Source organism: Micromonospora sp. NPDC049891, assembly GCF_040660295.1.
Classification (GTDB): domain Bacteria; phylum Actinomycetota; class Actinomycetes; order Mycobacteriales; family Micromonosporaceae; genus Micromonospora.
The window spans coordinates 1-57,254 of the sequence record NZ_JBFAML010000006.1; the positions used below are offsets into that span (position 1 = coordinate 1).

A 57,254-nucleotide genomic window follows, 5' to 3' on the forward strand; every position below is an offset into this window, starting at 1 on the left:
GACCGGCGGCGCCGGCACAAGGTGGCCGACGACGCCTCCGCCGTCTACTGCGAGTTCGGCTCACCTGGCGGGCCTCACCCGGCCGCCGGGCGCCCGGCTCGCGGCATTTCGCGGTGTCCGGGCCGGTTGAGGGCCCGGGTTACCGCAACCCGGGTGCCGCTGCACCCGGCCCCGGGCCTGGGTGCCGCTGTGCCGGGCCCGGGGACCTGGGTGCCGGTGTAGCCGGGCCGGGTGCGTGGGTACCCGGGTTCAGCGCCAGCGGGCGATCACACTCGATCCACCGATCACCTTGTCGCCCGGCCCGACCAGCGGCTCCGCGGCGTCCGCCGGCAGGTAGACGTCGGTGCGCGAGCCGAAGCGGATGAGCCCGAACCGCTCGCCGCGGGCCAGCAACGCGCCGATCGGCGCGCGCTGCACGATGCGGCGGGCGATCAGGCCGGTGCGCTGGGCCACCACCACGGTGCCGTGGGTGGTGTCCAGCACCGTGTAAGCGGCCACGTTGTGCTCCGCGTCCGGCTTCATCGCGTTGACGAACCCGCCGTCGGCGACGAAGTAGTCGACCACCTTGCCGGCCACCGGGGAGCGGTTGACATGCACGTCGAGGACCGACAGGAAGACCGCGATCCGCAGGAACTCGCCATCGCCGAAGCGCTCGTCGGTCAGGCGTTGCACCGACAGCACCTGCCCGTCGGCGGCGGCCACCACGGCCGACGGGTCCTCCGGCACGTCCCGCTCCGGATCACGGAAGAAGGCGGCCACCGGCGCGGCGGCCAGCGCGGGCAGCAGCCAGAGCTTCGACTTCGGCCGGGCCAGTCGGGTCAGCGCGGCCAGCCCCAGGGCGATGCCGGCGGCGGCGACCCCGTTGGAGTCGATGTGCATGTCCCGGCTGAGCGGCACACTCGACGGCCGGTACGCCGGAGCGAGCTGCTCCGCCGCTGCCGCGTCGGCCGGGGTGAAGCGGAGCCGGTACACGCGTACCGGTGGCTTGTTGAGCAGCACCAGGTCGTTGCCGACGCCGTACAGCGCGCCCTGCCGGTCCAACTCGGCGGCGGCGCCGGCGGTCCGGGTGACGGGGGTGGCGACGCTGAGCACCGCGCCGTCGGCCAGGTACTTGGTGAGGGTCCCGATGGTGGTCCGAGCCTCGTCGGCGGTGCCGGCCAACGCCTCAGCGGCGATGACCACCGCGGCGGCCTCCGCCTCGGCGAGGCTGTCCACGACCCGGACCCGCTCGGCGACCCAGCGGCCCTGGGCGGTGACGTGCTCCCGCAACGCCGTGGCACTGACGTGCTCGGCGGGTACCACGGTGAGGGTGTCGCCGGGCAGCATCGCTTCGATCGCCGCGGTCAGCACCGCGGACTCCGGAGCCGCGCCGACCAGGAGGGCGGCCTTCGGGTCGTTGATCCGGGCAAGCTCGGAGACGAGGGTACGGGCGGCGCGCTCGCCGAGGCGGACCGGACCGGATCGGTCGGGCGTACGCACGGCGGGGGACTGGGTCATGTCGAACGGGCTCCTGACGGGTAGAGGCGACTGACGCGAGAGTCACCGCCGGCGGCGAGGTCGGCCCGGCCACGGACGGCCCGCGCGAGCCGGCGGCCCACGGGGGATGCCCTGCGGCGCGGGCCGGCCGGCGCTGGCGGGAGCACACCGGCCAGCATAGGCGGCGGGCGACCGCTGCCGCACGGTCAGGCGTCGCGCCCCGGCCGTCCGGGCGGTGTCGCCTCGTCACCGCCGAACAGATCGAGCGTGCGGTCCTCCCGCAGCTCGCTGTCGGCTGCCACCTCCGGGCTGGCCGGAGCCCGCGTACCCGTCGGGGTTTCCGGATCTGCCGGGTCCGCCAGCGGGTCGGCGGCGGTGTCCCCCGTGCCGGGTGCCGAGACGTCCCGGCCGGTCTCGTCAGGGGCGTCGGCCGGTGCCGGCCGACCGTTGTACCGACTGGAACGCAGGGCGCCGACCAGACCGAGCCCGCCGACCAGGATCAGCCCACCGGCCAGGAACCAGCCGACCGGCGGCAGCACGAGACCGAGCACCTGGGCGAGCAGCCACCAGGCGGCGAGTGCGAGGAAGAGCAGCCCGAAGGCGAACGACACCAGGTCGGTGCGGTGGGCTCTCACCGGGTCACCTCCATGTGCCCGGCGTTGACGTGCAGGTTTAGGCGCAGCTTCCCGCCGCCGGCGCCGTCCGGGCCGAGATCGACGATGTCCGCGAGCCGGTTGTCCATGCCCCGCGCCCGCTGGCCGAGGACGTTCGCGTCGCCGGCGGTCACCTGGGTCACCGCGGTGACGTCCACGTTCGGTGGCACCACCACTGTGGCCTCGCCGAAGTTGATCACGACGGTGATCTCCGCCTCCTGCTGGTTGAAGTCGATCGCCCGCAGGTCGAGCACCGCGTCGGCGAAACTCTGTTCGTACCGGACGGCGAGGTCGCGGTGATTGGTCGGTGCCCAGGTGACCGCGCCGTCCACTCCGCGTACCCGGTCGTAGGACTCGACGACTGTGACCACGGCCAGGGCGGCGGCGGTGACCAGGCCGAGCGCGATCAGCCACCGGGCCCGTCCGAACCAGGTACCCACGAGCAGGCCGAGACCGATCACCGCGAGGGCCGCGGCGAAGTAGGCCGAGGCACCGACCCCGAAGATGTCCAGCAGGTCGAGAACGCCCACCAGCCCCAACGCGACAAAGATCAACGAGAAGGTCACCGCGCCCAGGGCCGATCGTTCCCGGGGTTTGCGGGGCGGCTTCGACTTGGGCGGCGGTGGCGGGGCCACCTTCGGCGGCCCGGCGTAGGGGCCGTGCGGGGCGAACGGGGGACGGTAGGTCGGTTGGGTGACCGGCGGGCCCGAGGCGGCCGCGCTCGTCGGCCACGCCGGTGCCGGTGGCAACTGAATGGTCGGCTCCTCGGGCCTGCCGGGCGCCGACGGCACGGTAGGTGCCGAGGGAACGCCGGACGCCGCGCCGGCTGGGTGGAAGGCGGGGGGCGCGACGGTCGCGGTCCGGCCGAACTCCGGGTACGCCGCCGGGTAGGCGGTCGGCCCGGGATAGCTGACCGGAGGCACCGGACCCGGTGGCGGGGGTGGGTTCGCGGGGACACCCACACCCGGTGCCCCCGGCTCGGGTCGGGACTCGCGCTGCTGACGGTTGAGCATCAGTGCGCCGCCGACCAGGATGGCCGCGCCGAGCAGTACCGCGCGGAAGGCGTCGGTGACGACGAAGCCGAAGCCCACCGCGACCACGATGCCGAGGACGATCACGGTGACCGGTGACATGCTGGACCGCCCGCGGCCCAGCATGGACTCGATGGGCGAGGCGCTGTCCCCCTCGCCCGGAATGATCAACCAGGCGGCGACGTAGACCAGGATGCCGACGCCGCCGAAGAAGCCCAGGACCGCCAGCAGCACCCGCCAGAGCACGGGGTCGGTGTTGGTGGCCCGGCCGACGGCAGCGCAGACGCCGGCCAGGTAACGGCCCTCCCGGGGCCGGACCAGCCCGTACCGCGAGGTGAAGCCGGCGCCGCCGAAGGACGCACCCGGGCCACCCCCCGGCGGCGGTCCGCCAGGCCACCCAGGTCCGCCAGGCCCGCCCTGCCGGCTCGACCCACCAGGTCCACCCGGCTCGCCAGGTCCACCCGGCCAGCCCGGCCCGCCCGCTCCGCCGTGTCCGCTGGGCCAGCCCGTCGCGCCTGGTCCGCCCGTCGCGCCTGGTCCGCCCGGCCCCCCCGGCCCGGCGGACGGTGCTGCGGTGGTGTCGTCCCACGCCGTCTCGCCGGTGGGCGGTGGCGCGGCGGCGACGGGTGGAGGTGTGTCGTCCCACGCCGTGCCGTCGGTGGGCGCCCGCCCACCGGCCGGTGCGGCCAGGTCGTCCGCCTCGGCACCGGGGGATTCGGGTACGGCCGGCCGGGTGGCCGCCGGAGGCGTCGGCTCCGGTTCGGTCGGCCCCGGCCGGTACGGCTGGGCAGCGTCGTCGGTCATACCCTCGATCCTGCTGCGCCCGACGCCCGAGCGTCCTCCGGCGGCGACCCTGACCCCACCCTGAGATCCGGACCGCCCGAATGTCGGGGGCGTCCCCGTGGTCGGGCGGCCACGGCGCGTGTGACGATCGGACCGGCGCCGGAAAACCTCGCCTCTCATCCGGCCCGACCGTCCTGACCAGGGAGCTCGCGATCAGCAGCATCAGCCAACCACCCCGCCTCTACCGCGCTCCGGAGCACCGGATGGCCGCCGGGGTGGCCGCCGGCATCGCCGAGCATCTCGGCGTGCCGGTGGTCCGGGTCCGGATCGCCTTCATGGTGCTGCTCGGGCTGAGCGGGCTGGGCCTGCTGCTCTACGCGGCGTTCTGGGCGGTCGTGCCGCTGCGGCCCGGTGACACCGCCGTACCGCCTCGCCGCGACGTCGGCCAGCTGCTGCCGTTCGTGGCCATCGGGCTCGGCGTGCTGCTGATCCAGGTGATGGTCTTCGACTCGGTCGGGGCGGCCGGCACGGCGGGCTGGTTGGTCGCCATCATCGCGGTCGGCGCCGGCGTGATCTGGCACCAGTCCGCGCCCGAGCGGCGGCGCCAGTGGGGCGAGTCGATGCCGGTGCCCTGGCTCGGCGCGGTGATAGAGGAGAGCGACCGGCGGGCGTTCGTGCTCCGCTTCGTCGGCGGCGGGGTGCTGGTCGCGGTCGGCATCATCGGGGTGGCCGCGGTCTACTCCCCGGCGCAGAACCTCGACGCCGTGATCAACGGCGTGATCTTCGCGCTGGTCGGGCTGGCCGGTGTCGGGGTGGTGGCCGCGCCGGTGCTCTGGCGTACCTGGAACCAACTTCGTTCGGAGCGCGAGGGCCGCATCCGCGAGCAGGAACGAGCCGAGCTGGCGGCCATGGTGCACGACCAGGTGCTGCACACCCTCGCGTTGATCCAGCGCAACGCCAGCGACGTCAAGACCGTGCAGCGGCTCGCCCGGGGGCAGGAACGCTCGCTGCGCAACTGGCTGTACAAGCCCACCGCGTCACCCACCGAGCGCCTCGCCGCCGCGCTGGAACAGGCCGCGGCCGAGGTGGAGGACACCTTCGCGATGACCGTGGAGGCGGTCGTGGTGGGTGACCGGGAGACCGACGAGCGGGTCGGCGCGCTGGTGGCCGCGGCACGTGAGGCGCTGGTGAACGCCGCTCGGCACGCCGGCGTGCAGACCGTCTCGCTCTACGCGGAGGTCGAGCCCGACCAGGTAAGTGTCTTCGTACGGGACCGGGGTGTCGGGTTCGACCCGGATACGGTGGAAGACCATCGGCACGGTGTCCGAGGCTCGATCGTCGGGCGGATGAAGCGGCACGGTGGCCGGGCGGAGATCCGCTCCCGGCCTGGAGAAGGGACCGAGGTCCGGTTGATCCTGCCGATCTCCCGGGACTCGGCCACGGCGGAGAGGGACAGATGATGGCCGAGCAGTCGACGCCACCCGTCGAACCGGAAGGCAACCCGCCCGGACGGCTGCGGGTGTTCCTGGTCGACGACCACGCCATGTTCCGAGCTGGGGTACGCGCCGAACTCGGCGCGCACGTCGAGGTGGTGGGCGAGGCGAGCACGGTGACCGAGGCGGTCAGCCGGATCGCGGCCACCGGACCGGACGTGGTCCTGCTCGACGTGCACATGCCCGACGGTGGCGGTCGGGCCGTGCTGGAGGCGATGCGGCGCAGCCATCCCCAGGTGCGGTTCCTGGCGCTCAGCGTTTCGGACGCCGCCGAGGACGTGATCGGGCTGATCCGGGCCGGTGCGCGGGGCTATGTCACCAAGACCATCTCGCCGGACGAGCTGGCGGCGGCGATCCGGCGGGTGGCCGACGGCGACGCGGTGTTCAGCCCGCGCCTGGCCGGCTTCGTGCTGGACGCCTTCGCGGCCCGCCCGGACGCACCTGTCGCCGATCCGGAGCTGGACCAGCTGACCAACCGGGAACGCGAGGTGCTGCGGCTGCTCGCCCGGGGGTACGCGTACAAGGAGATCGCCCGGGAGCTGTACATCTCGATCAAGACGGTCGAGACCCACGTCTCCAACGTGCTGCGCAAGCTCCAGATGTCCAATCGGTACGAGTTGTCCCGCTGGGCGGCGGACCGGCGCCTGGTGTAACCGATCTTTCCGGCATAAGTGGCCAATCCGGCCCCAGGGCGTGACAAGTGATCAAGTCGCGGTCGATAATTCCCCTCGCCTTCCCTGCGTGCGGATGCCGCTCATCCCGCGGGAACGGCGACTCCGGCCGCCCGCGCGTACGCGGGTCACTCCCTGCCCGAGAGGTGCACGAAACTCATGATCGGACAACGAGGACGGCGTTGGGCGCGGATCGCGCTCGCAGCCGTCACCGGCGGCGCGCTGGCGCTCGGTGCCGCCGCCCCGGCCGCCGCCGAAGACCCGGCCACCGGTGTGGCGAAGGCGGTGTCGGGCAGCAGCGTCAAGCTCCTGCTCGACGGCAAGGTCAAGCGGACCTCGGCACTCGCCATCGAGATCGACGGCAAGCGCGTCCCGGCCTTCTGCATCGACTACCACACAAGCGTCGCCATCGACGGCACGTACCAGGAGGGCACCTGGGACGAGTCCCAGGTGAAGAACCTCGCGAAGGTTCAGTGGGTGCTCACCCACGGTCACCCCAACGCCGACCCGGCCGCGTTGCTGGCCGCCGCCGGTGCCACCGTGCCCGCCGGCACGAACGAGCAGGAGAGTCGTAACCTGCTCTACTTCGGCACGCAGACCGCTGTGTGGCACTTCAGCGACGGCATCGTGCTCGGCGACTGGGTCGCTGGCCGCGACCTGATCAGCAAGCCGAAGTACGACGTGATCAAGAAGGTGCACGACTACCTGATCGCGAACGCCACCGACCAGCCCGAGCCGAAGGCCGAGCTGAGCATCGATCCGACCACGGCCACCGCGACTGTCGGCGAGAAGGCCGGCCCCTTCACCGTGAAGGGTCCGGCGGGTGAGATCACGCTGGCGGTCACCGGCGGGACGGCTGTCGACGCCGCGGGTGCGCCGGTCTCCACCACCAGCAACGGGGGCCAGTTCTGGCTCACCGCCGAGGGCGCCGGCGAGGTCAGTGTGACCGCGTCCGCCGCCGACTCGGTCTCCTTCGGCCGGGTGTTCCTCTACACCGGGCGTAAGGCGGCGCAGAAGCTCATCCTCGGCGGCAGCACCGGTGCCACGGTGACCGCCAAGGCGGCCGCCACCTTCGCCGAGGCACCGTCCCCGCAGCCGAGCAGCCCCGAGCCCGAGCCCACGACGCCGCAGCCGACCCCGTCCACCCCGACGGACTCCCCGTCGCCGGAGCCGTCGCCGAGCACTCCGGAGGAGTCGCCGTCGAGCCCCGCCCCGTCCACCTCGCCGGCCTCGAACGACGGTGGTCTGCCGCTGACCGGCGCGCCGATCGTCACCGCGATCGCCGCCGGGCTGGTGCTGCTGCTCGCGGGCGCGGTCACCGTTCTGGTCCTGCGTCGCCGCAGGGTCCACTTCACGGCCTGATCACCACGCCGTAGCGCCCCGTCCGACCCCGGATCCCACACCATGCGGATCCGGGGTCGGACCGTCTCCGGGGGCCAGGGGTCCTTCGCGCGACCACGACGATCAGCCGCTGGGCTGGAATCAGACTCATACTTTCGGGTAGCATTGCGGAAGGAGTGGCGGGATTCACGTCGATGCTCCGACGGATTCGCGGAGTCGTCGACCCCCTGTCATCCGACCGCCGGCTGAGCGTGGAAATGTGGTTGACGAGCAGCTCATACCATGCCTCCGGCGCGCCCGAGAGGCGCCTCCGGGCCGATGTCGGCACCGTCCCGGGCGGGTATCGGGTTGATAACACGCCTTCCCGCCTGGGCGCATCGAGTGTCACAGTTGCAGGCACCTCACAACCCCCTCGTGAGCCGAGCGCCCTGAGGAGGCACTCCCATGCGCGGGAAATTCCTGAAGGTGGCGGTCGCGGCGACCGCCACCGCCATGTTGGCTACCGCTTGTAGCAGCGGTGGCGACGACAACGAGTCGGCCGGCCAGACCGGCGGCACGCTGCGGGTCTACAACGCCGAGCCGGCGTTCCTGACCCCGTCCGGCGGCGACGACGAGCCGTCGTTGTACGTGATTCGTCAGCTGTACCGCGGTCTGGTCAAGTACAACGCCGAGACCTCCGCGGTCGAGATGGACCTGGCCGAGTCGGTCGAGTCGGACGACCAGAAGCTCTGGACGATCAAGCTCAAGAGCGGCTACACCTTCGACAACGGTGAGCCGGTCAACGCTGACGCGTTCCTCCGGTCGTGGAACTACGCCGCTTACGGGCCGAACGCCCAGAACAACGGCTACTTCATGAAGCGGATCGCCGGTAAGGCGGACGTGGCACCGGCGGACCCGGACGGCGAAGGCCCGAAGAAGGCTCCGGAGCCGACCGCTGAGACCATGTCGGGTCTCAAGAAGGTCGACGACCTGACCTTCACCGTGGAGCTGGACGCACCGTTCTCCGGCTTCCCGACCACGATCGGCTACCCGGGCTTCTTCCCGATGGCCCAGGCGTGCGTCGACGACATCGCCAAGTGCAACGAGACGCCGATCGGCAACGGTCCGTACAAGATCGACGGCAGCTGGCAGCACAACGTCGCCATCAACCTGGTCCGCAGCGACAGCTGGAAGGGCGAGCCGGGCAAGCCCGACCGCATCGAGTACCGGATCTTCGCCGACATCGACGCCGGCTACGCCGCCTTCCAGGCGGGCGAGCTGGACGTGCTCTACACCCTGCCCCCGGCCCGCTACAAGGAGGCCAAGGCGCAGTACGGCGACCGGATGTACGAGTCGCCCGGTGACAGCTTCACCTACGTCGGCATGCCGCTGTACCAGGACGCCTTCAAGGACAAGCGGATCCGCCAGGCGCTGTCGCTGTCGATCGACCGTCAGTCGATCATCGACGCGGTCTTCGACGGCCGGTTCACCCCGGCGACCGGCTACGTGGCCCCGACCTTCGAGGGTGCGCGTGAGGGCGTCTGCAAGTACTGCGCCAAGGACGTCGAGAAGGCCAAGCAGCTGCTCGCCGAGGCTGGCGGCTGGCCGGCCGGTGAGAAGCTGATCCTGTGGGCCAACGCCGGTGCCGGCCACGACCTGTGGCTGCAGGCGGTTGGTGACCAGATCAAGGAGGCCCTGGGCATCGACTACGAGCTCAAGGTCAACCTGCAGTTCGCCGAGTACCTCGAGACCGCGGACCAGAAGAAGTTCACCGGTGGGTTCCGCCTCGGCTGGGGTCCGGACTACCCGTTCATGGAGACCTTCCTCTACCCGCTGTACGGCACCGGTGCCGGCAGCAACAACTCGGGCTACACCAACCCGGAGTTCGACGCTCTGATGAAGGAGGGTGACTCGGCCGACTCGATCCAGGCCGCGATCCCGTCCTACCAGAAGGCGGAGGACATCCTCGGCGAGGACCTCCCGGTCATCCCGATGTGGTTCAACAAGGTTGGCGCGGTTTACAGCGAGAACGTGGACCAGTTCGTCTGGAACGCCGTCTCGGACGCCGACTACGGTGCGATTTCGCTGAAGCAGAACTGAGCTTCAGACTCCTGATCCTGCCGTAATACGACGTGGCGGCAACGGTAACCCCACCAGGGTGATCGTTGCCGCCACGTCAGCGCCGAGAGGAGACCCCGTCATGGGGCGCTACGTCATTCGACGGTTGCTCCAGTTCATCCCCACCGTGCTGGGCACCATGTTCCTACTGCACTACATGACCTCGCTGGCGATCCAGTTCAGCGGGAACCCGGTTCGGGCGCTGTTCGGGGACCGGACGCCGCCGCCCGCGCTGCTCCAGGCGATCACCGAGCGGCTCGGCTACGGTGACCCTTGTCTGGACCAGCGGGGCAACCCCTGTTTCGGGCTCTTCCTGGACCGCTTGCAGAACATCTTTTTCCACTTCGACTTCGGCATCAACCTGCGCCAGCGCGAGGTCACCGACCTGGTCGCCGATGCCATTCCGTTCACCCTCAAGCTGCTGGTGATCGCGATCGTGTTCGAGGCGGTCGTGGGTATCGCGGCCGGTGTGCTAGCCGGTCTGCGGGGCGGCAGCTTCACCGACTACCTGGTGAAGATCAGCACGGTTTTCGTCATCTCGGTGCCGATCTTCGTGCTGGGCGTGGTGGTCCGGGAGTTCGTCGGGGTCAAGTTCGGCAACGTGCTGCGCGGCCAGGACTGGATTCCGGACGTGATCTCGGCTGGCATGTTCAGCCCCGGCTTCAAGCCCGACTATCCGCTGGCCAGCCTGGTGATCCCGGGCATGGTGCTCGGCGCGGTCTCGTTGGCCACGACTGCTCGGCTCACCCGGACCAGCATCATGGAGAACATCCGGGCGGACTACGTCCGTACCGCCAAGGCCAAGGGTCTGACCAACAAGCGCGTCATCGGCGTGCACACGCTCCGCAACTCGCTGATCCCCGTGATCACCTTCCTCGGCGTCGACATCGGCGCCGCGATGGCTGGTGCGGTCGTCACCGAGACCATCTTCAACGTTCCGGGCATCGGCCGGCTGGTGACGATGTCGGCGCGTACCGGTGAGTCCTCAGTGGTGGTCGGCGTGGTGACGATGCTGGTGCTTGTCGTCCTGATCGCCAACCTGCTTGTCGACCTGCTCTACGCCGTGCTCGACCCGAGGATCCGCTATGAGTGACCGAACCACGGTGGCGGACGCTTGTCTTCCCACCGTTCCTGGTGGCCGGGTGGAGCGAAACGAGGTGTGGACATGAGTGACCTGACGAGCGCGGGTACCGCCGTCGGCGGTGCGCCGGTGGGCGGTGACGGCCCCACGACTGACGCGCCGGGCGGCAAGGAGCACAGCGCCAGCCTGTGGGCGGATGCCCGCCGACAGCTGCTGCGCGATCCGATCTTCATGATCGCCTTTCTCTACATTCTCACGGTCGGCTCGATGGCGGCCTTCCCGAAGCTCTGGACCAGCCAGGACCCGCGGGCGTGCAGCACCGACCGGTCCCGGGTCTCGCCGAGCTGGGAGCACCCCTTCGGGTTCGACATCCTGGGTTGCGACTACTACGCGCACGCTATCTACGGCGCGCGTCCGTCAATGGTGATCGCGGTGATGGCGACCGGCGGCATCGTGCTCTTCGGTGGCGTGCTCGGTCTGCTCGCCGGCTACTACGGCGGCTGGGTCGACGCGGTCATCTCCCGGGTGATGGACATCTTCTTCTCGCTGCCGTTCCTGCTCGGCGCGATCGTGTTCCTCACGGTGATCAAGCGGCAGAACATCTGGACCATCACCGGGGTGCTGTTCCTGCTGGCCTGGCCGACCATCGCCCGGATCATCCGGGGTAGCGTCATCTCGTCTAAGGACCTGGACTACGTGCACGCCGCGAAGGCGGTCGGCGCCCGCAACTCCCGGCTGATGTTCCGGCACATCCTGCCGAACGCGATCGCGCCGATGCTGGTGTACGCCACCATCGTGCTCGGTTCGTTCGTCGCCGCCGAGGCCACGCTCACCTTCCTCGGTGTCGGGCTTCAGCCGCCCGCGCAGTCCTGGGGCATCATGATCAGCGCTCACCAGGTCTACTTCCTGGACGACCCGTGGCTGCTGCTCTTCCCCTGTGGTCTGCTTGTCGGCACGGTGCTGTCCTTCATCCTCATGGGTGACGCCCTGCGTGACGCCCTCGACCCGAAGTTCCGGTGAGTCCGATGAGCGAGTCTCAGCGAGCGGATCAGCACAAGGGCGACGGTGCCTCACGAGGGCACGGAGCGAGCGGAGTGCCGGCATGAGCACTGATGTGAACGTCAAGATCGATGCGCTGGCGGGTGTCGACCCGAAGGCGCTGCCGCTGCAGGTCAAGGACCTGCACGTGGAGTTCCGTACCCGCAACGGCATCGCCCGCGCCGTCAACGGCGTGAGCTTCGACCTGCGGGCCGGCGAGACCCGGGCGATCCTCGGCGAGTCCGGCTGCGGCAAGAGCGTGACCGCTCAGGCGATCATGGGCATCCTGGACACTCCGCCCGGCTTCATCACCGGCGGCGAGATCCTCTACCGGGGTGTCGACCTGCTCAAGTTGCCGGAGTCGGAGCGCCGCAAGGTGCGCGCCAACCGGATCGCGATGATCTTCCAGGACGCGCTCTCCGCGTTGAACCCGGTCTTCACCGTCGGGTTCCAGCTCGCCGAGCTGTTCCGCAAGCACCGCGGCATGTCCCGCCAGGACGCCAAGGCCCGCGCCGTCGAGCTGTTGGACCTGGTGAAGATCCCGGCGGCCAAGCAGCGGGTGAACGACTACCCGCACCAGTTCTCGGGCGGTATGCGGCAGCGCGTCATGATCGCCATGGCGCTGGCGCTCGACCCCGAGGTGCTGATCGCGGACGAGCCGACCACCGCGTTGGACGTGACCGTGCAGGCGCAGATCATGGCGCTGCTCGCCGAGTTGCAGCGGGAACGGAACATGGGCCTGGTGCTGATCACCCACGACATGGGTGTGGTGGCCGACGTGGCGGACCAGATCTCGGTCATGTACGCCGGCCGGGTCATCGAGGAAGCCGGCGTGAACGACATCTACGCCAGCCCCGCCCACCCGTACACCAAGGGCCTGCTGGAGTCGATCCCGCGCCTGGACCTCAAGGGTCACGAGCTCAGCGCCATCAAGGGCCTGCCGCCGATGTTGACGAACATCCCACCGGGCTGCGCCTTCAACCCCCGGTGCCGGTACGCGCAGGAGGTCTGCCGGCAGGATCCGGCGCCACCGCTGTACCAGGTGTCGCCGAGCCGGACGGCTGCCTGCCACTTCTGGAAGGAGGTCAAGGGCGATGAGTGATGTGGTGCTGGAGACCCGCGACCTGGTCAAGCACTTCCCGCTGACCCGGGGCATCGTCTTCAAGAAGCAGTACGGTGCGGTCCAGGCGGTCGACGGGGTCAACCTGCAACTGCGGCGGGGCGAGACGCTCGGCATCGTGGGCGAGTCCGGCTGCGGCAAGTCGACGCTGGCCCGGATGCTCGTGGGGCTGGAGACGCCGACCTCCGGTGACCTGTTCGTGCAGGGCAAGAACATGTCGAAGGTGGGTGCCGAGGAGCGACGTCGGGGCCGGCGCAACATCCAGCTGGTGATGCAGGACCCGTACACCTCGCTCAACCCGCGGATGACCGTCGGTGACATCATCGGCGAGCCGTTCGAGGTGCACCCGGACGTGGTGCCGAAGGGCAAGCGGCGGGCCAAGGTGCAGGAACTGCTGGATCTGGTCGGTCTCAACCCGGACCACATCAACAGGTACCCGCACCAGTTCTCCGGCGGTCAGCGGCAGCGCATCGGCATCGCCCGGGCGCTGGCGCTCAACCCGGAGATCATCCTGTGTGACGAGCCGGTCTCCGCGCTTGACGTGTCCATCCAGGCCCAGGTGATCAACCTGCTGGAGAAGCTCCAGGCGGAGCTCGGGCTGTCGTACATCTTCATCGCCCACGACCTGTCGGTGGTGCGGCACATCGCCGACCGGGTCGCGGTCATGTACCTCGGGAAGATCATCGAGATCGGCACCGAGGACGAGATCTACGACAAGCCGACCCACCCGTACACGCAGGCGCTGCTGTCCGCGGTGCCGGTGCCGGATCCGACGCTGCGCGGGCTTCGGGACCAGATCGTGCTGACCGGTGACGTGCCGTCGCCGGCCAACCCGCCCTCGGGCTGCCGGTTCCGCACCCGGTGCTGGAAGGCCCAGGACATCTGCGCCGAGCAGCAGCCGGCGCTGGAGGTCCGCGACAAGTCGGGCCACCCGAGCGCCTGCCACTTCGCCGAGGTGCGCGACGTGGTGCACGCGACGGAGTAGCCCCACAGACGCCGCCGCTCCCGTCCATCCGTATCGGAAGCAGCGGTGAAGGTAGTGCCTCCTCAGTGATTCGGGGCGTCGGCCGTCACCAGCAGCCGGCGCCCCGGTCCACGTCCCGCCCACGCCCACGCCCACGCCCACGCCCACGCCCACGCCCACATCAGGTTGATCAAGAAGTTTGCGTCTGGGTGAGCGCTTCTCCAGACGCAAACTTCTTGATCAACGGGGGCTGTCACAGGGGGCCGCGGCCGGCTCGGAGAAGCAGCAGGGCGAGTTGGGTGCCGTCGGCGCCCAGGGCTGCCCGGAACCGCTCCAGGATCTCCTGCTCGCGGGAGAGGACGAGCCGGGTACCGCCCGAGGCCATCCGGGTCGCACCGACCTCCCGGGAGAGTGCGGCCCGCTCCTGCCACAGCTCGATGAGCGTCCGGTCGATCTCGTCGATCCGGACCCGGATCTCGGCGATCCGGTTGGCGGCGTCCGGCTCGGTGGTGCCGGTGGCCGGGGTACCCCCCGTCGACCCGGTGGGGCCGGCGCCGTTCGAGGTGGTGCCGGACCCGTTGGCTCCGCCGTTCTGCTCCATCACGTCTGTCATCTTCGGGTACCTCTCGCGATGTGGTGCCCGGTGCCCGGATCCCGGGACGCGAAAAAGCCCCGGGCTCCGAGAGCCCGGGGCTTTTCGTAGGTCTGATCGATCAGGCGCGACCTACGGCTGCCGGACTCCCGGAGCCGTAGTAAAAGTAGAAGCGCCTGTCGAACACGCTGCCGAGTATGCCGCCGCACCGGGCCGGCGCGCAAGGAAAGGCCGAAGAAGGCTGTCGTCCGTCCACCTGTCGGGAAACCTCCTCCCGCCGGTGCTGCCGGGTCACGCCATCGGGTGGTGCCGTCAGCGGGTGATGTCCGGCCGGCGGCATAGACTCGCCGTGCGATGCATCCTCTCTTCGACATCCCCGCGTCCCCGCCCGAGCCCGAGCCTGCCCGGACGCTGCCGCCCCATCGGCCCGCGCCCGGTCGCCTCGACCCGGCGCAGCTGGTGGAGGGACTCAACGGCCCGCAACGGGACGCGGTCACCCACGCGGGCTCGCCGCTGCTGATCGTGGCCGGTGCCGGGTCCGGCAAGACCCGGGTACTGACCCACCGGATCGCGTACCTGCTCGCCGCGCGGGACGTGCATCCCGGCGAGATCATCGCGATCACCTTCACCAACAAGGCCGCCGGCGAGATGAAGGACCGGGTCACCGCTCTGGTCGGTCCCCGGGCCCGGCTGATGTGGGTCTCCACGTTCCACTCGGCCTGTGTGCGGATCCTGCGGGCCGAGCACGAGCACGCCGGCCTGAAGTCCACATTCTCGATCTACGATGCGGACGACTCACGTCGGCTGATGCAGCTCGTCGCCCGTGAGCTCGACCTCGATCCGAAACGCTACCCGGCGCGCGGCCTCGCCGCCCAGGTCTCGAATCTGAAGAACGAGCTGGTCGACCCGGAGACGTTCGCCGCGCGGGCCAGTGGGCCCAACGAACGCGCCCTCGCCGAGGCGTACGCCCTCTATCAGCGCCGGCTGCGCGAGGCGCACGCGCTCGACTTCGATGACCTGATCATGACGACGGTGCACCTGCTCCAGTCGCATCCGCACGTCGCGGAGAGCTACCGCCGCCGTTTCCGGCACGTGCTCGTCGACGAGTACCAGGACACCAACCACGCGCAGTACGTGCTGATCAAGGAGCTGGTCTCCGGCACCGAGGGCCTCGACCCGGCGGAGCTGTGCGTGGTCGGCGACGCGGACCAGTCGATCTACGCCTTCCGGGGCGCGACGATCCGCAACATCCTGGAGTTCGAGCGCGACTTCACCGACGCGCGCACCATCCTGCTGGAGCAGAACTACCGCTCCACCCAGACCATCCTGAACGCCGCGAACGCGGTGATCGACCGCAACACGTCCCGCAAGCCGAAGCGACTGTGGAGCGACGCCGGTGCGGGGGAGCCGATCGTCGCGTACGTCGCCGACACCGAGCACGCCGAGGCGGACTGGGTGGCCCGGGAGATCGACCGCCTGGTCGACGACGGGGAGACCCGACCGGGCGACGTGGCGGTCTTCTACCGCACCAACGCGCAGTCCCGGGTCTTCGAGGAGGTGTTCATCCGGCTCGGCCTGCCGTACAAGGTCGTCGGCGGGGTGCGCTTCTACGAGCGCAAGGAGGTCCGGGACGCGCTGGCCTACCTGCGTTCGGTGGTCAACGACGACGACACGGTCAGCCTGCGTCGGATCCTCAACACCCCACGCCGGGGCATCGGCGACCGCGCCGAGGCGTGCGTGGAGGCGCTGGCCAGCCGGGACCGGATCTCCTTCGGCGCCGCGTTGCGCCGGGCCGGTGACGCGCCCGGCATCTCGACCCGGGCGGCCAACGGCATCGCCGAGTTCGTGGCGCTGCTCGACGCCGCCCGCGAGCTGGCCGTCGACGGCACCCCGGAGGAGGTGCTGGAGGCGGTGCTGACCCGCTCGGGCTACCTGACCGAGCTGGAGGAGAGCCTCGACCCGCAGGACGCGGGTCGGGTCGACAACCTCCAGGAACTGGTGAGCGTCGCCCGCGAGTACACCGAGCGGATCGAGGCGACCGGCGCGGAGGGGGAGCGGGCCACCCTCGCCGGGTTCCTGGAGCAGGTCGCGCTCGTCGCCGACGCGGACCAGGTGCCCACCGACGACCCCGATCATCAGGGCGTGGTCACCCTGATGACGCTGCACACCGCCAAGGGCCTGGAGTTCCCGGTGGTGTTCCTGACCGGCCTGGAGGACGGTGTCTTCCCGCACCTGCGCTCGCTGGGCGACACCCGGGAGCTGGAGGAGGAGCGTCGGCTGGCGTACGTCGGCATCACCCGGGCCCGGCAGCGGCTCTACCTCTCCCGGGCGGTGACCCGCTCGGCGTGGGGCCAGCCGGCCTACAACCCGCCGTCCCGGTTCGTCGAGGAACTGCCGCCCGAGCTGGTCCGCTGGGAGCGGACCGAGGGCTCGTACACCTCGTGGGGTGGCGGTGGCGGCGGCGTGGGCGGCCGTGCGGAGCGGGCGTCCGGCGGTCGCGGGGGCTTCGCCGGGGGCACTCCCCGGGCGGTGCAGCTCGCCCGCAAGCTCGGGGTGGACGGCAGCCGGCTGGCCACCGCGAGCGAGCTGCCGCAGGGGCCCAAGGTCACCGCCGGGGACCGGGTGAACCACCAGCGGTACGGCCTCGGCCGGGTGGTGGCCGTGGAGGGGCACGGCCCGGGCGCCCGGGCGCAGATCGACTTCGGCGACCAGACGCTGTGGCTGGTGCTGCGGCACGCCCCGATCGAGAAGATCTGACACGGAAGGTCGGCCCACCGGATGACGACCCAGGTCATCGTGCTCAATGGCGGATCCAGCTCAGGCAAGTCGGGAATCGTCCGCTGCCTCAGACACCTGCTTCCGGGCCCCTGGATCAACCTCGGCATCGACGACCTGATCGAGCGGTTGCCACCGTCCATGGTCACCTTCGGGCCGCAGGGTGAGGTCATCCTGGGCGAGGGCTTCGACGACATGCAGCATGCCTGGTGGATCGGCGTCGCCGCGATGGCGGGGGCGGGCGCCCCCGTCATCGTCGACGACGTGTTTCTCGGCGGTGGCGCGTCCCAGCAGCGCGCTCGCAGGTACCTGGAGGGCCTCCGGGTGCTCTGGGTCGGCGTGCGCTGCGCCCCCGACATCGCGGCCGCTCGGGAGATCGCCAGAGGCGACCGGGTGACCGGCATGGCGGCGTCGCAGGCCGAGATCGTGCACCAGGGTGTCGCGTACGACGTCGTGGTGGACACCAGCCACACCGAGTCCCTGGACTGCGCCCGCGCCATCGTCGAGCAGGTGAGCTGAATCCGTCAGCGCGCTGTCCGGGCCCCGGCCCGACCGCACCAGCCGCCGGTCAGCACGCCACGTCGATGCCCCGGGCGCGCAGGAACGGCGCGGGGTCGATCTGGTTCCACATCTGACCCTGGTGCACCTCGAAGTGCAGATGCGGGCCCGTGGAGTCGCCCGTGGAGCCCTCCAGGCCGATCGTCTGCCCGGTGCTGACCTTCTCGCCCACGCTCACCCTGGCGGTACTCAGGTGGGCGTAGTGGGTGAGGTAGCCGTTGCCGTGGTCGATGACCACGGAGATGCCGTACCCGTCACCGACGTCGCCGGCCTTCGTCACGGTGCCGCGGAAGGCGGCGCGCACGGGGGTACCGGCGGGCATGGCGAAGTCGATGCCCGCGTGCAGGGTGCCCCACCGGGGCCCGTAGCAGGAGGTGATGGCGCCGCCCGCCATCGGGATCACCCAGGACGGCTTCGGCTTCGCACTCTTCTTCGGCTTCGCCGCAGCGGTGGCCGTCCGGCTGGCCTTCGGCTTCGGGCTGGGCTTCGCGGTGGGGCTGGCGCTCGTGGTCGGGCTCGTCGACGGGCTCGTCGACGGGCTGCCGGAGGCGGCAGGCTCCCGGGCCGATCGGTCGGCCCGTTCGGCAGCCTCGGCCCGGGCCTGGGCGTCGAGGGCGACCGGGCTGGTGGCCGGCTGGTCATCGCGGTCGGTCATGACGACACCGGCGACGCCGATCCCCACCAGGGCGACCGCACCGACGGCCAGGAGACGGGAGCGCCGGCTCAGCGTTCGCCGGTGGCGGGTCGGGGCGTGGGGGATCCTGCGGTTCGGGGTGGGGTTGTCGTCCTGCACGGGTACGGGACCTCACTGGTTTCGAGTGGTACGTGACCTCGAAATCCTGGTGTCGGTCCGAGCGACTCCGGGTACCGGGGGTGTACGCGGCGGATGAGGTGGTCGGTACCGCTGTCCGGCTCTGTGCGTCACTGTCCTCGACTGCCCGATGCTGACCCGACCGGCTGTAGTGCCGCCGGTCACAATCTCACCTGTGAGCTGGGACACTTGCGCTCCCGGACCGGCACGCGAAACCGCCCGGATCGATCGATCCGGGCGGTCAACGGGCGTTACGGCCGGTCAGGAGGCGGCTACCTCGCTGTAGATTGCCTCGACTTGTAGCTTGATGTCCACTCCGCGCTCCTGCAACCAGGGCACCGGGTCGAGCGGCTCGCCCTTGACATGGATCTCCAGGTGCAGGTGGGAGCCGTAGGAGTGGCCCGTGTTGCCGACCAGACCGAGCTGGTCGCCGGCCTTGACCTGCTGACCCTCGCGCACGCTGAGCGCGGAGGAGTGGCCGTAGATGGCCTCGCTGCCGTCGGCGTGCTGAACGATCACCGCGTTGCCGTAGCCGCCGAACCAACCGGCCTTGGTGACGGTGCCCTCGTGGATGGCGACGTACGGGGTTCCCTCCGGTGCCACCAGGTCGACGCCGGTGTGCAGCTTGCCCCAGCGCATGCCGTAGGGGGAGTTGAAGTCGTAGCCCTGGAGAGGAAGCAGCCAGACGCCGTTCTCCTCGACGCTCTCCGGGCCGGTGCGGCTGTCCCGGGAGGCCCGGTCGGCGGCGTCGGCCCGGTCGGCCGCGCCCTGGTTGCTGATCGACGCCTGCTTCAGCTCGTCGAGCACCGACGGGTTGACGCTCTTGGCGTCCGGCATGGCGTTGGCGCCCAGCGCCACCACACCGGCACCGACGAAGGCGGTGGTGACGACCGCGGCGTAGCGGCTGCGCGGGGGGGTGGGTACGCGGCGACGACCGCGATATCGATCGGGCTCAGACGACAGGCGCTGGCGCACGCACACCCTCCGTTGTCGGGGTTCCGATGCGGATAGCCGTCGTCCGGATCTGGTTACCGTCCGTCGGCTGTTCGCGTCGTCACCCGTCCGTAGACCTGATGACAACCGTGGACACGGTAGCCAACCGTCAGGCCTGTCACAAGCCGGAGCGCCGAATTGCCTGCAACATTCTGTCCGTTTCCGTCCGGGATTGTCATGGCTCGTGGGTGTAGTGGGGTGTCCTCCTTATCCTCCGTTCGTCGCACACCGTGACCGTTCGGCGGAGTCGTCCCGCTTGACGCGTCCCGCGTCGGTCGTACCTCTGTGTGAGGTGACTGTGATGCCTGCGTGAGTGTCGGGGGCCCGTGTCGAGGCCGTACGCCGTACGTCGTCCACCGCTCACCCTGCCGGCCCCGGTTCCCCGGCCCCGGTTCCCCGGCCCCGGTCGGTCGGGTTACCGTTCGTTCAGGTGATAGCCGCTGAGCCGGTGAAAGGGATGCCCAGATGAGCTCTCGTGTTCGGGTCGTCGTCGCCAAGCCGGGCCTGGACGGCCACGACCGTGGTGCCAAGGTGGTGGCGCGCGCCCTGCGTGACGCCGGCATGGAGGTCATCTACACCGGCCTGCACCAGACCCCGGAGCAGATCGTGGAGACCGCGATCCAGGAGGACGCCGACGCCGTTGGCCTGTCGGTGCTCTCCGGGGCGCACATGACGTTGTTCCGGAGGGTCCTGGAGCTGCTCGACGAACGGGACGCCCGGGACATCGTGGTCTTCGGCGGAGGCATCATCCCGGAGGCCGACCTGCCGGAGCTGGAGCGGCTCGGCGTGGCCAAGATCTTCACCCCGGGTGCCACCACCACGTCCATCGTGGAGTGGGTTCGGGACAATGTCGCCCAGCCGGTGGCCTGAGCATTCGCGAAGCCGGTGGCCTGGGCACAGGGGAGGGGCCGGACGCACCCCTCACACGTCCGGCCCCTCTATGCACGATGCCCCGCCGCCACCCCTCGACCGACAGGGCATCGGCCGTTTCCGTCCTCGCGCTTTCCAGCGCTCCGACATCTGACTCAACGACGCCCTTCCTGCGGGGTTACGCGGGACCGTTGAGAACCGTCCTCCCCCCGGCAAGATCGCTCGAACGGGTGACGTCGCCCGACCCGCCGCCCTGATCGGTGCCGTGTCGGTGACCCAGCGTCGGCCAGGGCTGTGCATTACCGCACACCGCGCACCCGCTCGGTTGCCGGATGTGGCGGCATCGCTAGGCTGCGCCCAATGAACCCTTTCCGACCTCCCCTTGCGGGCCGGACCGTCAGGTCGGCCGCGGCGCGTGGTTGCGGTGGCGAGGGTTCGACGGCCTGCGTCAACTTCAACTGATGTCGGGCATCACACTGTTTTCTTTCCATACGCTGGTGGCGGCGCGACGGTGCGCCGCAGAGACGGGACGGGACGCGCAATCGTGGACCTGTACGAGTACCAGGGGCGGGACCTGTTCGAGCGGCACGGACTTCCCGTGCTCGCCGGCGGCGTCGCCACGACCCCGGAGGAGGCCCGCGCGATCGCCGAACGCCTCGGCGGCCGGGTGGTCGTCAAGGCACAGGTGAAGGTCGGCGGACGAGGCAAGGCGGGCGGCGTCAAGCTGGCCGAGGGCGCGGAGGAGACGGTGGCCCGCGCCACCGACATCCTCGGCATGGACATCAAGGGTCACACCGTCCACAAGGTCATGATCACCGTGACCGCGGACGTGGCCGAGGAGTACTACTTCTCGTACCTGCTCGATCGGGCGAACCGCACGTTCCTCTGCATCGCCAGCGTCGCCGGCGGGATGGACATCGAGCAGGTCGCCGCCGAGACCCCGGAGAAGGTCGTCAAGGCCCCGATCGACGCCGTCAAGGGCGTGGACGAGGCGAAGGCGCGGGAGATCGTCGACGCGGCCGGTTTCCCGGCCGAGGTCGCCGACCAGGTCGTCGAGATCGCGGTCGGGCTGTGGCGGGCGTTCGTCGCCGAGGACGCCACCCTGGTCGAGGTGAACCCGTTGGCCAAGACCGCCGGGGGCAAGCTGCTGCTGCTGGACGCCAAGATCTCGCTCGACGAGAACGCCGGCTTCCGGCACCCCGACCACGAGGCGCTCGTCGACCAGGCGACGGTGGACCCCCTGGAGCAGGCCGCCAAGGAGAAGGACCTCAACTACGTCAAGCTCGACGGAGAGGTCGGCATCATCGGCAACGGCGCGGGCCTGGTCATGTCGACCCTCGACGTGGTCGCCTACGCCGGTGAGCGGCACGGCAACGTCAAGCCGGCCAACTTCCTCGACATCGGCGGCGGCGCGAGCGCCGCGGTCATGGCCAACGGTCTGGAGATCGTGCTCTCCGACCCGTCGGTCAAGAGCGTCTTCGTCAACGTCTTCGGCGGCATCACCGCCTGCGACGCGGTGGCCAACGGCATCGTGCAGGCGCTGGGCCTGCTGGAGCAGCGGGGCGAGCAGGTCACCAAGCCGCTCGTCGTCCGCCTCGACGGCAACAACGCCGAGGCCGGTCGGGCGATCCTCGACGGCGCGAACAACCCGCTGATCGAGCGGGTCGACACCATGGACGGCGCGGCCGAGCGGGCCGCCGAGCTGGCGGCTGCGGGGGTCTGACACATGGCTATCTGGCTGACCAAGGACTCGAAGGTCATCGTCCAGGGGATGACCGGTTCCGAGGGTTCCAAGCACACCCGCCGGATGCTCGCCGCCGGCACGAACGTGGTGGGCGGAGTCAACCCGCGCAAGGCGGGCACCACCGTCGACTTCGACGGCACCGAACTGCCGGTCTTCGCCAGCGTCGCCGACGCGATGAAGGACACCGGCGCGGATGTCACTGTCATCTTCGTACCGCCGCAGTTCACCAAGGCCGCGGTCATCGAGGCGATCGACGCCGAGATCCCGCTGGCCGTGGTGATCACCGAGGGGGTGCCGGTGCACGACACCGCCGCCTTCTGGGCGTACAACGTGGCCAAGGGCGAGCAGACCCGGATCATCGGCCCGAACTGCCCCGGTATCGCCTCGCCGGGTGCCTCGAACGCCGGCATCATCCCGGCGGACATCACCGGCTCCGGCCGGATCGGTCTGGTCAGCAAGAGCGGCACGCTGACCTACCAGATGATGTACGAGCTGCGGGACATCGGCTTCTCGACCTGTGTCGGCATCGGCGGCGACCCGATCATCGGGACGACGCACATCGACGCGCTGGCCGCGTTCGAGGCCGACCCGGACACCGACGCCATCGTCATGATCGGCGAGATCGGTGGTGACGCCGAGGAGCGGGCGGCCGAGTTCATCAAGGCCAACGTCAGCAAGCCGGTGGTCGGTTACATCGCCGGGTTCACCGCCCCGCCCGGCAAGACCATGGGGCACGCCGGTGCGATCATCTCCGGTTCGGCGGGCACCGCCGACGCGAAGAAGTCAGCCCTGGAGGCGGTCGGCGTGAAGGTCGGCAAGACGCCTACCGAGACGGCCAAGCTGATGCGCGAGATCATGTCCGCTGGCTGAGCGGAGCACGTCGCTGAGGGGTCGACCGGAAGGTCGGCCCCTCAGCGGTTCCAGTACGGGTAGTTCCCGGTCGCCTGGAGGATCAGGCTGATGACGATGTTCAGCACGCCGAGCGCGATGGCCACGTAGCCCAGCACCGGCGACTGGCGGTACCGGCGCGCGTCGCGGATCGACAACCAGCCGAAGACGATGCCGAGGATGCCGCAGCAGAGCAGACCGGTCACGATGCCGAGCACGCCCCAGAGGGTCGTGCGGTCCCGGCCGGCAGGCGGCGGCGGGGGCGGTGGATACGGAGCGTTCACGACTCCCCTTCCAGGTCACATGCTGCCGCGACGTTGGTCACGGCCCCTGTGCCGAGGCTAGAGGAGCCGGTGACCGCCCACGCCCGATCAGGCGAACTGGTCGATTCCGCCGTACCGTCCGCCGGCAGCGGGCGGGTGTCGGGCAGCCGGCGCCGGCCCGGCATGCCAGAGTAGAGCCGATGTCCTTTGTCACCCCTGACCAGCCTCGCCGGGCCACCGACGCCCGCGGAGCCGGCGTCCGGCCGCCCGGCCGGGCCGGCCCGCCGCGCCGGGTGCCCGCTGCGCGGGCGGCGCCCTCGGGTCGCAGCCACGCGCCGCTCGCGGTCGCCGCACTCGTGGCCGCCGTCGGGGCGGCCGTCACCACCTGGCTGCCGGTGGCGCTGACGCTGTGGCTGTTCCAGCTCAGCGAGGGCGCGGGCAGCCTGCTCGACGCCGCCCGGGCGGGAGCGGCGGGTTGGCTGCTCGGACACGGGGTGCCCCTGGCCACGGCCACCGGCCCGCTGGGCCTGGCACCGCTCGCGGTGACCGCACTGGCGGTGTGGCGGCTCACCCGGGCCGGCGTGCACGCCAGCCGGGCGATAGGTGCCCGCGGCGGCCGGTCGCCGGGCCGCACGCTCGCTGTCGCGGCGGCGGTCGGCGTCGTGTACGGGCTGCTGGGAACGCTTGCCGCGGTGCTGGTCGGAGCCGGTGGGCCTGGTGTGTCGCCGGTACGTGCCGGGCTGACCCTGGTGACCGTGGGCACGCTCGCGGCCGGTGTGGGCGCCGCCCGTACGACAGGGGTGGCGAAGGTCTTCGCCGAGCAGGCGCCGATGCCGCTGCGTGAGGGCGTACGTGCCGGCCTGGTCGCCGCTCTGGTGCTGCTCGGCGCGGGGGCCGCGGTGGCGGGGCTGGCTGTGGCGACCGGTGGTGGTGACGCGGCCGACCTGATCGGCGCCTACCGCACAGGTGTCGCCGGCCAGGCCGGCATCACCCTGGTCAGCCTCGCGTACGCGCCGAACGTCAGCGTGTGGACGGCCAGCTACCTGCTCGGCCCCGGCTTCGCGATCGGTACCGACACCGCGGTACGCACCAGCGAGGTCTCGGTCGGCGCGCTACCGGCCCTGCCGTTGTTCGCCGGTCTGCCCAGCGGCCCGGTCGACGGGCTCGGTGCGGTCACCGTCCTCGCCCTGCCCGTCCTGGTGGGGATGGCCACCGGCTGGCTGCTCGCGCGCCGATTGCTGCGACTGGCCAGCGCCGAACGGGCACGACTGTCCTGGCGGCGGCTGCTGGTACCGGCGGCGCTCGCCGGACCGGTGGCCGGTCTGCTGCTGGGCGCGGCGGCGAAGGCGTCCGGCGGGCCGTTGGGTGCCGGCCGGTTGGCCGAGGTCGGGCCGGTCGGTTGGCAGGTGGCGCTCGCGGCGCTCCTGGTCACCGGTGGCGGCGCGCTGCTCGGTGCCGCCGCCACCCGCTGGCTCACCCGCCTCGCGACCTGAGGTTCCTGCGGCGCTGGCGGGACCGACCAGGCCGCCCGCCACGATCCAGCCCGCCACGATCCCGCCCGCGCGCTGCTCGCAGCGGCGGTGACGGTCTGCCTCCGTTCCTCCGAGCGGAGGCGACCCTCCGACGGGCCAGGGGCGCCCCGGACGTACCGGGACGCCCCTGGCGGCGGGCAGGCACGTGTCAGGGGTACAGCGACCCGCCGACGTTCAGCGCCACCACCACGATCTGCAGCAGACCCAGCAGCAGTCCCACGACGCCGCAGATCAGGCCGGCGAGCGCCTGGCCCGAGTTGCCGGCCAGTCCCTGGTCGGCCTTCTGCTTGCCCAGCCAGCCGGTGATGAGTGCGGCCAACCCCAGCGGAATTCCGAGGTAGCAGCAGCTCAGCGGGATCGACGCGATACCGAGGATCATCGCGACCAGGCCGAGGGTGTTCTGCTGCCCCTGCGCGCCGGCGAAGCCCGCGTTCGGGTACATCGGCGCGCCGCCGTACGGCTGTGGGGCGTACGGGTCGGCGTAGGGCTGCCCGTAGCCCGGTTGTCCGTAGCCCGGCTGTCCGTAGCCCGGCTGGCCGTACGCCGGCTGCCCGTACGTGGGCTGTCCGTACGCCGGGGGCTGCCCGGCCGGCGGCGCGTACGGATCGTAGGGCGCGGGCGAGGCCGGCGGCTGGGCCTCCGGCTGGCCCGGAGCCGGGGGTTGCTGACCGTACGGGTCGGCCGGGGGTTGCTGACCGTACGGATCGCTCGGCTGGGCGTACGGGTTGGCCGGCGGCGGTGCGTACGGGTTGGCCGGCGGTGGCGCGTACGGGTTGGCCGGCTGTGGTGTGGTCGGGTCCCCGTACGGCGGCTGCTGGCCGTACGGGTCCTGACCGGGTTGACCGGGCTGCATCCGATGCTCAGTAACCGCTGGCGTTGCTGCCGCTCATCGAGCCCAGCAGGCCGCCGCCCAGGCAGCACACCAGGACGATCGCGAGCCAGGCGATACCGACGATCAGGGCCCACTTGGACCACTTCTTCGACTCGGCCGCCGCGGCCTGGGCACCGGCGTAGTCACCCTGCTGGAGCAGCGGGTTGACCTTCGAGGCGTTGATGATCGCCGGGATGGCCAGCGGCCAGAACAGGAAGATCGCGACGATCGACATTGTCATGTTGTTGTCGACCGGCTGCGGTGGCTGCGACTGGTATTCGGGCTGCATGACGACATGCTCCTTCGGTTGTTCGCTGACGGGTGCGGGCCCGGACATGCGCCGGTCCCAAGCGACCGGCAGCGTACCCGGTCCAGGCCAGTCCGGCAGTCACGCGACGCCGTGCTGCCCAGCGGATGGGCGCCGGCCGCCGGCCGGATAGGGTGTGCCGGTGACCCAGTCCGCCCGTATCGTCGTCCTTGTCTCCGGCTCCGGAAGCAACCTTCAGGCTCTGCTGGACGCGACCGCAGACCCGGCGTACGGGGCACGGGTGGTAGCGGTCGGGGCGGATCGCGACGGGATCGCGGGCCTGGACCGGGCCGCCGCCGCCGGGGTACCGACCTTCGTCGAGCGGGTCAAGGACCACCCGGACCGCGAACAGTGGGACGCCGCGCTCACCGCTCGGGTCGCCGAGCACCGACCCGATCTGGTCATCTCGGCCGGCTTCCTGAAGCTTGTCGGTCCGCAGTTCCTCGCTGCCTTCGGCGACCGGTACCTGAACACGCACAACACTCTGCTGCCGGCGTTTCCCGGCATCCACGGTCCGCGCGACGCCCTCGCCTACGGGGTCAAGGTGACCGGGGCGACCCTCTTCTTCGTCGACGCCGGGATGGACACCGGCCCGATCGTCGCGCAGGTGGCGGTGCCCGTACGCGACGACGACGACGTCGACACGCTCACCGAACGCATCAAGGAAGCGGAGCGGGGCCAGCTCGTCGAGCAGGTGGGCCGGCTGGTCCGCGAAGGTTGGACGATCACCGGAAGAAAGGTCACGGTCGGAGTGAACTCCATCCAGGACGGGCGCCGCCCGATCCGGCGGGCTCTTGTCAGCGTCTACGACAAGACCGGCCTGGCCGAACTGGCCACGGCGCTGCACGCCGCCGGTGTGGAGATCGTCTCCACCGGCAGCACCGCCTCGACGATTGCCGCGGCCGGGGTGCCGGTGACGCCTGTGGAGCAGGTGACCGGATTCCCGGAGATCCTCGACGGGCGGGTGAAGACGCTGCACCCGGCCATCCACGGTGGGCTCCTCGCCGACCTGCGCAAGGACGCGCACACCGCCCAGCTCGACGAGCACCGCATCGTCGGGATCGACCTGCTGGTGTCCAACCTGTACCCCTTCCAGGACACCGTCGCCTCCGGTGCCGGTCAGGACGAGTGCGTCGAGCAGATCGACATCGGTGGTCCGGCGATGGTCCGGGCGGCCGCCAAGAACCACGCCTCGGTCGCCGTGGTGACCGACCCTGACGCGTACCCGATGCTGCTGGCCGCCCTCGACGGCGGCGGCTTCACCCTGGCGCAGCGGCGGGCGCTGGCCGCCCGCGCCTTCGCCGACATCGCCGAGTACGACGTGGCGGTCGCCGAGTGGTTCGCCGCGTCGGTCGCTCCGGCCGCCGACGGCTGGCCGCACTTCGCCGGCCTGGCGTTGCGCCGGCAGTCGGTGCTGCGCTACGGCGAGAACCCGCACCAGGCCGCCGCGCTCTACACCGACCCGGCCGGTCCGGTCGGGCTGGCTCAGGCCGAGCAACTGCACGGCAAGGAGATGTCCTACAACAACTACATCGACGCGGATGCCGCCTGGCGGGCCGCGAACGATTTCGCCGGCCAGCCCGCGGTGGCCATCATCAAGCACGCCAACCCGTGCGGCATCGCGGTCGGAGCGGACGTGGCGGAGGCGCACCGCAAGGCGCACGCCTGTGACCCGGTCTCCGCCTTCGGTGGGGTCATCGCCGTCAACCGGCCGGTCTCGGTCGAGCTGGCCGGGCAGATCGCCGAGATCTTCACCGAGGTCGTGGTGGCCCCCGGCTACGAAGCCGGCGCCGTGGAGACGCTCCAGGCCAAGAAGAACATCCGGCTGTTGCGCGCGCCCGGCTACCAGCCGCGTCCGGCCGAGTGGCGGCAGGTCACCGGCGGCGTACTGGTGCAGGTGCGGGACGCGATCGACGCCGAGGGCGACGACCCGACCACCTGGCGGCTGGCCACCGGCGAAGCGGCCGACGAGGCGACCCTTGCCGACCTGGCCTTCGCCTGGCGGGCGGTACGCGCGGTGAAGAGCAACGCGATCCTGCTGGCTCAGGACGGCGCGACTGTCGGCGTCGGCATGGGGCAGGTCAACCGGGTGGACTCGGCCCGTCTGGCGGTCAGCCGGGCCGGTGCCGACCGGGCCCGCGGCGCGGTGGCCGCCTCGGACGCGTTCTTCCCGTTCGCCGACGGCCCGCAGATCCTCATCGACGCGGGCATCCGGGCGATCGTCCAGCCCGGCGGCTCCATCCGCGACGAAGAGGTGATCGACGCCTGCAAGCGGGCCGACGTCACCATGTACCTCACCGGCACCCGCCACTTCTTCCACTAGGCCAGATGGAAGGGCTCGGCGCGGTCCTGTGAAACGTGGGCCCGGGCCGCGTCCGTGCCCAATGCAACGCCCGCTCTCAGTCGATGAGCGTAACTGCGAGATGTTGGACAGTTTCCGTTAGGCGCTAACGGAAACTGTCCAAGATTTGGACCGAACCTGTAGCTGGAAACTGCGTCGCCGGGGGTCATCCGGTCTGGTGGCGTACGGCTCGGCCCGGTTCGGCTGGCACGGTTGTGATACGTCGCTCCGGTGCTTCCGGTGGCTGCCGGGTCCAGCCGACGAAGCGGCGGTGCAGCGCTCCGGCCGGTGCCCAGGGCATGTCCTCGGCGGCCCGGACGAGATAGCCGCCGAGGTAGAGGGCCAGCGACACCGGTGCGTCGGCGTATTCCGCCCGCAGCTCCCGCCGCCGCGTGGGGCACGGCCAGGGCAGGTCGCAGCCGCCGCAGCTCCAGATCGGTAGCACCGGGCCGTGGGTGGTCACCGCACACCGGCCAGGAACCGGGCGACGCTCGCGTGGGCCTGCCGGCTGGTCGCCCAGTCCACCTGCCAGCAGGGGTACGGGGCCAGTCGCGACCACCACGCCCGGCAGCCGGCACACATGCCGTCGAGCCCTCGGACGTGCACCGCGAGGATCGTCTGCTCCAGGCTGCCGGTCACTGCTCGTTCTCCTGCGGCCAGTGGCCCCGGTTGATCGGTATCCGGTGCCGGGCACGACACGGCAGGTCGGCTCCGCACCGGCAGACGCGCCGCCACAGTTGCCACGACCACACGGGCCGATGCCGCCGCGCGAAGGTCAACGCGGTGGCCGACAGGTACTCGTCGTACGTGACGCGTCGCCTGCTCGAAGCCGCCCGTCCGAATGAGTTGGACACGGTTCGGCTCATCGGGGTCTCCCTGGCTCAGGTCTGCTGGCTGGCTTGCCGGGCGTTTCCCTCGGCCGTTCAGGGCTGCCGTCGGGTGGTAGGCGTGCTGCGTGGTCGAGTAGCCGTCGTTGCGCTGCTGCCTGCTCGACGTCCTGGTACCGCTGTCCGGTCCCCGGCGGTGGTGGCGGTTCGGGACGCCGCAGCAGCCATCGCATCAGTCCGGGCAAGTGCGATCGGAGGGTCACCGTTCCGCCTCCTCGCTCAGCGTCGGGAGGGCGGATCCGATGGGAACTGCTGGACCGTGGAAGGGGCCTGCCCATGCCAGGTTCAGCGCGTTGGCGGCATCGACGTTCATGTGCGAGACGATTCCGCTGGACTAGCTGTGGCGGCCATGTCGGCTGGTCATGTCACGGTGACATGGGTTGCCTCGACCTGGTCGGACGGCGGCCCTAGGCTCCGGATTGAGCACCATGAGTAGTCGTCCGACGACGCTGGAGTCGCTGTGCTGTTCAATCATCTTCGGATTTCCGACGACCTCTGGTCGCGCGAGGACATCCGTGCGGCACTGGCTGCCCGCGATGTTGGTGCGTTGTTTCGGCTGCTCTCCCGGCACACCGGAGCGAGTCAGACCCGCATCGGTGCCGCCGTTGGCCTGGAACAGGGTTACGTCAGTCGGATCATCGCCGGCCGGAAGGTGACGTCAATCGACGTGTTGGAGCGGATCGCCGACGGCTGCGGTATGCCCGACGAGCCACGGATGACGCTCGGCCTCGCTCCGCGCCGGCGGTCATGTCTCCCTGACATGGCCGATCGTCGGGACGGCCGGCACAGTGATCTGCCGGCCAACCGCTCCTGGCGCGAGGATGTCCGCGCTGCCGCGCAGTTATGGGAAGGCGACGTGAACCGCCGAGAAGTGCTCCGTCAGACCGTGTTCAGCTCTGCCGCGTACACCCTGCCCGCGTTGCGCTGGTTCACCGCCATCAGCCCACCACCCGTCGCGCAGGACGGCCACCGAACGGTCGGCCAGCCCGACATCGACACCATCCGCGAGATGACCGCCACGTACCGGCGACTCGACAACCAGTACGGCGGCGGCCACGCCCGTGCCAACGTCACCCGCTACCTCCACCAGGAGGTCACGCCCCTGCTCACCGAGGGCCGCTACGACCCAGCGACCGGCCGCAAGCTGCTCACCGCCGTCGCCGAGTTGACGCAGCTCGCCGGCTGGCAGGCGTACGACATGGCCGAACACGGCCTTGCCCAGCGATACCTCACCCATGCCCTCGACCTGGCCCGCACCGCCGACGATCCCGGCCTGGGTGCCGAAATCCTCGCCGCGATGAGCCACCAAGCCACCTACCTCGGCCACACCGCCACCGGCGTCGACCTCGCCCGCGCAGCCAGACACACCGCACACCGCGCCGGAATCACCGTGCTGGCCGCCGAAGCGCTGGTCATGGAAGCCCACGCCCACGCCGCCGCCCGCGACTCGGCCGCCTGCGCCGCCGCACTCCACCAGGCGGAACAAGCCCTCGACCGAGCCGACCGCAGCGGCGACCCGCAGTGGCTCGGCTACTTCGACGAGGCATACCTGTCAGCCAAGTTCGGCCACTGCTTCACCGCACTCGGCCAACAGCGCCAAGCCGAACGCTTCGCCGCCCGATCCCTGCGCATGGACGAGCGCTACGTACGCGGCAAAGCCTTCAACCTCGCACTCCTGGCGACCATCCAGGCCCGCCACGGCGAGCCCGACCGCGCCACCTTCATCGGCGGGCAAGCCCTCACCCTGACCACGCAACTGAAGTCCGCCCGCGCCGTCCGCTACGTGCGTGACCTGCAAACGGACCTCATGGCGCACCGCCAGCGACCGACAGTCCGCAACCTCATCAACCGCATCGACGCGGCGCTCGGGCAGCGTCGCTGACTACAACTCGCCGTGAGCCTTACGCGCGACCAGTTCCAAAACCGCAATGACCGTACCGGCACCCACGATCTCCCCCTGGGAGAGGAGATGCCGGGCCTCCTCCAGCGGAATCCAAGCCACCCGCTCGGCCTCGTTCACATCGACCGGCGCACCGATGTGCTCCGCATCGCGGGCAAGAAACAGCAGGTTCTCCGCGTCTGCGGTCGCCACCCATGGCTGGAACGACAGCAGCGGCTCCACCGCACCCGGACGCCAACCGGTCTCCTCCTCAACCTCCCGGACCGCGCACGTTGCCGGATCCTCGCCTTCATCGACGTAGCCACCGGGCAGCTCCCACACCCAACGGTCGAACACGAACCGGTGCCGCCGCATCAGCAACAACCGCTGCCGACCGTCGAGCACCGCGACCATTGCCGACCGAGGCGCCCGAATCACGTACTGCTCGAAACGAACCCCGTCCGGCAACTCCACATCAGCGATGCTCAACCGCGCCCGCCGGCTACGGTCTACCACCCGCTCACCGTGGATCGTCCACCGCGTCGATCCGGTGCCCTGTTCTTCCACCATCCGGCCAGTATCCGACTAGCGTTCTATCTGCCGCCGCGCCAGATCGGCCCGCCAGTCCCCGGTCAGGTCGGCGGTCGGATGGCTGTCACGGTCCGCTGCCGGGCCAGCAGGCAGGAGATGCCGTCGGCGGTCATCGGTCGGGCCAGGTGGAAGCCCTGGCCACGGGTGTAGCCGAGGTCGCGGAGCACGGCGACCTGCGCGGCGCTCTCGACGCCCTCGGCGACGGTCTCCAGGCCGAGAGCGTGGGCAAGTTGGATCACCGCCCGGGCCACCGCCTGCCGGGCGTTGGCCGCCGCGGCCTGACCGTCGTCGATCTCGATTCCCTCGACGAAGGACCTGTCGAGCTTCACGATCGCGGCGGGGAAGGCCCGGAGCAGGCTCAGCGACGATTCGCCGGTGCCGAAGTCGTCAAGGGAGAGACGGATCCCCATCCGGTCGAGTTCGAAGAGGGTCCGGGAGACCTGCTGCCCGCGTAGTACCGCGGACTCGGTCACCTCCAGCACCAGCCGCTCGCAGGGCAGCCCGCTCTCGGCGAGCGCGGCCGTCACGTCGGAGACGAAGTCGGGGTCGTGCAGTTGCCGCGCGGAGACGTTCAGGCCCGCCTCCCGGAGTGCGTCCGGCCCGAACTCCAGTGACCACGCCGCCGCCTGGCGGCACGTCTCGCGCAGCACGAACCGGCCCAGCGGCACGATCAGACCGGTCCGCTCGGCGGCCGGGATGAACTCGGCCGGGCTGACCACGCCGCGCGTCGGGTGGTGCCAGCGGACCAGCGCCTCGACCCCGACCAACCGGTTGTCGTCGAGCCGCAGGATCGGCTGGTAGACGACCCGCAGTTCGTTGTCGTCCAGGGCCCGCCGCAGTTCGCCACCGAGCTGCATGTGCGCCAGTACCGGCTCACCCATGCCGTCCACGTAGCGTACGAAGCCCGCCTTTCCGCGCTGTTTGGCCGTGTACATGGCGACGTCGGCGTCCCGCAGCACCGAGTCGACTGTGGCACCGGGCGCGGCGTCGGCGATGCCGATGCTGGCCTGCACCAGCAGGCGGTGCTGGCTGATCGGGTGGTCGAGCGCGGCCAGCAGCCGGCCGGCCAGTTCCTCGGGGTCGGCGTCCGTGCCGGTGAGCAGGACGGCGAACTCGTCACCGGCGACCCGTACCGGCAGGCCGTCGTCGCCGACCTCGGCGCGCAGCAGCTGGGCGACCGAGACGAGCAGCCGGTCACCTACGCCGTGCCCGAGCAGGTCGTTGACGGTCTTGAAGTCGTCCAGGTCGACCAGGAGCACCGACGCGGGTGTCGTCGTGGTGAGCGCGGCGGCGAGGCGGTCCCGGAAGAGCACCCGGTTGGCCAGCCCGGTGAGGCCGTCGTGGCTCACCTCGTACTGGAGACGTTCCTCCTGGATTCGGGTGTTCCGCAGCAGCCGGGCGTTCTCCCGGTAGGCGATGAACTGCCGGGCGCTGACCAGCGCGGTCACCACCACGGCGGCGATCAGGACCACCCGGACCGGCCAGGTCAGGGGGGCGCCGAACGCGACCGCGAGCAGCGGCACGTCGACCGCCACCACGGCCAGGTACGGCAGCAGCATGCCGGTGCGGGCCTGATCGCGCCGGGTCCCGAGCTGGGCGCGCCACTGTGCCGTGACGCCGAGGGTGAAGAACACCGGGGTCAGCGGCATCACGATCGACTGGGCGGGGATGGCGGCGACGTAGCCGTACCGGACCGCGAGCACGGCGACGATCCCGGCGGTGACGCCGCCGCTGGCCGCGACGAATCGCAGGGCGACGCGATCCACCGGGCCACCGGCGATGAAGGACACCTTCGTCGCGGCGCCGACCGCGACCAGGAACGCGAGCCCGACAAGTGCCATCGCCTGCGGGCTCCACGGCTCGGCGGAGGAGAACATCGGGGCCAGCCCGACGTAGCAGAGCAGGGCCGCGCAGCCGAGGAACGCGATCATGCGGTCGAGCAGGATGCGCCACCGCTCGACACCGCCGGCCTCGACGACGGGCACCCGGGCGACAGCCCAGATGGCGACGATGAATCCGAGCGCCACGCAGGCCGCCGCCGGCAACGGCATGCTTCGGGTACGGGCCTCGGCGGCGTGCGTCAACATGTCCAGCGCCAGCCAGCCGTACCCGATCGTGATGGTGACCGCCGCGACGAGCAGCGTGCGCCAGAAGCGTCGGGGGACCGGGTCGAGGTCGGCGCGGCGGAGCAGATGTACGACGGACCCGGCGGCGAGGACCCCGCCGACGGGAACGAATGCGTACGCGAGCGCCTCGGTGCCGGCGCCGACCGTGAAGTTCGCGACGCACCAGGCGGTGCCGAGGGCGGCGACCGCGACGGTGGCCTGCACATACCGCATCGCCGTCCGGCTGTTCCTCGCGGCGACCCCGACCGTGGGGCCAGTCGTCGGTCGTAGCGCCACCTGCGTCACGGCTGTAGACCCTAGTGAGTGAGCAGGGGATCGCCATCCGTCATCGGGTGCTTCTTCGATGCCGCAGTATCCACTGGGGAGGGAGGTTCTGGCTCACCCTCCCGGGCGGAGTTCGGCGAAGTGGCAGGCCGAGGGGTGTGGGTCGGCGGCACGCAGCACCGCCTGCGGGTCCTGGGTGGCGCAGATCTCCTGGGCCTTCCAGCACCGGGTACGGAAGTGGCAGCCGCTCGGCGGGTCCGCCGGGCTGGGCACGTCGCCGGTCAGCCGGATGATGTTGCGGTGTTCCCGGGCGTCCGGGTCCGGCACCGGTGCGGCGGAGAGCAGCGCCTGGGTGTACGGATGGGTCGCGCGATCGTAGATCTCGTCCTCGGTACCGATCTCCACGATCCGGCCGAGGTACATCACCGCGATCCGGTCGGAGATGTGCCGCACCACCGACAGGTCGTGGGCGATGAAGATGTAGGACAGGCCCAGCTCGTCCTGAAGCTCCTCCAGCAGGTTGATCACCTGCGCCTGGATGGAGACGTCGAGCGCGGAGACCGGTTCGTCGCAGACGATCACCTCGGGCCGCAGCGCCAACGCGCGGGCGATGCCGATGCGCTGCCGCTGGCCGCCGGAGAACTGGTGCGGATAGCGGTTGATGTGCTCCGGGTTCAAGCCGACGACGTCGAGCAGTTCCTGGACGCGACGTTGGCGGCTGCCCTTCGGTGCCGCCTCCGGGTGGATCTCGAACGGTTCGCCGATGATGTCGCCGACGGTCATCCGCGGGTTCAGCGAGGTGTACGGGTCCTGCATGACCATCTGCATGTTGCGCCGGATCCGGCGCAGCTCACCGCCGGAGGCGGCGAACAGGTCCTGGCCGGCCAGGGTGGCCCGGCCGGCGGTGGGCTTCTCCAACCGCATCAGCAGCCGGGCCAGGGTGGACTTGCCGCAGCCCGACTCGCCGACGATGCCCAGCGTCTCGCCCCGGCGTAGCTGGAAACTCACCCCGTCGACGGCCTTGACCGCCCCGGTCCTCTTCTGGAACAGCACGCCCTGCGTGATCGGGAAGTGTTTGACCACGTGGTTGACGTCGAGGAGCGTCTCGCCGCGGACCGTGGTCGGGCTAGCCGGCGCGGTCATCACGTACCTCCTGGGCGAAATGGCACGCGCTGGTCCGGCCGTCGCCGAGGACCAGGTCGTGCGGCACCACGTCCAGACAGACCTGCTGGACGTACGGGCACCGGGGGTGGAAGGGGCAACCGCTCGGAATTCGCATCAGGTTGGGCGGCAGGCCGCGGATCGTGGACAGCTTTCCGCCCCGCTGGTCCAGGCGCGGGATCGAGTTCAGCAGACCCTTGGTGTACGGATGGGCAGGCGCCCGGTACAGCGATCGGACGTCTGCGTGCTCGACGATCCGGCCCGCGTACATGACCGCGATCCGGTCCGCGACGTCCGCGACCACGCCGAGATCGTGGGTGATCAGGATCATCGCCATGTCCAGGTCCCGCCGCAGGTCGGCGAGGAGGTCCATGATCTGGGCCTGCACGGTGACGTCAAGCGCGGTGGTGGGCTCGTCGGCGATGAGCACCTTCGGCTCCATCGCCAGGGCCATCGCGATCATCACCCGCTGCCGCATGCCGCCGGAGAACTGGTGCGGGTAGTCACCGAGACGTCTCGACGCCGCGGGGATCTGCACCAGGTCCATCAGTTCCACCGAGCGGCGGCGGGCGTCCGCGCGGGACATCCCGAGTCGCTGGCGGAGCGTCTCGCCGATCTGCCAGCCGACCGGGAAGACCGGATTCAACGCGGAGAGGGCGTCCTGGAAGATCATCGCGATCTCCCTGCCCCGGATCTGCCGACGTTGCGCCTCCGGCAGGCTCAGCAGGTCCTGCCCCTGGTAGCGGATCTCGCCCGAGCTGACGTGTGCCGGCGGGGTGTCCAGGATGCCCATGATGGCCTGGGCGGTCACGGACTTGCCGGAGCCGGACTCGCCCAGCACGGCGAGCGTCTCACCCGGGTTCAGGTGGTAGCTGACCCCATTGATCACCTTGGCCACGCCCTCGCCGGTGCGGAACTCGACGTGCAGGTCGCGTACCTCCAGCAGGTGTCCGCCGGGCGGGGTGGGCGAGGCCGGCGTCGGCCGGACGGCGTGCTGACTCATGAGCGCCTCACCGGAGCTTCGGGTCGAAGGCGTCGCGGATCGCGTCGCCGAGCATGATGAAGGCCAGTACGGTAAGCGCCAGGAATGTCGACGGGACCACCAGCGGGGTCGCCGACTCCCGCATGTGCACCCGACCGTTGTTGATCTCGATGCCCCAGGAGATGGTCGGCTCCCGCAGCCCGATGCCGAGGAAGGACAGCGTCGCCTCGGCGGCGATGAACGAGCCGAGCGCGATGGTCAGCACCACGATGGCCGGGGCGAGTGCGTTCGGCAGGATGTGCCGCCACATGATGCGGCCGTTGCCGGCCCCCAGCATCCGGGCCGCGGCCACGTAGTCCTGCTCCCGGGCGGTGATCACCGAGGAACGCACCACCCGGGCGGCGGTGGTCCAGCCGAGCACCGCCAGCACGAAGATGACCGCGGCGACGCGTACCGTGGCGCTGTCGCTGCCGACCCGCTTGAGCAGGACGATCGCGGCCAGCAGCAGCGGGATGCCGAGCACGATGTCGATCACCCGGGAGAGCACCGCGTCGACCCAGCCGCCGAAGAATCCGGCAAGCATCCCCACGACCAGCGCGATCAGGCCGGTGAACAGGGCCGAGAGCGCGCCCACCAGCAGCGAGGCGCGGGCGCCGTAGACCGCCCGGGCGTACGTGTCGCAGCCCTGGAAGTCGTATCCGAAGATGGCTCCGCCGGAGGGTGCCGCGTGCTGCCGGGACAGTACGCAGTCGGCGGGGTCGTTGCTTGTGAACAGGCCCGGCACAGCGGCCATCGCGGTCACCAGCAGCACCAGGATCAGGCTGATCCAGAAGATCGGCTTGCGGCGCAGGTCGCGCCAGGCGTCGCCGGCCAGGCTGCGCGGCTTGCGGGGCTGGCCCACCTGGTTTGGCGTACCGGGTTCCCCGGAGGGACCGCGCCGCGCGGCCTGGTTCTCCGAAGCCGCCACCGTCTCGAAATCACTCATGCCGGCACCTCGATGCGCGTGGTGCGGGTTCGGCGGTCACTCATAGCGGATCCTCGGGTCCAGGACGGCGTACAGGATGTCCACCACCAGGTTGGAGACCAGGTAGACCACGACGAGCACGCTGACGATGCCCACCACAAGTGGGCCGTCCTCGGTGCGGATGGCGCGGAAGAGGTTGAAGCCGACGCCGGGGATGTTGAACACGCCCTCGGTGATGATCGCGCCGCTCATCAGGTTGCCGACCTCGACGCCGAGGAACGTGATCACCGGGATGAGCGAGTTGCGCAGCACGTGCACGCTCACCACCCGCCGGTTCGGCAGGCCCTTCGACCGGGCGGTGCGTACGTAGTCGGCACGCAGGTTCTCGGCGACCGAGGTACGGGTCAGCCGCAGCGCGGTGGCCAGGGAGAGCGAGCCGAGCACGATGCCCGGCAGCAGCAGCGCGAAGAAGTCCGGGTCGGCACCGGCGGTGGGCGGGAAGATCTGCCACTTGACGCCCAGGAAGTACTGCGCGAGCGGGGCGAGCACGATCGTCGGAATACCGAGCACCAGCAGGGTCAGCAGCAGGGTGGCGTTGTCGAAGATGCTGGCCCGCCGGATGCCGGCGAGCACGCCCGCGGTGACGCCGAAGATGACCGCGACCGCGATGGCGATCAGGGCCAGCCGGATCGTGATGGGCCAGGCGGCGGCGAGGATGTCGCCGATCGACCGTCCGGTGAGCGACTCGCCCAGGTCGCCCCGGAGCAGGTTGGAGATGTAGTCGAAGTACCTGTAGAAGAAGCCACCGACCCCTGTCGCGTCCAGGTGGTACTTCTCCGTGAGGTAGGCCCGCTGTGCGGCGGTGACCGGACGTTCACCGGCGAGGGCCTGGATCGGGTCGCCCTGACCGGCGAACATCAGGGCGTAGACGATCAGCGTGGTCCCGAAGAACGCCAGGACCATCTGGAGCAGACGCCGCACGATGAAGCGGAACATACTTGGCAGTCTCTCTGAAAAGGCGCGAACCGCGTGGCGGGTCGGGTCACCTCGCGATGACCCGACCCGCAGGCGTTCGTGTTACTTGATGGCCTCGATCTTGATCAGGTCGATCCGGTCGAAGAGATCCATCTCGACGTTCTTGACCTTTGTCGAGTGACCGAAGTTGTTCTGGCCGAACCGCAGCGGTACGACCGGCAGGTCCTCGGCGAGCAGGTCCTCGGCCTCCTGGTACTTCTTGATCGCCTCCTCCTCGCTCGGGGCGCTGGCGCCCTCGGCGAGCAGGCGGTCGAAGTCCGGGTTGCTGTAGCCGTAGTAGTTCGACGAGCCGTTGGTGCTGTACAGCGGACCCAGGTAGTTCTCCATGGACGGGTAGTCCATGATCCAGCCCATCCGGAACAGGCCGACCGGCTGCTTGGCCTTGACCTTCGTCAGCAGGTCAGCGAACTTCGGCTCGGCGCTGCCGACGCAGTCCACGCCCAGGTTGGCCTTGAGCTGGTTGCAGGTGGCGTCGATCCAGTCCTTGTGGCCACCGTCGCCGTTGTAGGACAGGGTGATCTTCGACGGGCCACCCGCGGCCTGGTAGAGCGCCTTGGCCTTGGCCGGGTCGAACTCGCCCGCGGCACCGACGGTGTTCTCCCGGTAGCCGGCGACGGCGGGGGAGACGAACGAGCGGGCCGGCTGCTGCGAGTCCTTGAAGATCGACCGGGTGATCTCCTCGCGGTCGATCGCCATCGAGATGGCCTTGCGCACGTCCGGGTTGCTGAACTCCTCCTGGAAGGTGGGGAACGCCAGGAAGTGCAGCGACGACGCCGGGCTCTGGAGGAACCGGTCGCCCAGGTCGGTGCCGGCGGTGGAGAGGTTCTCCGTCGGGATGGTCTTGATCACGTCGAGGTTGTCCGACAGCACGTCCGCGTACGCCGCGGTGAGCTGCTGGTAGATCCGGAACTCGACGCCGGCCACCTTCGGCTGCTCGCCGGGGAAGGCGTCGTACCGCTCGACCTCGACCTTGGCGTCGTGCTGCCAGGTGCCCTTCATCTTGAACGGGCCCTGGCCGATCGGCGCCTGCTCGTAGCCCTCGGCCAGCTCACCGGGTGCGGAGAAGGCGGCCTCCGGCAGCGGGTAGAAGGCGGTGTAGCCGAGCATCGCCTTGAACTCGCTGTACGGCTGCGCCAGCGTGACGGTGAAGGTCAGGTCGTCGACCTGCTTCAGCCCGCTGAGCGTCTTCGCCTTCGGGCTCTCACCCTGAAGGTCGTCGTAGCCGGCGATCTTCTCGAAGAAGTAGCTGGAGTTCTGCCCGTTCGGCGCGTACGCGCCGTAGTTCCAGGCGTCGACGTAGTTGTCGGCGGTGACCTTCTCGCCGTTGTGGAAGGTGTAGCCGTCCTTGAGCTTGATCGTCCAGGTGGTGTTGTCCTCGGACGTGATCGACTCGGCGGCCACCTCGTACGGCTTGTGGGCCTCGTCGTAGTCGACAAGCGGGCTGAACAGGGCGGCGAGCACCTGGGAACCGCTCGTCTCGTTGGTGTTTGTCGGCACCAGGTGCTGCGGCTCGGCGATCTCGATCCGCACGGCCGCGTTGGGGTCGCTCTCGCCGGATCCGCCGTCGCCGCCCGAGCCGCAGGCCACCAGGCCCAGGGTCACCGCGAGCGGGAGGGCGGTCCAGGCGGCAAGCCTACGAACACGCATCTAGCCTCCTCATCTCCATTACGCTGCGCAGTCGGGCCCGGCATTGGGTGACGCTGCGCAACGACCGGCAACGGTAGGTCGTATGCCGCGACTCGGCAACGTAGCGGTTGCGAAGGGGTAACGGAACGCCACCCCCGGCCTTGTCGGGTTGACAGCCGCGTGCTACGCGCCCTGCCGATTTCCCGCCTTGACGTGCGGAGATGTGGCCGGTTGGGGGGCGTCAGGACAGTACTGGGGTGCCTGGGGTGGCTCGTCATGATCGCCGGATTGCGGACCTTCGTACCTCGACGTCCGGATCTGCTGTGCTGTGCTCCACAAATCGTCACGCTAGGTGACGAACGACACCTCACGCAAAGTAGTCTGTTCGGCCGATCGGGCAGGTCGTCGAGGTCGGGGGAGCCGGTGCCGACGGGCGTGAGACGATCTGCTCGTGACGGCGACGCTTCTGGACGGCAAGGCGACCGCGGCCGAGATCAAGGACGAGTTGCGGGCGCGGGTCAAGGCGCTTGCGGAACGGGGCACCGTGCCAGGGCTCGGCACGGTCCTCGTCGGGTCCGATCCGGGCTCGCAGGCGTACGTCAACGGCAAGCACCGGGACTGCGCCGAGGTCGGCATCGCCTCCATCCGCCGGGAACTGCCGGCCGACGCCAGCCAGGAGCAGGTCGACGAGATCCTGGCCGAGCTGAACGCCGATCCGGCCTGTCACGGCTACATCGTCCAACTGCCGTTGCCGGCACACCTGGACACCCAGCGGGTGCTGGAGCTGATCGACCCGGACAAGGACGCCGACGGCCTGCACCCGGTCAACCTGGGTCGCCTGGTGCTCGGCTACGACGCGCCGCTGCCCTGCACCCCGCGCGGCATCGTCGAACTGCTCCGTCGGCACGACGTGCCGCTGCGCGGTGCCAACGTGGCGGTGGTGGGTCGGGGCAACACCGTCGGACGCCCGCTGGGGCTCCTGCTGACCCGGCGCAGCGAGAACGCCACAGTCACCCTCTGCCACACCGGCACCCTCGACCTGACCGCGCACACCCGCGCCGCCGACGTCGTCATCGTGGCGGCGGGCGTACCGGGCCTGCTCACCGCGGACATGGTCACCCCGGGCGCCGTCGTGGTCGACGTGGGCATCACCCGGGTGATCGGCCCGGACGGCAAGGGCCGCTACACCGGCGACGTGGACCCGCAGGTCGCCGAGGTGGCCGGCAAGCTGGTGCCGATGCCCGGCGGGGTCGGGCCGATGACCCGCGCCATGCTGCTCACGAACGTCGTGGAGCGGGCCGAACGCCCATAACCGTCCGCCCCTGGCCCGCTCGGTGCCAGGATGGCTGATACGGTCCGGAAAACCGACTGGTATCAGGGAGTGGGACGACCATGGGTAAGAAGGTCACTGTCGTCGGGGCCGGTTTCTACGGCTCCACCACCGCGCAGCGCCTGGCCGAGTACGACGTCTTCGACACCGTCGTGATCACCGACATCATCGAGGGAAAGCCCGCGGGCATCGCCCTCGACCTCAACCAGTCGCGTGCTGTGGAGGGCTTCGAGACCAAGGTCGTCGGCGTCACGACCGGTCCGAACGGTGAGGGCTACGAGGGCATCGAGGGCTCGGACGTGGTCGTCATCACCGCCGGCCTGCCGCGCAAGCCCGGGATGAGCCGGATGGACCTGCTGGAGACCAACGCCAAGATCGTGCGTCAGGTCGCCGAGAACGTGGCCAAGTACGCCCCGAACGCCGTCGTCATCGTGGTCTCCAACCCGCTCGACGAGATGACCGCGCTGGCCCAGATCGCCACCCAGTTCCCGCGTAACCGGGTGCTCGGCCAGGCGGGCATGCTGGACACCGCCCGGTTCACCAACTTCGTGGCGGAGGCGCTGGAGGTGCCGGTGAAGTCGGTACGCACCCTCACCCTCGGCTCGCACGGCGACACCATGGTTCCGGTTCCGTCGAAGAGCACCGTCGACGGCAAGCCGCTGCGCGAGGTCATGCCGGCCGAGCAGATCGAGGACCTGGTCGTGCGTACCCGCAACGGTGGCGCCGAGGTGGTGGCGCTGCTCAAGACGGGGTCGGCGTACTACGCCCCGTCGGCGGCGGCGGCCCGGATGGCGAAGGCTGTCGCGGAGGACTCCGGCGAGGTCATGCCGGTCTGCGCCTGGGTCGACGGCGAGTACGGCATCTCCGGTGTCTACCTGGGCGTGGAGGCCGAGATCGGCGCCCAGGGCGTCAAGCGCGTGGTGGAGACCGACCTCGACGCCGACGAACTGGCCGCTCTCAAGGAGGCCGCCGAGGCCGTCCGCGCCAAGCAGTCCGACGTCGCCAACATGTGAGTCACGCGCATCGAGCGCCCCACGACGTCGAGTCGTGGGGCGCTCGGCGTTTCGGCGGAGTCAGCCGTCGCCGGTGCGGCCCTGCCGTCCGGCGTCGATCAGGACACCCAGCCCGTCGAGCACCCGGGCAAGGCCGAACTCGTACGCGTGGTCGGGGTGGTACGCGGCGTTCTGGGCGGCTCCGGCGGCGGCGCCGACCCGGACAGCGGTCGGATACCGCCGCTCGTCGAGCACCTGAGCCAACAGCGGAGCGTTCGCCGCCCACCACTGGTCGTCGGTCCAGGCGCTGTCCCGGCGGGCGGATCGCGCCTCGCACGCCGCTCGGGACGCGGCCCGGACGAAGTCGAGGACGTAGGTCAACGCGGCGTCCCGGGCCACGTCGTCGAGGCCGGTGTCGTCGAAGGCGCGCAGCTCGTACTCGTACTTCGCCAGCTGGCCCGGCCCGAGCGGCGGCCGGCCGGTGGCGACCTCGGCCGCCCAGGGATGGGCGGTGAAGAGGTCCCGGTTGTCCGTCGCGACCGCCGCCACCCGCGTGCGCCACGGGTGGCCGGAGCGGTCCGGCCTGGGCATGCCGGCGTAGATCGCGTCCAGCATCAGGTCGAGCAGTTCGGCCTTGCCCGGCACGTACGTGTAGAGGGTCATCGGTGCCACGCCGACGGCCTGGGCGAGGGCCCGCATGGTCACCGCGTCCAGCCCTTCGGCGTCCGCCAGGGCGATCGCGGCGGTCAGGATGTCGTCGAGCGAGTGGCCCTGGCGGGGGCCACGGCGGGGCGCGTGGTCGGGCTGCCGCCAGAGCAGGCGCAGGGTGTGAGCGGGGTCTCCGCCTCCGGTGCGATGGTCGGGCACCCACCGATCTTCGCAGGTCGAATCGCCGTACGCTGTACGTTGTACAATGTACGAAGTAATCATTCCTCACAGGGGGTGCGCGTGCACATCACTGCATCGGCGATCTCGCTGAACGTCGAGGACGTGCCGGCCTCGGCCGCGTTCGTCAAGCAGCACTTCGGATTCCAGGAGCAGATGTCGGCCGAGGGTTTCGTCTCGCTGGCCCGGGACGATGCCGGCTTCAACCTGATCTTCCTCCGTACCGGGTTGGCCAGCCTTCAGCCGGAGAGCCTGCGGACGCAGCGGACGGAGGGAGTGATCGTCGCCTTCGTGGTGGACGACATCGATGCCGAGTACGCCCGGCTCACCGCCGCCGGTGTGCCGATCGCCACCCCGATCCAGACCGAGCCGTGGGGTGAGCGTTTCTTCCAGGTCGCCGACCCCAACGGGGTGATCCTTCAGCTCGTGCAGTGGGTGCACGGCCCGGAGGCCGCTGACTGATCCGGGCGATCGGCGCGTTGGTGTGTGCGGGGCCCGGTGGGGTATTGCTCCGCCGGGCCCGCACACGTCCGTGTCGCCGGCTTGCCGGCGCGGGGCCGACCGGTGGGCGCGACGTTCCTTGTCCGAGCCGATCCAGTACGCTCGTACTGCTTGAGCATGTCCCCTGAGAGGAGCGCCGGCCGATGGCGAAGATCAAGGTAAACAACCCGGTCGTGGAGCTCGACGGCGACGAGATGACCCGGATCATCTGGAAGCAGATCCGGGAGCAGCTGATCCTGCCCTACCTCGACGTCGACCTGCACTACTACGACCTCTCGATCCAGCACCGCGACGCCACCGACGACCAGGTCACCATTGACGCCGCAAACGCCATCAAGGAGCACGGCGTCGGTGTCAAGTGCGCGACCATCACCCCGGACGAGGCGCGGGTGGAGGAGTTCGGCCTGAAGAAGATGTGGCGGTCGCCGAACGGCACCATCCGCAACATCCTCGGCGGCGTGGTCTTCCGCGAGCCGATCATCATGTCCAACGTGCCGCGGCTGGTCCCCGGCTGGACCAAGCCGATCATCATCGGCCGGCACGCCCACGGCGACCAGTACAAGGCCACCGACTTCGTGGTCCCCGGCCCGGGCACGGTGACCATCACCTACACCCCCGCCGACGGCTCCGAGCCGGTCGAGATGGAGGTCGCCAACTTCCCCGGCGGCGGCATCGCGATGGGCATGTACAACTACGACGAGTCGATCCGGGACTTCGCCCGGGCCTCGTTCCGCTACGGCCTGGACCGCAACTACCCGGTCTACATGTCCACCAAGAACACCATTCTCAAGGCGTACGACGGCCGGTTCAAGGACATCTTCGCCGAGGTGTTCGAGAACGAGTTCAAGGCCGAGTTCGACGCCGCCGGCCTCACCTACGAGCACCGGCTCATCGACGACATGGTCGCCGCCGCGCTCAAGTGGGAGGGTGGCTATGTCTGGGCCTGCAAGAACTACGACGGTGACGTGCAGTCCGACACCGTCGCGCAGGGCTTCGGCTCGCTCGGCCTGATGACCTCGGTCCTGCTCTCGCCCGACGGCCGCACCGTCGAGGCCGAGGCCGCCCACGGCACGGTCACCCGGCACTACCGGCAGTGGCAGAAGGGCGAGAAGACCTCGACCAACCCGATCGCCTCGATCTACGCCTGGACCCGTGGCCTGGCCCACCGGGGCAAGCTGGACGGCACCCCGGCGGTCAGCGAGTTCGCCAACACGCTGGAGCAGGTCATCGTCGACACCGTCGAGAGCGGCCAGATGACCAAGGACCTCGCGCTGCTCATCTCGCGGGACGCTCCCTGGCAGACCACCGACGAGTTCATGAACACGCTCGACGAGAACCTGGCTCGCCGCCTCGCTGCCTGAGACCCGTTCACCGAGCCCGCCGGCCCGAGCGCCGGCGGGCTCGGTGTTTCCGGTACGCGGAACAGCGGCGTGTCGCGACAGGACGCGCGGTTCGGCGTCACTTCGTCCGGCGCGCCTCGTTGACCTGGGTGGACGAGATGCCAGTCCCGTCCTGGAAGGTTGACCGTCGCCACCGCGCGACGCGCGTGCCCAGCAGCCAGCCTTCCCGGCTGTCGAGTACAGCCAGCCGTCCCTTCCCTGCGGGGGGCCCTGTCCCGGGCCCCCCGCGCCCTGCTGTCCCAGGGTCCGCTGTTCTGGGCGGCGACCTGCGGGGGCAGTCCCTCACACCGCGCGCAGCAGCTCGGCGGCCCGTTCCGGGGCGATGTCGTTGATGAAGACCCCCATCGCCGACTCCGAGCCGGCCAGGTACTTCAGCTTGTCCGCCGCCCGCCGGACGCTGAACAGTTGCAGGTGCAGATGGCCCAGCTCGCGCTCGACGCGTACCGGCGCCTGGTGCCAGGCGGCGATGTAGGGCATGGGCGAGTCGAACAACCCGTCGAAGCGGCGCAGCAGGTCCAGGTAGAGCGGCCCGAACGCGTCGCGTTCCGGGTCGGTCAACGCCGGGATGTCGGGCACCGCCCGGTGCGGCGCGAGGTGCACCTCGAACGGCCACCGGGCGGCTGCCGGGACGTACGCCGTCCAGTGCTGGTTCGTCGCCACCACCCGCTCGCCGGTGGCCCGCTCGGCGGCCAGCACGTCGGCGTAGAGATTGCCGCCGCCGGTGCGTTCGGCGTGCCGGCGGGCCGCGCCCAGCAGCGACCGGGTCCGTGGGGTGATGAAGGGGTACGCGTAGATCTGGCCGTGCGGGTGGTGCAGCGTCACTCCGATCTCCACGCCCCGGTTCTCGAAGCAGAACACCTGCTCGACACCGGGCAGCCCGCCGAGCACCGTGGTCCGGTCGGCAAGCGCGTCCAGCACGGTACGCACCCGGCCCGGCGGTAGTGCGGCGAACGAGGCGTCATGGTCGTCGGTGAAGCAGACCACCTCGCAGCGCCCCTGTCCCGGTCGGGCCGCGGTGAACGGGGTGATCGCCGCCGGCTCCGCCACCACCCGCTCGCTCAGCGCCGGGAAACGGTTCTCGAAGACCGCGACCGCGTACTCGGGGGCCGGGATCTCGCTGAGCCGGTCCGCCGTCGAGGGGCAGAGCGGGCACTGGTCGGCCGGGGGAAGGAAGGTCCGCGTCTGCCGGTGCACCGCCAGCGCCACCCACTCGTCGGTGAGCGGGTCGTAGCGCAGTTGGGAGGCGGGTGGGGGCGGTGGCAACGGACGCCGGTCCGGCTGGTCCCGGACGGCGTCGTCGCGCTCGTCGAAGTAGATCAGTTCGCGGCCGTCGGCCAGGCTGATCGCCGTACGTTTCATCGTGGTGTCCCGCCTTGGAGGACCGGTACGACGATCAGCTCGCCGACCCGGTCGGTGAGCAGTCGTCGGGCCTCCGGCGCCAACCGGTCGTCGGTGACCAGTACGTCGGCCGTGCTCAGGTCGGCGATGGCGGAGATGCCCACCGTTCCCCACTTGGTGTGGTCGGCGAGCACCACCAACCGGTCGGCCGCCGCGACAAGCGCCCGGTTCGTCTCGGCCTCGGTCAGGTTCGGAGTGGTGAAACCGGTCCGCTCGGTTATCCCGTGCACGCCGAGGAAGAGCAGATCCAGGTGCAGGGTGCGGACGGCGCCGACGGCCAGTGGCCCGACCAGGGCGTCGGAGGGAGTGCGTACCCCGCCGGTCAGGACCACGGTCTGGTCGGCGCGGCCCCGCTCGTGCAGGATGTCGGCCACCGGCAGCGAGTTGGTCACCACGGTCAGCGCCGGCACGTCGACCAGATGCCGGGCCAGTTCGGCGGTGGTGGTGCCGGCGGAGAGCGCGATCGCGGCCCCCGGCCGGACCAACTGCGCGGCACGCGCCGCGATCGCCGCCTTCTCGGCCTGCTGGCGTACCGACTTCGCCTGGAAGCCCGGCTCGTCGGTGGCCCCGGCGACGGTGGCGCCGCCGTGCACCTTGGCGAGCAGGCCACGTTCGTGCAGCAGGTCCAGGTCGCGGCGGATGGTCATGTCCGAGACGCCGAACTCGGCGGCCAACTCGCCGACGCGCACGCCGCCGGTCACGCGGACCCGGTCGAGGATCGCCGCATGGCGTTGCTGCGCGAGCATCGACCCTTCCACACCTCACGTGAACGAACATCACCGAACAGAAACAAACACTAGCGTTCGGGGTCGATCACCGGAAGGGGCAGTGCTCCGGGATCAGAGCGCGGGCAGGCGGGGCTCCACCCAGCCGGTCTCGGTCAGCAGATGCAGGATCCGCTGCACCGCCTCGTCGACTGTGAGATCGGTGGTGTCCAGCACCAGATCCGCGTCGGTCGGCTCCTCGTACGGGTCGTCGATGCCTGTCATCCCGGTGAGCAGCCCGGCCCGGGCCCGGGCGTACAGGCCCTTGCGGTCGCGTCGCTCGCAGACCTCCAGCGGAGTGGCGACGTGCACCAGCACGAACCCCGCGCCCGCCGCCACCGCCATCTCCCGGGCGGTCGCCCGGGCCTGGGCGTACGGGGCGATCGGGCAGCAGATGCCGATCCCGTGGTGCCGGGCGATCTCGGCGGCGACCCACCCGATCCGGCGCACGTTCGTGTCCCGGTCGGCCTTGCTGAAGCCCAGCCCGGCGGTCAGCTCGCGGCGTACCACGTCACCGTCGAGCAGGGTGACCGTACGCTCGCCCTCCTCGCGCAGCGCGTCGGCGAGCCCCCGGGCGACCGTCGACTTGCCGGAACCGGAGAGACCGGTCAGGAACACCACCAGGCCACGGTGTCGCCGGGGCGGCCGGGCCCGGCTCAGCTCCTTCGCCACGGCCGGCGGGGTGTGCCACTCGGGCAGTGGGAAACCCCGGTCCAGCAGGTCTTCGATCTCCGCCTGGCTGAGCGCCAGTCGCCGGTTGCGGGGCGGGATGTCATCGCGCCACCGCCACTGACCGTCCCGGTTGTCGTAGGCCAGCTCACGGGGCACCAGCACCCGCAGCCCGGCCCCGGAAAGCATCTCGCCGGTGGAGAGCAGGTGGGTGACGCCGTACGCGGCGGAGACCCGGGCCAACAGCAGGGCGTCACTGATCTCGTCGCGTCGCCGGGAGAACGGCACGGCGACCAGGGTCGCCGGTGGCATCCGGTCCCGGGCGGCGAACACGCTGCGCACCAGCGCCTCCGGCGGCAACCCACCGGTGCCGTCCTCACCCACCGGGATCATGATCAGCAGGTGAGCGCTCAGGGTGCGTACCGCGTGCGCGATCTGGGCCAACTGCGGCCGGTGCAGTGGGCGGTCGGCGACCACCCCGAGCACCCGGCCGGGTGGCAGCATCGCGCGAATCTCCTCGGGCGTACGCCGCAGCCGCTGGAACGGACCGTGCCCGCCGTCGCCCAGCCGGTGCACGGTGCCACCGACGCCGGCCACGCCGTCCCGGATCGTCCAGACGTCGGCCACCTCCAGGGCTGCCATCGGCGCGCCCTCACTGTCGGTGAGTACGAGCGTCCGGCGGTCCGGGTCGGCGAGGTCGAGCTGCTGCACGAGCGTCGCGGGCACCTGGAGGGGTACCGCGACCGGCCAGGGGGCGCCGTCGACGAGCCGGCCCCGGCGGCTGACCGAAACCAGGTCGGCCCGGGTCATGAAGCCGGCCAGCGGCGCGTACGCACCGATCAGCAGCAGCTCGAGATCCGCGAGCTCACCGGGACGCGGCGTGTACGTCGGCGCCTCCCGCAGCACCTCGTCGGGCAGCACCCACCCGTTGCTCATCAGACCCCCAACTCCGGCGACCGGCACACAGTTTCGCAGCCGGTCGCCGATCGGTCGAGAGCGCCACCACGCACACCGGGCCGACGGGGTCGAGGGCGTCGCCCGTCGACCCGTGAACCGGCTGCTCGGCGCGGTCAGCGACACCGGTGGCGAGGGCCTGTCGCCGGCCGCCCCGCGACGTCGTCCGCGCTCGACCGGCTCAGCCCAGCGCGGCCGCCCCGAACGAGACCGCGAAGCGCTTGCACCAGATGGAGACGCTTGTCAGGTCGGTCAGCTCGACATCGTCCGGGATCGCGTAACCCTGGTCCCCGCGATTGCCCTTGAGCCGCCCCAACTCGACCCAGCGGCCGTCGTCGAACACGTGCCACCCGGCCCGGCCCTCGACGACCGGCTGGTCGGTGAGCCAGACCCGCAGGTCCGGGCCGTTGGAGGTGTTCAGCCCGACCAGTTCCAGCCGGTGCCGCCCGTCGGCGGTACGCACGATCCGCGCGCCCCCGGAGGTGTCGTGTTCGTGACTGATGAAGTCGCCGGAGCTGACAAGTGTCGCCGTGGCGGCCTCGGTGGCCGCCGGGGAAGCCGACGCACCGGAGCTGTCCGGCGCGGCCGAGCCCGACGGGGTGCCGGGGCTGGCCGGGGTGGCGACAGTTGTCAGTCGCTCGGCCACCTCGGCGTCGGTGAGCAGCTTCCAGGGCTGGAACCAGTACAGCCCGAAGGCCGAGCCGGCGGCCAGCACGGTGATCGCGATCCACGTCAACGGGGTGCGGAACAGGCGACTGATCATGCTGCCAGTCTTTCGCGGTGGTGGCGCCGTGTCAGCGGCGCAAACCTTACGAAGTGCGAACCGATTGCCCGGCGCTGCGGCCGAGCCGTTGCCGCACGGCCCGCTTCAGGCGTTGCCACGGCCCGGCCCGGGGAGCCGGCGGAGCCGGACGGGGCGGCGGACGCTTGTCGACCACCACCGGGCGGTCGCCGTCGGCGGTACACGACACGGCCAGCGGCAGCTTCGCGTCGACCTCGCACCCGGAACCGGTGAGCCGCGCCGTGAGGATCCACTCACCCCGGGTACGGCCGCCGTTGAGGGCGCGGAAGTCGATTGTCGTCCGCCCCCGCCACATCAGGCGCAGCCCGCCCCAACGATGCGGTACGCGATCGACCTCGAAATCCACAGGCAGGTAGAACTCGTCGCCATCGTCCACCCGTCGGGCGACCACGTCGAGCCGGGGCCGGCGCAGCTCGTCGGTGCCCGCCAGCAACTCGTCCGAGCAGTCGACCAGCTCGACGGGAACCTCCTCGACCGGCAGGTCCAGCAGCTCCCGACCGTCCGGCGTGCGGTCGTACGAGACCGGCCGGTCGCCGCTGCGGAGCCGGCCGCTGACCGTGAGGACCAGCCGGTGGCCCGTCAACTCGTACGTCTTGAGCCGGACCCTCGCCTGGATGCCGGCCTCCCACTCGGCGATGCGGAACAGGTCCTCGACACGTCCCCGCTCGACCAGGCCGGCGATGGTCCGTTCCACCGCCGGCAGCCCGGCGGCCACGCCCGGCGCGAAGCGTTCCCGGATGGTCCGCCGCACCTCCGTCACCACCTGGTCGACCCAGTCGCGAGGCGCGTCGCGCAGCCGGGTGCCGCGCAGCCGGCGGACCATCTCGATGCGCAGCCACCGCTGGTGCAACCGGTCACGCAACGGACCCGGCTCGGTGTGCGCGTCGACGATGTCGAGGACCTCACGCAGGCTGCCGAAGTATCCCGCCGGCTCGATCCGAGCGGCGGTGAGGTTGTTGCCCGGGTGACCAGGTGATGATCCTCCAGCCGTTTGCGGCCCTCCTCCGGGAACCGCAGGTCGTGCTGTGACAGGAACGCCCGGCGGAACATCTTGTGGCAGGTGAGGCTCTCCATCAACGGTGCGTCGGCAAGCGTGGCGTCGGGCCGGTTGACCCGGAACAGCTCCCGGGGCACCGAGCGACCGTGTCCGGCCATCCTGCCGATGGCGATGTCCGCGCCGTTCTCCGCGGCGTACCCGTACAGCCGGGCCAGTGCCTCGTCGGCGAGCCAGTCGTCGTCGTCGACGAACTGCACGTACTCACCGCTGGCCTGCGCCACACCCAGGTTGCGCGGGCGTGACGGCCAGCCGGAACGCTCGGCGTGCAACACGTGAAAGTGCCTGTGGGCGGCGGCCAGCGCGTCCAGTCGGGCCGGCGTCGCGTCGGTGGAACCGTCGTCGACGAAGATCACTTCGAACTCGTTCGCCGGCAGCGACTGACGCAGCAACGACGCGACGAGCCGGTCCAGACACTCGCCGGGGTTGTACGTCGGCACCACCACGCTCACCCTGAGGGCCCCAGCGGTCATGGCTCTCCCGTCACCCGGCGTGCCGCCGCGCCGGGCGGACGGTGAGGTCCATTGTGTAACAAACAGCCCGTTCCCGGGGGACAGGCTGTCCGCCGGCCGCGTACACCCGCTCGGCGGCGGGCCAGCTGTGTGCCCCGCCTGGCCCTGGCGGCGGTTGGCCTGCCGGTGGCGTGCCCGAGGGCCTAGCCGATCTCCCTAGGGGGAGCGGCCGGGTCGGTATCAGGGGAAACGGGGGTTGCTTCCGGAGCGCGGCGCATTGTCCGGCGGCTCTAGGCTGACGACGTGACACTGATCGCAACCGAGTCGTTGACGAAGGTCTACGGCGGCGGGGTCACCGCACTGTCCGATCTGACGGTCGCGGTGGAACCAGGGATCGTCGGCCTGGTCGGCGCCAACGGCGCCGGCAAGTCGACCTTGATCAAGCTGCTGCTCGGCCTGCTCACTCCCACTAGCGGCCGGATACAGGTGCTGGGGCTGGACCCGACCGCCGACACGGCGGCCGTGCGGGCCAGGGTCGGCTACATGCCGGAGCACGACTGCCTGCCGCCCGACCTCTCCGCCGCCGAACTGGTCACCCATCTGGGGCGGATCAGCGGCCTACCGCGCACCGTCGCCCGGGAACGGGCCTCCGAGGCGCTCCGCCACGTGGGTCTGCACGAGGAGCGCCATCGGCCGGTGGGTGGCTACTCCACAGGCATGAAACAGCGGGTCAAGCTCGCTCAGGCGCTGGTGCACGATCCCGACCTGCTGCTGCTCGACGAGCCCACGAACGGCCTCGACCCGGCCGGCCGGGACGCGATGCTCGCTCTGGTACAGCGGATCGGCACCGAGTTCGGCATCTCCGTGCTTGTCTGCTCGCACCTGCTCGGTGAGGTCGAGCGGATCTGCGACACCCTGGTCGCCATCGAGGGCGGGCGGCTGCTGCGGGCCGACCACATCGCCGCCATGACCTCCGCCACCGACGTGCTCGCGGTCGAGGTGAGTGAGGGCACCGAGGCGCTTGCCTCCCGGCTGGCCGCGCTCGACCTGCCGGTGGGCCGCGAGGGACGGCTGCTGCTGGTGCCGCTGGCCGACCAGGGCACCTACGACCTGATCCTCGGTGCGGTGGCCGAGCTGGACCTGCCGCTGCACCGGCTGGACCAGCGCCGGCACCGGGTGGCCGAACTCTTCGCCCGGAGGGAGAACAGCCATGTCTGAGCCGACCGGCGTCATCCACGACATCGGCTACCAGCGCTACACCGGTCCCCGGCTCGGCCGCCGGCACGTCTTCGGCGCGCTGTACCTGCACGGCGTACGGACCACCTTCGGGCTGGGCCGCAGCGCCAAAGCCAAGATCTTTCCCTGGCTGGTGGTCGGCATCGTGCTGATGGTGGCCGCCGCGGTGACCGCGATCCGCAGCCAGATCGGCGAAGTGATCATGACGTACGCCCAGTTCGCCGACGCGATGAGCTGGCTTGTCATCTTCTTCGTCGCGGTGGCCGCGCCCGAGCTGGTCTCCCGGGACCTGCGCAGCGGAGTCCTGCCGCTGTACTTCTCCCGGCCGCTGCCGCACGCCGACTACCCGCTGGCCAAGCTGCTCGCCCTGGTCACCGCGCTCTTCCTGCTGCTCGGCGCTCCGCAACTGCTGATGTTCCTCGGCGGTGCGTTCACCGCCGACGGCATGGGCGCGGTCTGGGATGAACTGCTCGACCTGCTGCCCGGGCTGCTCTACGCCGGACTGTGGGCGGTGGTCTTCGCCTCGGTCGGTCTGCTGGTCGCCTCGATGACCGGAAAGCGCGCCTTCGCCGCCGGCGGAATCGTCGCCGTGTTCCTGATGACCACGCCGATCGTCGGCATCCTGTCGGTCCTGCCCTCGCAGACGGCGAACCAGCTCGCCGGCATCGCCTCGCCGCCCACCCTGGTGCAGGGCGTCGGCCTCTGGACGATGCGCGACCTGCTGGTCACCGAATCCAACAGCGCCGACCTCGATCTCGGGTCCTTCGGCCCGGTGTACGCGCTGGTCGCCGTCGCGCTCGTGGCGGGCTGCGTCGCCCTGCTGCTGGCCCGCTACAAGAAGGTGGCCGCACGATGACCACGACGAACACCGCCGCACCGGCGGCCACCGCCACCAGCACCCTCGACCTCGCCGGGGTCTCCCGCTGGTACGGCAACGTGGTCGCGGTGAACAACGTGAGCATGAGCCTCGGGCCCGGGGTGACCGGGCTGCTCGGTCCCAACGGCGCGGGCAAGACGACGTTGCTGCACATGATGGCCGGCTTCCTCACCCCGTCGCGCGGCCAGGTGACCCTGGACGGCCGGCCCACCTGGCGCAACCCGGAGGTCTACCGCCGGCTCGGCCTGGTAAGTGAGCGGGAGGCGGTGCACACCTTCCTCACCGCGTACGAGTTCGTGCTGGCCACCGCGAAGCTGCACAAGCTGCCGGATCCGCAGGCCGCGGCCCGCCGTGCCATCGACCTGGTGGAGATGGCCGACGCGCAGGACCGCCGCATCGGCACGTACTCCAAGGGCATGCGGCAGCGCACCCGGGTGGCGGCGGCGCTGGTGCACGACCCGCAGGTGCTGCTGCTGGACGAGCCGTTCAACGGCATGGACCCACGCCAGCGGCTGCACATGATGGAGCTGCTGCACTCCCTCGGTGACGCGGGCCGGACGATCCTGTTCAGCTCGCACATCCTGGAGGAGGTCGAGCAGGTCTCCGGCACCGTCCAGGTGATGGTCGCCGGTCGGCTCGCCGCCTCCGGCGACTTCCGGACCATTCGGCGGCTGATGACGAACCGGCCGCACGTCTTCGCCATCCGCTCCACCGACGACCGGGCGCTGGCCGTCGCGTTGATGGCCGAGACGTCCGTCAGCGGGGTCGAACTGGGGCGCGACGGCCTGACCGTACGGGCCGGTGACTACGGCGCCTTCACCCGGGCACTGCCGAAGGTCGCCCTGGCCCACGGCGTACGGGTTCGGCAGCTGGTACCCGAGGACGAATCCCTGGAGAGCGTCTTCTCCTACCTGGTGGAGGCCTGATGTCCACTGTCACCTGGATCACCGCGCGTGGCCTGTTCGGGCGTCGCCGGTTCCTGCTGCTGCTTCCGCTGCCCGTACTGCTGGTAGGGCTGGCCGTTCTCTCCCGGGGGCTCGGGGTGGCACCCGCCGACTGGGCGCCGCCGGTGCTCGTCGGGCTCGGGCTGGCCGTGGTGCTGCCGGTGGTCGCCCTGATCGTCGGCACCGGGGTGCTCGGGGCCGAGATCGACGACGGCACTGTGGTGCACGTGCTCACCACGCCGCTGCCACGCTGGCAGATCGTGCTGCCGAAGCTGGCCGTCGCCGCCGGGGTGACCGCGGTCACCGTCGCGGTCCCACTGTTCGCGGCGGGCCTGCTCGCCGATTCGGTACGCCTCGGCGTGGCGCTCGCCGTCGCCGCCTCGGTCGGTGCGCTCGCCTATTCGGCGCTGTTCGTGGCGGCCAGCCTGCTCACCCGGCGGCCGGTGCTACTCGGTCTGGTCTACGTGCTGATCTGGGAGGGGCTGCTCAGCAACGTGATCAGCGGCACCCGGGTGCTGTCGATCCAGCACTACGTGATCGCCCTGGCCGACCGGCTCGCCCCAACCGAACTGCTCAACACCACGGTCTCCGTGCCGGTGGCGGCGGTGATGACCGCGCTGATCATCGTCGCGGCCACGTTCCTCTCCATCGACCGCCTGCGTTCCTTCTCCATAGCCGGCGAAACCAGCTGACCCCTGGGGCGGGCATCGGGAGGCGGCACTTTCCGGGAAAGTGCCGCCTCCCTGGCTGCCGAGGCAGCACTTTCCCCGATGTTGCGCGGTTCCCCGCGTGGTGGGCGGGATCAGAAGGCGCAGGCGATCACCAGTTCCGAGGTGCGGTCGGGGAGCAGGTCGAGCTTGCCGATGCGGCCGGCCGCGCGCAGGTCGTCGATGACAAGCGTGAGCTGGTCGAGCACGGCGGCCGGGCCGAGTGCCTCGGCCAACGGCACCTCCGCCTTCATCGACAACTTCCGTTCCGACTTGGCCCGGCGTACCTGCCCCAGCGCGTCGGCGGCGAGGCGCAGCAGCTGCGGGTCGCCGTCGCCCTGGATGGTCCGACCCACCTCGTACGTGGTCGGCCACGGCGCGCGGTGCACCGAGCCGTACCGCCACCACGACCAGACCTCCTCGGTCGCGTACGGCAGCACCGGGGCGAACAGCCGCAACTGCACCGACAGCGCGGTGGCCAGCGCCGCCCGGGCCGAGTCGGCCCCGGCCCCGCTGCCGTAGGCGCGTTCCTTCACCAGCTCGATGTAGTCGTCACAGAACCGCCAGAAGAACGCCTCGGTGGCCTGGAGCGCCGCCGTGTGGTCGTACCTCTCGAACGCCGCCGTCGCGGTCGCCACCACGTCGGACAGTTCGGCGAGCATGGCCCGGTCCAGCGGTTCGGTCGCCGGCGCGCGCAGCGCGTCGGCGGCACCCAGCCCGAGCGCGAACTTCGACGCGTTGAGCAGCTTGGTGGCCAGCCGCCGGCCGATCCGGATCTGGGCCGGATCGAAGGCCAGGTCGGTGCCGGGCTTGCCACTGGCCGCCCAGTACCGCGCCGCGTCCGAGCCGTGCTGCTCCAGCAACGCCATCGGAGTGACCACGTTCCCCTTGGACTTCGACATCTTCTTGCGGTCCGGGTCGAGGATCCAACCGGACAGCTCCGCCGTCCGCCAGGGCAGTACGCCGTGCTCCAGATGTGCCCGGACCACTGTGGCGAACAGCCACGTGCGGATGATGTCGTGCCCCTGCGGGCGCAGGTCCATCGGGAAGACCCGGGCGTACAGGTCCGGGTCACGTTCCCAGCCGCCGACGATCTGCGGGGTCAGCGACGAGGTGGCCCAGGTGTCCAGCACGTCCGGGTCGCCGATGAAGCCGCCCGGCACGCCACGCTGCGATTCGTCGTATCCCGCCGGGGTGTCCTCGGAGGGGTCGATCGGCAGCGCGGACTCCTCAGGCGTGAGAGGCTGGCTCCAGTCCGGCTCGCCAGCGTCGTCGAGCCGGTACCACACCGGCACCGGCACCCCGAAGTAGCGCTGCCGGCTGACCAGCCAGTCGCCGGTCAGACCTCCCACCCAGTGCTCGTAGCGGTGCCGCATGTGCTCCGGCACCCAGCGCAGCTCCCGGCCACGGGCCAGCAGTTCCTCCCGCAGCTCGGTGTCGCGGCCTCCGTTGCCCAGATACCACTGCCGGGTCGAGACGATCTCCAGAGGCCGGTCGCCCCGCTCGTAGAACTTGACCGGGTGGCTGATCGGACGCGGCTCGCCGACCAGGTCACCCGCTTCGGTCAGCTGCTCCACCACGGTCCGCCGGGCGCCGTTCACGGTCTGCCCGGCAAGCGCCGCGTACGGCCGTGCGGGCACCCCCGCCGGTGGCTCCGGCAGCAGCCGGCCGTTCCGACCGATCACCACCCGGGTGTCCAGGGCCAGTTCCCGCCACCAGGTCACGTCGGTCAGGTCGCCGAAGGTGCAGACCATCGCGACGCCGGTGCCCTTGGCCGGGTCCGCCAGCGGGTGCGCGCGCACCGGCACCTCCACCCCGAACACGGGGGTACGCACGGAGGTGCCGACCAGGTCCGTGTACCGCTCGTCGTCGGGGTGGCAGACCAGCGCGACGCAGGCCGGCAGCAGCTCCGGGCGGGTGGTGTCGATGAGCACCTCACGCCCGTCGGGCGCGTGGAACCGCAGCCGGTGGTACGCGCCGGGGCGTTCCCGGTCCTCCAACTCGGCCTGGGCCACGGCGGTGGCGAAACCGACGTCCCACAGCGTCGGCGCCTCGGCCTGGTAGGCCTCGCCCCGGGCCAGGTTGCGCAGGAACGCCCGCTGGGAGGTGGCCCGGGCCACCGGTCCGATGGTGGTGTACATCAACGACCAGTCCACCGACAGGCCGAGCCGCCGCCACAGCGCCTCGAAGACCTGCTCGTCGGCGACCGTCAACTGCTCGCACAGCTCGATGAAGTTGCGCCGGGAGATCGGGGCCGGGTTCTTCCGCGCGGCGTCGTCCACGGGCCCGGCCGGCGGCGCCCAGTCCGGGTCGTACGGCAGCGACGGGTCGCAGCGCACCCCGTAGACGTTCTGCACCCGGCGCTCGGTGGGTAGGCCGTTGTCGTCCCAGCCGATCGGGTAGAACACCGTCCGGCCGCGCATCCGCTGGAACCGGGCGACCAGGTCGGTGTGCGTGTACGAGAAGACGTGGCCCATGTGC

49 protein-coding genes and 2 pseudogenes (1 of these 51 running past the window's edge) are annotated in these 57,254 nt (G+C 70.6%); 25 read left to right on the forward strand and 26 right to left on the reverse strand.

Annotated elements, in window-relative coordinates:
- Window positions 1-249 precede the first annotated feature (249 nt).
- The 3 genes and pseudogenes from AB0I71_RS10035 to AB0I71_RS10045 all read right to left on the reverse strand — a co-directional run bounded on the left by AB0I71_RS10035 (window position 250) and on the right by AB0I71_RS10045 (window position 3,964).
- Window positions 250-1,497 (reverse strand): phosphatidylserine decarboxylase, encoded by a 1,248-nt coding sequence (locus AB0I71_RS10035; RefSeq protein ID WP_357582926.1) that lies wholly within the window; start codon window positions 1,495-1,497, stop codon window positions 250-252.
- A gap of 431 nt (window positions 1,498-1,928) precedes the next feature.
- A pseudogene (locus AB0I71_RS10040) lies at window positions 1,929-2,111 on the reverse strand (hypothetical protein); the annotation flags it as partial.
- Window positions 2,108-3,964: a PspC domain-containing protein gene (locus tag AB0I71_RS10045; protein ID WP_357582928.1), complete on the reverse strand. Its 1,857-nt coding sequence runs from the start codon at window positions 3,962-3,964 to the stop codon at window positions 2,108-2,110. The gene AB0I71_RS10045 and the pseudogene AB0I71_RS10040, both read right to left, overlap by 4 nt.
- 173 nt (window positions 3,965-4,137) lie before the next feature.
- On the opposite strand from AB0I71_RS10045, the gene AB0I71_RS10050 reads away from it, so the two are divergent.
- From AB0I71_RS10050 to AB0I71_RS10085, 8 genes are all read left to right on the forward strand, one after another.
- On the forward strand, window positions 4,138-5,403 hold the full coding sequence (locus AB0I71_RS10050) for a PspC domain-containing protein (RefSeq protein WP_357583349.1): 1,266 nt from the start codon (window positions 4,138-4,140) through the stop codon (window positions 5,401-5,403).
- Window positions 5,403-6,089 (forward strand): response regulator transcription factor, encoded by a 687-nt coding sequence (locus tag AB0I71_RS10055; protein ID WP_357583351.1) that lies wholly within the window; start codon window positions 5,403-5,405, stop codon window positions 6,087-6,089. Before AB0I71_RS10050 ends, AB0I71_RS10055 begins: the two co-directional genes overlap by 1 nt.
- Window positions 6,090-6,266: 177 nt before the next feature.
- Window positions 6,267-7,469, forward strand: a complete 1,203-nt coding sequence (locus AB0I71_RS10060) for a thioester domain-containing protein (RefSeq protein WP_357582930.1) — start codon at window positions 6,267-6,269, stop codon at window positions 7,467-7,469.
- Between the two features lie 423 nt (window positions 7,470-7,892).
- Window positions 7,893-9,527 carry an ABC transporter substrate-binding protein gene (locus tag AB0I71_RS10065; protein WP_357582932.1) on the forward strand — a complete coding sequence of 545 codons (1,635 nt, stop codon included), beginning with the start codon at window positions 7,893-7,895 and terminating at the stop codon, window positions 9,525-9,527.
- A gap of 100 nt (window positions 9,528-9,627) precedes the next feature.
- Window positions 9,628-10,638, forward strand: a complete 1,011-nt coding sequence (locus AB0I71_RS10070; protein WP_357582934.1) for an ABC transporter permease — start codon at window positions 9,628-9,630, stop codon at window positions 10,636-10,638.
- 72 nt (window positions 10,639-10,710) lie between these two features.
- Window positions 10,711-11,646, forward strand: a complete 936-nt coding sequence (locus AB0I71_RS10075) for an ABC transporter permease (RefSeq protein WP_357582936.1) — start codon at window positions 10,711-10,713, stop codon at window positions 11,644-11,646.
- Between the two features lie 82 nt (window positions 11,647-11,728).
- Entirely contained in the window at window positions 11,729-12,766 is a 1,038-nt protein-coding gene (locus tag AB0I71_RS10080) for an ABC transporter ATP-binding protein (RefSeq protein WP_357582938.1), read from the forward strand.
- Window positions 12,759-13,769: a dipeptide ABC transporter ATP-binding protein gene (locus AB0I71_RS10085; protein ID WP_357582940.1), complete on the forward strand. Its 1,011-nt coding sequence runs from the start codon at window positions 12,759-12,761 to the stop codon at window positions 13,767-13,769. The genes AB0I71_RS10080 and AB0I71_RS10085 overlap by 8 nt, the downstream gene beginning before the upstream one ends.
- Before the next feature lie 232 nt (window positions 13,770-14,001).
- Here the strand turns inward: AB0I71_RS10085 and AB0I71_RS10090 are convergent, their stop codons facing one another.
- On the reverse strand, window positions 14,002-14,361 hold the full coding sequence (locus AB0I71_RS10090) for a chorismate mutase (RefSeq protein WP_357582942.1): 360 nt from the start codon (window positions 14,359-14,361) through the stop codon (window positions 14,002-14,004).
- 333 nt (window positions 14,362-14,694) lie between these two features.
- Here AB0I71_RS10090 and pcrA point away from each other — a divergent pair, with 333 nt between their 5' ends.
- The gene (gene pcrA / locus AB0I71_RS10095; protein ID WP_357582944.1) at window positions 14,695-17,097 is read left to right on the forward strand and encodes a DNA helicase PcrA; all 2,403 of its coding nucleotides are present in this window, start codon (window positions 14,695-14,697) and stop codon (window positions 17,095-17,097) included.
- A gap of 21 nt (window positions 17,098-17,118) precedes the next feature.
- Window positions 17,119-17,634 (forward strand): chloramphenicol phosphotransferase, encoded by a 516-nt coding sequence (locus AB0I71_RS10100; RefSeq protein WP_357582946.1) that lies wholly within the window; start codon window positions 17,119-17,121, stop codon window positions 17,632-17,634.
- Window positions 17,635-17,683: 49 nt separating this feature from the next.
- On the opposite strand, the gene AB0I71_RS10105 is transcribed toward AB0I71_RS10100, so the two are convergent.
- Both AB0I71_RS10105 and AB0I71_RS10110 read right to left on the reverse strand, forming a co-directional pair.
- The gene (locus AB0I71_RS10105; RefSeq protein ID WP_357582948.1) at window positions 17,684-18,466 is read right to left on the reverse strand and encodes a M23 family metallopeptidase; all 783 of its coding nucleotides are present in this window, start codon (window positions 18,464-18,466) and stop codon (window positions 17,684-17,686) included.
- Between the two features lie 279 nt (window positions 18,467-18,745).
- Window positions 18,746-19,459: a M23 family metallopeptidase gene (locus AB0I71_RS10110; RefSeq protein ID WP_357582950.1), complete on the reverse strand. Its 714-nt coding sequence runs from the start codon at window positions 19,457-19,459 to the stop codon at window positions 18,746-18,748.
- Between the two features lie 483 nt (window positions 19,460-19,942).
- Here AB0I71_RS10110 and AB0I71_RS10115 point away from each other — a divergent pair, with 483 nt between their 5' ends.
- The 3 genes from AB0I71_RS10115 (at window position 19,943) to sucD (ending at window position 22,961) form a co-directional block, all read left to right on the forward strand.
- Window positions 19,943-20,347 (forward strand): cobalamin B12-binding domain-containing protein, encoded by a 405-nt coding sequence (locus tag AB0I71_RS10115; RefSeq protein WP_099849768.1) that lies wholly within the window; start codon window positions 19,943-19,945, stop codon window positions 20,345-20,347.
- Window positions 20,348-20,891: 544 nt separating this feature from the next.
- Window positions 20,892-22,070, forward strand: a complete 1,179-nt coding sequence (gene sucC / locus AB0I71_RS10120; protein WP_357582952.1) for an ADP-forming succinate--CoA ligase subunit beta — start codon at window positions 20,892-20,894, stop codon at window positions 22,068-22,070.
- A gap of 3 nt (window positions 22,071-22,073) precedes the next feature.
- Window positions 22,074-22,961 carry a succinate--CoA ligase subunit alpha gene (sucD, locus tag AB0I71_RS10125; RefSeq protein ID WP_357582954.1) on the forward strand — a complete coding sequence of 296 codons (888 nt, stop codon included), beginning with the start codon at window positions 22,074-22,076 and terminating at the stop codon, window positions 22,959-22,961.
- Between the two features lie 41 nt (window positions 22,962-23,002).
- Here the strand turns inward: sucD and AB0I71_RS10130 are convergent, their stop codons facing one another.
- Complete coding sequence (locus AB0I71_RS10130; protein WP_357582956.1) at window positions 23,003-23,263, reverse strand: DUF4190 domain-containing protein; 261 nt, start codon at window positions 23,261-23,263, stop codon at window positions 23,003-23,005.
- Window positions 23,264-23,442: 179 nt separating this feature from the next.
- On the opposite strand from AB0I71_RS10130, the gene AB0I71_RS10135 reads away from it, so the two are divergent.
- Window positions 23,443-24,735 (forward strand): DUF6350 family protein, encoded by a 1,293-nt coding sequence (locus tag AB0I71_RS10135; RefSeq protein WP_357582958.1) that lies wholly within the window; start codon window positions 23,443-23,445, stop codon window positions 24,733-24,735.
- Window positions 24,736-24,922: 187 nt separating this feature from the next.
- On the opposite strand, the gene AB0I71_RS10140 is transcribed toward AB0I71_RS10135, so the two are convergent.
- Both AB0I71_RS10140 and AB0I71_RS10145 read right to left on the reverse strand, forming a co-directional pair.
- Window positions 24,923-25,627, reverse strand: a complete 705-nt coding sequence (locus AB0I71_RS10140; protein ID WP_357582960.1) for a DUF4190 domain-containing protein — start codon at window positions 25,625-25,627, stop codon at window positions 24,923-24,925.
- A 7-nt stretch (window positions 25,628-25,634) separates the two neighbouring features.
- On the reverse strand, window positions 25,635-25,934 hold the full coding sequence (locus tag AB0I71_RS10145; protein WP_099849780.1) for a CD225/dispanin family protein: 300 nt from the start codon (window positions 25,932-25,934) through the stop codon (window positions 25,635-25,637).
- Window positions 25,935-26,088: 154 nt separating this feature from the next.
- Here AB0I71_RS10145 and purN point away from each other — a divergent pair.
- Both purN and purH read left to right on the forward strand, forming a co-directional pair.
- Window positions 26,089-26,700 (forward strand): annotated as a pseudogene (gene purN / locus AB0I71_RS10150) (phosphoribosylglycinamide formyltransferase); the annotation flags it as partial.
- Window positions 26,701-26,703: 3 nt separating this feature from the next.
- Window positions 26,704-28,275 carry a bifunctional phosphoribosylaminoimidazolecarboxamide formyltransferase/IMP cyclohydrolase gene (gene purH, locus AB0I71_RS10155; RefSeq protein WP_357583353.1) on the forward strand — a complete coding sequence of 524 codons (1,572 nt, stop codon included), beginning with the start codon at window positions 26,704-26,706 and terminating at the stop codon, window positions 28,273-28,275.
- A gap of 184 nt (window positions 28,276-28,459) precedes the next feature.
- Here purH and AB0I71_RS10160 read toward each other — a convergent pair whose 3' ends face one another.
- Together AB0I71_RS10160 and AB0I71_RS10165 are read right to left on the reverse strand one after the other, a co-directional pair.
- Complete coding sequence (locus AB0I71_RS10160) at window positions 28,460-28,756, reverse strand: hypothetical protein (protein WP_357582962.1); 297 nt, start codon at window positions 28,754-28,756, stop codon at window positions 28,460-28,462.
- Complete coding sequence (locus AB0I71_RS10165; RefSeq protein ID WP_357583355.1) at window positions 28,753-29,136, reverse strand: hypothetical protein; 384 nt, start codon at window positions 29,134-29,136, stop codon at window positions 28,753-28,755. Before AB0I71_RS10165 ends, AB0I71_RS10160 begins: the two co-directional genes overlap by 4 nt.
- Window positions 29,137-29,640: 504 nt before the next feature.
- Between AB0I71_RS10165 and AB0I71_RS10170 the strand changes: the two genes are divergently transcribed.
- Window positions 29,641-31,062: a helix-turn-helix transcriptional regulator gene (locus tag AB0I71_RS10170; protein WP_357582964.1), complete on the forward strand. Its 1,422-nt coding sequence runs from the start codon at window positions 29,641-29,643 to the stop codon at window positions 31,060-31,062.
- Here the strand turns inward: AB0I71_RS10170 and AB0I71_RS10175 are convergent, their stop codons facing one another.
- The 7 genes from AB0I71_RS10175 to AB0I71_RS10205 all read right to left on the reverse strand — a co-directional run bounded on the left by AB0I71_RS10175 (window position 31,063) and on the right by AB0I71_RS10205 (window position 39,829).
- Entirely contained in the window at window positions 31,063-31,629 is a 567-nt protein-coding gene (locus AB0I71_RS10175) for an NUDIX hydrolase (protein WP_357582966.1), read from the reverse strand.
- Window positions 31,630-31,691: 62 nt separating this feature from the next.
- A complete protein-coding gene (locus tag AB0I71_RS10180; RefSeq protein WP_357582968.1) occupies window positions 31,692-34,061 on the reverse strand; it encodes an EAL domain-containing protein in 2,370 nt (789 codons plus the stop codon).
- 93 nt (window positions 34,062-34,154) lie between these two features.
- Complete coding sequence (locus AB0I71_RS10185; RefSeq protein ID WP_357582970.1) at window positions 34,155-35,183, reverse strand: dipeptide ABC transporter ATP-binding protein; 1,029 nt, start codon at window positions 35,181-35,183, stop codon at window positions 34,155-34,157.
- Window positions 35,167-36,204, reverse strand: coding sequence for an ABC transporter ATP-binding protein (locus AB0I71_RS10190; protein ID WP_357582972.1), 1,038 nt, complete (start codon window positions 36,202-36,204; stop codon window positions 35,167-35,169). The genes AB0I71_RS10185 and AB0I71_RS10190 overlap by 17 nt, the downstream gene beginning before the upstream one ends.
- 7 nt (window positions 36,205-36,211) lie before the next feature.
- A complete protein-coding gene (locus AB0I71_RS10195; protein WP_357582974.1) occupies window positions 36,212-37,168 on the reverse strand; it encodes an ABC transporter permease in 957 nt (318 codons plus the stop codon).
- A 36-nt stretch (window positions 37,169-37,204) separates the two neighbouring features.
- Window positions 37,205-38,143 carry an ABC transporter permease gene (locus AB0I71_RS10200; RefSeq protein WP_357582976.1) on the reverse strand — a complete coding sequence of 313 codons (939 nt, stop codon included), beginning with the start codon at window positions 38,141-38,143 and terminating at the stop codon, window positions 37,205-37,207.
- Between the two features lie 81 nt (window positions 38,144-38,224).
- Window positions 38,225-39,829: an ABC transporter substrate-binding protein gene (locus AB0I71_RS10205; protein WP_357582978.1), complete on the reverse strand. Its 1,605-nt coding sequence runs from the start codon at window positions 39,827-39,829 to the stop codon at window positions 38,225-38,227.
- 430 nt (window positions 39,830-40,259) lie between these two features.
- Here AB0I71_RS10205 and AB0I71_RS10210 point away from each other — a divergent pair, with 430 nt between their 5' ends.
- Together AB0I71_RS10210 and AB0I71_RS10215 are read left to right on the forward strand one after the other, a co-directional pair.
- Window positions 40,260-41,120: a bifunctional methylenetetrahydrofolate dehydrogenase/methenyltetrahydrofolate cyclohydrolase gene (locus tag AB0I71_RS10210; protein ID WP_357582980.1), complete on the forward strand. Its 861-nt coding sequence runs from the start codon at window positions 40,260-40,262 to the stop codon at window positions 41,118-41,120.
- An 80-nt stretch (window positions 41,121-41,200) separates the two neighbouring features.
- A complete protein-coding gene (locus AB0I71_RS10215; protein ID WP_357582982.1) occupies window positions 41,201-42,151 on the forward strand; it encodes a malate dehydrogenase in 951 nt (316 codons plus the stop codon).
- A 60-nt stretch (window positions 42,152-42,211) separates the two neighbouring features.
- Here AB0I71_RS10215 and AB0I71_RS10220 read toward each other — a convergent pair whose 3' ends face one another.
- Window positions 42,212-42,997, reverse strand: coding sequence for a TetR/AcrR family transcriptional regulator (locus tag AB0I71_RS10220; RefSeq protein ID WP_357582984.1), 786 nt, complete (start codon window positions 42,995-42,997; stop codon window positions 42,212-42,214).
- A gap of 81 nt (window positions 42,998-43,078) precedes the next feature.
- Between AB0I71_RS10220 and AB0I71_RS10225 the strand changes: the two genes are divergently transcribed.
- Both AB0I71_RS10225 and AB0I71_RS10230 read left to right on the forward strand, forming a co-directional pair.
- A complete protein-coding gene (locus AB0I71_RS10225) occupies window positions 43,079-43,477 on the forward strand; it encodes a VOC family protein (RefSeq protein ID WP_357582986.1) in 399 nt (132 codons plus the stop codon).
- A gap of 182 nt (window positions 43,478-43,659) precedes the next feature.
- Window positions 43,660-44,877, forward strand: coding sequence for an NADP-dependent isocitrate dehydrogenase (locus tag AB0I71_RS10230; RefSeq protein ID WP_357582988.1), 1,218 nt, complete (start codon window positions 43,660-43,662; stop codon window positions 44,875-44,877).
- A gap of 321 nt (window positions 44,878-45,198) precedes the next feature.
- Here AB0I71_RS10230 and galT read toward each other — a convergent pair whose 3' ends face one another.
- The 6 genes from galT to AB0I71_RS10260 form a co-directional block, all read right to left on the reverse strand.
- Complete coding sequence (gene galT / locus AB0I71_RS10235) at window positions 45,199-46,275, reverse strand: galactose-1-phosphate uridylyltransferase (protein ID WP_357582990.1); 1,077 nt, start codon at window positions 46,273-46,275, stop codon at window positions 45,199-45,201.
- Entirely contained in the window at window positions 46,272-47,060 is a 789-nt protein-coding gene (locus tag AB0I71_RS10240; protein WP_357582992.1) for a DeoR/GlpR family DNA-binding transcription regulator, read from the reverse strand. The genes galT and AB0I71_RS10240 overlap by 4 nt, the downstream gene beginning before the upstream one ends.
- A gap of 93 nt (window positions 47,061-47,153) precedes the next feature.
- A complete protein-coding gene (cysC, locus tag AB0I71_RS10245; protein ID WP_357582994.1) occupies window positions 47,154-48,683 on the reverse strand; it encodes an adenylyl-sulfate kinase in 1,530 nt (509 codons plus the stop codon).
- 199 nt (window positions 48,684-48,882) lie between these two features.
- Window positions 48,883-49,464 carry a DM13 domain-containing protein gene (locus AB0I71_RS10250; RefSeq protein ID WP_357582996.1) on the reverse strand — a complete coding sequence of 194 codons (582 nt, stop codon included), beginning with the start codon at window positions 49,462-49,464 and terminating at the stop codon, window positions 48,883-48,885.
- A 46-nt stretch (window positions 49,465-49,510) separates the two neighbouring features.
- Window positions 49,511-50,353 (reverse strand): hypothetical protein, encoded by an 843-nt coding sequence (locus AB0I71_RS10255; RefSeq protein WP_357582998.1) that lies wholly within the window; start codon window positions 50,351-50,353, stop codon window positions 49,511-49,513.
- Window positions 50,260-51,030 (reverse strand): glycosyltransferase family 2 protein, encoded by a 771-nt coding sequence (locus tag AB0I71_RS10260; RefSeq protein ID WP_357583000.1) that lies wholly within the window; start codon window positions 51,028-51,030, stop codon window positions 50,260-50,262. The genes AB0I71_RS10255 and AB0I71_RS10260 overlap by 94 nt, the downstream gene beginning before the upstream one ends.
- A 282-nt stretch (window positions 51,031-51,312) precedes the next feature.
- Between AB0I71_RS10260 and AB0I71_RS10265 the strand changes: the two genes are divergently transcribed.
- The 4 genes from AB0I71_RS10265 to AB0I71_RS10280 are packed head-to-tail and all read left to right on the forward strand — an operon-like array spanning window position 51,313 to window position 54,758.
- On the forward strand, window positions 51,313-52,227 hold the full coding sequence (locus AB0I71_RS10265; protein ID WP_357583002.1) for an ABC transporter ATP-binding protein: 915 nt from the start codon (window positions 51,313-51,315) through the stop codon (window positions 52,225-52,227).
- Window positions 52,220-53,101 carry an ABC transporter permease gene (locus tag AB0I71_RS10270; RefSeq protein ID WP_357583004.1) on the forward strand — a complete coding sequence of 294 codons (882 nt, stop codon included), beginning with the start codon at window positions 52,220-52,222 and terminating at the stop codon, window positions 53,099-53,101. Before AB0I71_RS10265 ends, AB0I71_RS10270 begins: the two co-directional genes overlap by 8 nt.
- Window positions 53,098-54,048: an ABC transporter ATP-binding protein gene (locus AB0I71_RS10275; RefSeq protein WP_357583006.1), complete on the forward strand. Its 951-nt coding sequence runs from the start codon at window positions 53,098-53,100 to the stop codon at window positions 54,046-54,048. Before AB0I71_RS10270 ends, AB0I71_RS10275 begins: the two co-directional genes overlap by 4 nt.
- The gene (locus AB0I71_RS10280) at window positions 54,048-54,758 is read left to right on the forward strand and encodes an ABC transporter permease (protein ID WP_357583008.1); all 711 of its coding nucleotides are present in this window, start codon (window positions 54,048-54,050) and stop codon (window positions 54,756-54,758) included. Before AB0I71_RS10275 ends, AB0I71_RS10280 begins: the two co-directional genes overlap by 1 nt.
- 110 nt (window positions 54,759-54,868) lie before the next feature.
- On the opposite strand, the gene valS is transcribed toward AB0I71_RS10280, so the two are convergent.
- Window positions 54,869-57,254: the 3' portion of a valine--tRNA ligase gene (valS, locus tag AB0I71_RS10285; protein WP_357583010.1), read on the reverse strand. The gene runs 179 nt beyond the window's last position; the window shows 2,386 of its 2,565 coding nt (coding positions 180-2,565); its start codon lies beyond the right edge, outside the window — the gene reads right to left on this strand; it ends in the stop codon at window positions 54,869-54,871.

Coding starts and splice junctions, on each gene's coding strand:
- AB0I71_RS10085 (WP_357582940.1), top strand. CDS start 12,759: ATGAGTGATGTGGTGCTGGAGACCCGCGACCTGGTCAAGCACTTCCCG.
- AB0I71_RS10045 (WP_357582928.1), bottom strand. CDS start 3,964: ATGACCGACGACGCTGCCCAGCCGTACCGGCCGGGGCCGACCGAACCG.
- pcrA (WP_357582944.1), top strand. CDS start 14,695: ATGCATCCTCTCTTCGACATCCCCGCGTCCCCGCCCGAGCCCGAGCCT.
- AB0I71_RS10080 (WP_357582938.1), top strand. CDS start 11,729: ATGAGCACTGATGTGAACGTCAAGATCGATGCGCTGGCGGGTGTCGAC.
- AB0I71_RS10195 (WP_357582974.1), bottom strand. CDS start 37,168: ATGAGTGATTTCGAGACGGTGGCGGCTTCGGAGAACCAGGCCGCGCGG.
- AB0I71_RS10275 (WP_357583006.1), top strand. CDS start 53,098: ATGACCACGACGAACACCGCCGCACCGGCGGCCACCGCCACCAGCACC.
- AB0I71_RS10205 (WP_357582978.1), bottom strand. CDS start 39,829: ATGCGTGTTCGTAGGCTTGCCGCCTGGACCGCCCTCCCGCTCGCGGTG.
- AB0I71_RS10055 (WP_357583351.1), top strand. CDS start 5,403: ATGGCCGAGCAGTCGACGCCACCCGTCGAACCGGAAGGCAACCCGCCC.
- AB0I71_RS10100 (WP_357582946.1), top strand. CDS start 17,119: ATGACGACCCAGGTCATCGTGCTCAATGGCGGATCCAGCTCAGGCAAG.
- AB0I71_RS10035 (WP_357582926.1), bottom strand. CDS start 1,497: ATGACCCAGTCCCCCGCCGTGCGTACGCCCGACCGATCCGGTCCGGTC.
- AB0I71_RS10175 (WP_357582966.1), bottom strand. CDS start 31,629: ATGGTGGAAGAACAGGGCACCGGATCGACGCGGTGGACGATCCACGGT.
- AB0I71_RS10090 (WP_357582942.1), bottom strand. CDS start 14,361: ATGACAGACGTGATGGAGCAGAACGGCGGAGCCAACGGGTCCGGCACC.
- AB0I71_RS10190 (WP_357582972.1), bottom strand. CDS start 36,204: ATGAGTCAGCACGCCGTCCGGCCGACGCCGGCCTCGCCCACCCCGCCC.
- galT (WP_357582990.1), bottom strand. CDS start 46,275: ATGAAACGTACGGCGATCAGCCTGGCCGACGGCCGCGAACTGATCTAC.
- AB0I71_RS10115 (WP_099849768.1), top strand. CDS start 19,943: ATGAGCTCTCGTGTTCGGGTCGTCGTCGCCAAGCCGGGCCTGGACGGC.
- AB0I71_RS10060 (WP_357582930.1), top strand. CDS start 6,267: ATGATCGGACAACGAGGACGGCGTTGGGCGCGGATCGCGCTCGCAGCC.
- AB0I71_RS10270 (WP_357583004.1), top strand. CDS start 52,220: ATGTCTGAGCCGACCGGCGTCATCCACGACATCGGCTACCAGCGCTAC.
- AB0I71_RS10250 (WP_357582996.1), bottom strand. CDS start 49,464: ATGATCAGTCGCCTGTTCCGCACCCCGTTGACGTGGATCGCGATCACC.
- AB0I71_RS10075 (WP_357582936.1), top strand. CDS start 10,711: ATGAGTGACCTGACGAGCGCGGGTACCGCCGTCGGCGGTGCGCCGGTG.
- AB0I71_RS10230 (WP_357582988.1), top strand. CDS start 43,660: ATGGCGAAGATCAAGGTAAACAACCCGGTCGTGGAGCTCGACGGCGAC.
- AB0I71_RS10260 (WP_357583000.1), bottom strand. CDS start 51,030: ATGACCGCTGGGGCCCTCAGGGTGAGCGTGGTGGTGCCGACGTACAAC.
- sucD (WP_357582954.1), top strand. CDS start 22,074: ATGGCTATCTGGCTGACCAAGGACTCGAAGGTCATCGTCCAGGGGATG.
- AB0I71_RS10135 (WP_357582958.1), top strand. CDS start 23,443: ATGTCCTTTGTCACCCCTGACCAGCCTCGCCGGGCCACCGACGCCCGC.
- AB0I71_RS10280 (WP_357583008.1), top strand. CDS start 54,048: ATGTCCACTGTCACCTGGATCACCGCGCGTGGCCTGTTCGGGCGTCGC.
- AB0I71_RS10140 (WP_357582960.1), bottom strand. CDS start 25,627: ATGCAGCCCGGTCAACCCGGTCAGGACCCGTACGGCCAGCAGCCGCCG.
- AB0I71_RS10145 (WP_099849780.1), bottom strand. CDS start 25,934: ATGCAGCCCGAATACCAGTCGCAGCCACCGCAGCCGGTCGACAACAAC.
- AB0I71_RS10215 (WP_357582982.1), top strand. CDS start 41,201: ATGGGTAAGAAGGTCACTGTCGTCGGGGCCGGTTTCTACGGCTCCACC.
- AB0I71_RS10070 (WP_357582934.1), top strand. CDS start 9,628: ATGGGGCGCTACGTCATTCGACGGTTGCTCCAGTTCATCCCCACCGTG.
- AB0I71_RS10240 (WP_357582992.1), bottom strand. CDS start 47,060: ATGCTCGCGCAGCAACGCCATGCGGCGATCCTCGACCGGGTCCGCGTG.
- AB0I71_RS10185 (WP_357582970.1), bottom strand. CDS start 35,183: ATGACCGCGCCGGCTAGCCCGACCACGGTCCGCGGCGAGACGCTCCTC.
- AB0I71_RS10200 (WP_357582976.1), bottom strand. CDS start 38,143: ATGTTCCGCTTCATCGTGCGGCGTCTGCTCCAGATGGTCCTGGCGTTC.
- cysC (WP_357582994.1), bottom strand. CDS start 48,683: ATGAGCAACGGGTGGGTGCTGCCCGACGAGGTGCTGCGGGAGGCGCCG.
- AB0I71_RS10065 (WP_357582932.1), top strand. CDS start 7,893: ATGCGCGGGAAATTCCTGAAGGTGGCGGTCGCGGCGACCGCCACCGCC.